Consider the following 57,671-nt stretch of genomic DNA (forward strand, 5'->3'; position numbering starts at 1 on the left):
TCAAACAATTTTTACTGAACACCGCGTATTTTGGGCTGTTTTACTTTTTGGTACAGCACTGGTAGTAACACTAGCACTGTCGCTTTCTCAAGGAGCAGTACCTTTAAATATATCGGAATTTTGGCAAGCCATTCTCCACAAAGGCGATCCGGTTAAACAGACAATTCTCTGGGATTTACGTCTGCCGCGCATTACGGCTGCGATCATTGTTGGCGCAGCTTTGGGAATGTCAGGAGCACTACTGCAAGGAATGTTACGTAATAGTCTTGCCGATCCATTTATTTTGGGCATTTCAGCGGGTGCGGGACTATTTGTAATTCTGATGATTGTCTGCCACATATTCCCGATCGCAATTCCCTTAGCAGCATGGATAGGAGCAATTTTAACTGCCGCCATCGTAATTTTACTGGGTCGTTCGGGACCGGGAATTTCTGTTGAGCGGTTGATTTTAGGCGGAGTGGCGGTGAGTTCTTTATTTGGTGCTGTACAAAGTACATTGCTGCTTTTAGCTGAAGATGGGCAAATTCAAATTGCGCTCAGTTTCCTAATTGGTAGTCTTAATGGACGGGGTTGGCAAGAAATTGCTACGCCTGCACCTTATATCATCGTTGCATTGATCGGGGGATGCTTGCTGGGGCGATCGCTAAACGTACTGGCTTTGGGAGATGATTTAGCTGTGAGTTTAGGGCTTTCATTGACGCGATCGCGCCTGTTAATTGGTGGTGTCGCCACTCTATTAGCCGCAGGTGCAGTCAGTATCAGTGGCTTGGTTGGATTTGTTGGTCTTGTTGTTCCTCACGGTGTCCGCCTGATTGTTGGTACAAATCATCGCTTTGTTTTACCACTTTCCGCCCTTGCAGGTGCATGGTTACTCACTTTTGCGGATTTACTCTCTAGACTAGGAACAATAGAGCTACCAGTAGGTTCCGTCACTGCCTTGCTGGGTTCACCCCTATTTATCTGGTTACTTTATCGTCGTTCTACTGGGTTTAATAAATTTTGAGCTATCAGACCGCTATCCATCCCCCCCCGTATAAACGGATCGGGTTTTCCACAAATTCTGATAAACTGTAGATTAAAGTCTTTTTCAACTATTTTAGCCACAATTCTTTATAGAAAAACACACCTGTATAATCCTACTTTCTTATCCCAATTAAAAAAAAATGCGACAGATGCATACGGACATACCTTTGTTCTGTCTAGCTTTCTTAATTTTGAATTTTGAATTTTGAATTGATCTTATCCCCCCTGCCCCCTTAAGGAGGTTAATTGATGTTATGTGTTGAGGAATTAATCAACTTAGACCCATTTCAACAACTTCCCAAAGAGCGATTGCAGTGGGTTTGCGATCGCACTCAGACAGTTGAACTTTCTGCCGGAGATGTGTTGTCCCATGAGGGAGACCCTATATGTCGCTTATTTATCTTAGTTAAAGGTAAAATCAACATCACCCGCCGCAGTGAAGGAGTTGAAATTCCTATCGGGCAACACGAAGCCCCATCCTATTTTGGTGAAATTCCAATACTCACAGATGAACCTGCACCTGTGACAATGCGGGCATTGACAAATTGCCTCATCTATGAAATGGAGGGAGAAGACTTCCGCAAGCTGTTGCATGAATGTCGTGATTTTGAGCGGATGGTCTTCCGAATTATGCAACGTCGTGTCCGGGGGCTAGAGTCTTTTATTCGTGGGCGGGAAAAGATGGCAGCTTTAGGGACACTTGCCGCCGGTCTAGCTCATGAACTCAATAACCCAGCCGCAGCCCTGGTTCGGACTTTAAAAGAAATGCCAGCCGCCATCCTAGAGTTACAAAGAATGAACTTAGTTTATGGGCAACGCAATGTTGAGGAAGCCCATACTCAACACTGGTTAAAAGTACGCGATCTAGGACATGATGCGATTTTGAATAATCGCCTAGATCCGGTAACACTAAGCGATCGCGAATCTATATTGCTGGAATGGTTAGAAGACTATGGTGTAAACCAAGCCTGGAAATTAGCAGAACCTTTAGCAGAAGGTGGTGTTGAGGTTGAAACCCTGGAACAACTCATGGAACGTTGGCGCAACGACAACACGGAATTGCGAGAAATGGGATTACACTGGTTAGCGCTTTCCTTTGAAGTCATGTCAATGATTAAACATGGTTTGCGAGGATCTGAAAGGATTTCCGAACTTGTGCAAGCGATGAAGTCTTATTCTTACCTCGATCAAGGCACTCAGCAAGAAGTAAATATACATCAAGGCTTAGAAGATACCTTGCGATTGTTTGCTCATAAACTCAAGTACGGTGTGCAAGTGCAACGCAATTACGATCAACATATTCCGAAAATTCTTGCCTATGGTAGTGAACTCAATCAAGTGTGGACGAACTTAATTGACAACGCCATTGATGCAATGGATGGTAAAGGACTGCTGGAAATTACAACACACCATTGCGATCGCTATGCTCATATTGACATTATCGATTCTGGCAGTGGAATTCTACCTGAAATTAAAACCCGCATTTTTGAACCTTTTTTCACCACCAAATCAGTGGGGCATGGTTCAGGACTTGGTTTAGAAACCGTTCGCCGGATTGTAGAAAATCGTCATCACGGTACGCTTTCATTCGAGTCGCAGCCAGGTAAAACTTGTTTCACTATTTGCTTGCCCTTATCGAATCAATGAATCAATAAGCAATGGGATTAGAGATGAAAAAAATGGGAACCAATGGTTCCCAAAATCTAGTAGCAATGTGAATATTTCTGTTAGACTTCTAGTTTCTTATACCCAACATTTTCATGGCTTTGTTGGATTTCACTTTCTTCAACCCAACCTACAAATTTTCTTAACCGAGTAGTATTAGGATTACTCCTAGTCAATTAATATCCAATAATTTTGGTGTTTTGGGCTGTTGTTCGGAGTTAATGAATTCAGTCTTAGGTGGTTTTCCTATTGTCTTAGGAGGTTGTGGTTTATTTGTTTTAGGTTGTGAATTATTATTCTCGCTCATGTTAAATTATCTCCTTAATAGCTTTAATTATTTGGCTGTTTTCAAATTTATTGCTTGGAGTTGATAAAGTAAAAAATTCAGTGAACGCAGCCAGTTTGTGTTCTGATGATTATAACTTCAAGCGATGTCATTGCAATTCCGTAATCCTATTGAAAATTTTGCTCCATTTTACGTTGAATTCTATTGTCAAAGAGGTGGATAGTGGAAAAAACTCCTTACTATCTACCTCTTTAACCTTAGTTTTCTATTTAAACTATTTTTGCAGCCAGACCGATATTGAACCACCTGGACATGGGAAATTTCCCCATCCATCGTTATTGGTGTGAATGATATCGTTTATATTTCTCGTCGCATCGTAAAATTCCTGATTGGGTCGGAACATATTCATCCACTTGTTCCCTGGTGCGCTATTGGTAAGCACTACAGCCATTGCACCCGGATGTTCCGTATTACCCAAGCGCGTCCAACCGATAGTATTGGGATGGTCAAAGTAATCATGCTGGTCGCCAAAACCGTATTCCCTACGTGCCTTCAAGAACTTGTCAATCAAAAAACGGTGAGAGTAAAGGGTATTGTCACGTCCTTTATCTTGATATTGTGCCCCGTAATAATCTGCATAGAAAACGCAAGGATAGCCTTCGCGACGCAGTAAGATTAGTGCATAGGCTAAGGGCTTAAACCAAGGTTCAACAGGCGACTCTAGGGATTGACAAGGTTGGGTATCATGGTTTTCAACAAAGGTAACAGCTAGGGCAGGTTGTTCTTTAACTAGGGTTCTATCAAAAATTGATCGCAGATCGAAACTACTACCCTGGCGACTAGCTTGGTGAAACTTGAAATGTAGAGGCACATCAAATAACGACAAACGCCCATCACTAGAAGCAATATAACTGTGTAAGGTATCGATATCTTGAGACCAGTACTCACCAACGCTAAACAGTTCCCGTCCACCAAAATGAACTCGCAGGTGATTTAACCAATCACGGAAAAAAGTGGAACGGATATGTTTAACAGCGTCAATCCGAAAGCCATCTACACCAGTAGTATCAACAAACCAACGCCCCCAATACATCAACTCACCGCGCACGAGGTCATTACCTGTATCCAGGTCATTCGCCATTAAATAATCGTAGTTGCCATGTTCGTGGCTAACTTCTGTCTCAAAATGTTTATCTTTAAGGCGGTAGAGTTTGTCTGTACTTTTGGTATCGACATTGTATGATAATGAATCAAAGCACCACCAATACCATTTCATACTGGAGTATTTATCTCCACGACCAGAAAAATTGAACTTTGTATAAGCTCCAATTTCGTACCAATCGCTGACTGGACGGTTGCGGTCATTCCAATCCATTTCTTGGGCCCAGATGCGTTCTATTTCATCCCCACCATCTTTGTGGTTAAAAACCACATCGGCATAGATTTGAATACCTGCACGCTGTGCCGTTTTAATCGCACCTAAGTATTGCTCGCGTGTTCCATATTTTGTCCGAACAGTATTTTTTTGGTCGAACTCACCCAAATCAAACAAATCGTAGACTGCGTATCCAACATCCCATGTTCCACCACTGCCTTTATAAGCTGGCGGCAGCCATAAGGCAGTGAAGCCTGCATCAGCTAGCTCATTGGCTGTTTTATCCAGCTTGTCCCATAATGTACCATCATTGGAGATGTACCAATGGTAATACTGCATTATTACGCCGTTGGTCATGCGATCGCCTTTGTTGAATCTTTGATTTTACAGATTTCTGTCAGAAATCTCTGATGCTAGGATATGTTACTTTTGTAACACATCCTAACTTCTCCCGAATTTATTTAGGTTTCAATGACGACTTCACAAAGAGCTATTACGAATTACTGGGACGGGATAATTGCTGATTTGCCTTGACATTGAAATTCGTTTTACGCGCTTGGGTGAAGTGAGAGAAGTAAAATAAATAATCTATTCACCACTGCTAAAATACTAATCAATAATCGAGTTTTCCAATCAAAAAAAACTAAGATTTGCTCTTATCAGCTTCTTTCTGTGCCGCCTCACTGTATTTTTTATAAAGTTGAGTACGAATCTTAGCTTCTTGATAACGGCTGTGGGTTTTTGGTACAGTACTCATTAAATCTGAAGCCCGTTGCCACTTAGCAGCAATCTCTAACCACTGAGTTGAGGTTGTAGCTGTTTTACCAGATGCAGAAGCTTGGTTGGCAATTCGCACAGATATTTGAAATGGATCGTCAGATGGCTCAGAAAAGCTATTGTTAGGAGAGTGAGATGGTGTTTGGGCTTTCCTGTCGTTAGTATTTTCTGTAGTTAAAGATTTGGAAGTTTCTGGTTGTATCAGATTTCTCATATTACCTAGCTGGGCATAAACAACCCAACTAAGCAACAACAGTGAGCATAAACCAGCTGCTGCTAATATCTTTGTTTTAGGTTTATTTTTGGATTTTTCTTTGTTAATGAGTACTAAAGAACGAGAGACTTGAGTTTTAGGATAATTTGGTTTTCCTAATTCAGCTTGAGCTTCTGTGATATCTTTAATTAATTGCTTGACAATATTGGGCTGAATTAGTGTAATTTCCTGTGACCAAAGCAATTGATTCTCGCGATCGCTATCTATTTCTTTTAACCACAGCAATTGTTGTTCTCGAACAATCCGACTGTTGATCTTGACACGGCGAATGTAACGCGGGGCGATAGACTCAAGAATTTGCTGGATTTGTTCTACTAAAGGAGATTGCTCAAGTTGCTCTACTTTAGCTGCCTCGCACAGAATTTGTAAGACACCATCAGAAAAAATGGCTCTAGTTCTGACACAAGAGTGGGCTAGCTTTTCGTTCAATAACTGAATAATCGCCGCAACGCTCCCTTGGTGAGCTTGCCAAGCGATATCGTTTATCCGGTCTACCACCTGAAATTTAGTGATAGCTCTTCCACCCTGACTGATTAACGTATTCATTAATTTAGGGACTCTTTTTTACTGACCTCGATCTTGTCTTCGATTTTACGAGTAAAAAGATGAGTTGCCAAATAATATCATAAATATGGAAATATGAAGCTTCTTTTTTGGTTTGGTAAGGACACTCGCTGATGCTCAGGTAACTTGTTGTACGCTTCCACACCTTGAAAATGCGGAATTCTTGGGCTGAAACTGCACTTTCAAGGTAAGTAGAACGATATGGGAAAACCAAACTATGTTAAGAAAAATAAAATAGACTCAAACCCTCTTCCCTTCTGCCTCCTGCCTCATCCCAACAATAAATATTCACACTGACCTACTTAATGCCCATGCTGACAGACGAGTTAGTTGTTTTGACATAGTACGCAAGCGTGTCTTTTGGCGATCGCCTTTAGTCATAAGATAGGTAAATACACTCTGTTCCTCATGCGAAGTACCGACGATATGCGATCGCTTGCTCTATGGCTAAATAGTATCAGGGTCAACGCCAAGCGATGTCTAACGACAAGCCGCTTCTCTTCGAGACGCTTCTCTTCGAGAGGCTTCGCCAACGCGAACGCGTCTACACAATTGTTCTTTCAACCTTCCACCTGCGACTGTGCTTGTCTTGCTTGCTCTTGAGCTTGTTCCCTCGCCAATCTTTCCTGTTTGAGTGTCTGTGCCAACTCCTCTGGAATCAGCAACTTTTCTCCAGTGTCTTCTCGATAAAAACCAATCAGTTGTCCCTCTATTTGCAAACGCAGCTGCAAAGGTTCACATCGACTATCTGTAATTGGCTCATACACCTCGCCTCGCAGCCGATACCCTTGTAATTGCTCCTTAATCCACTCTCCCTTGAGGTCAAATAACCAGTATTCCAATACCCCTAACTGCTCATACAGCGTCTTTTTGAAACCAGTATCCTGGTTTTTAGTGCCCTCCGAAGTCATTTCAAAGATTACTACAGGCACTTGTCCCTCTTCCCATATTTTGTAATTATCCCGACCTCCAGGAGTGACATTAAAAATCACCATTACATCTGGAGCTACCCGTAACCTCGGAAAACCCTGAGCATAATAGAGAAACTGGTTACTCAAAACCGTTGCTTGCCGACCCAGCAAATATTGCCTCAATACTTCTAAAGTTACCAGTAGAGCATATAAATGAACATAACTTTCTGCCAATGGTTCACCATCTGAGCTTGGATAAAAAACTTCTGTTGATTGAGAACTGGGTAAGAGGCTAGTCATAATTAGCCACCTGGTTGAGAGGATGGGTGCATGATTATGTTATCTTAGAAACTTTCGCTAATATTTCTGGGACTATCGCCTGTCAGCTATCCTTCACAAACCAAACAAAATAGCTGTATCAAAATAATTTTGTAAGTAACTCTCACATTTTTTGCATTTTTGCCAGAATGACAAGACTAAATAGCACAGCGATCGTTACATTAGAAGATATATAAATAAAAATCAACAATGATTTTTTTCCGTTCGCAGTTCACACAAAATCATGAGTGCAAGTACCATTATTTCCGATAATCCCTTACTCCAAGGCACTGGTTTACCTTCCTTTACAGAGATTAAACCAGAACAAGTAGTACCAGCCTTCAATCAGTTGCTAGCAGAACTTGATCAGCAACTTGCCACCTTAGAGGCTAGTGTACAGCCGACTTGGAGTGGTTTAGTAGAACCCTTAGAAAAGCTGACAGAACAGCTTACCTGGAGTTGGGGGACGGTAAATCATTTAATGGGTGTTAAAAATAGCCCGGAACTGCGCGAAGCTCATGAAATCGTCCAGCCACTAGTTGTACAATTTATCAACAAACTCGGTCAAAGCCAACCCATCTACAATGCTTTTAAGGCACTCCGTAGCAGCGATAATTGGGCAAGTTTAGAATTAGCCCAACAACGGATTGTAGAAGCAGCCATTCGAGATGCAGAACTTTCTGGTGTTGGCTTAAAAGGAGAAGCAAGAGAGCGTTTCAACGCCATTCAGATGGAGTTGGCAGAACTTTCTACTCAATTCTCTAACCATGTACTTGATGCCACGAAAGACTTTAGCTTAACCCTGACAACAAAAGCAGAAATTGACGGTTTACCACCAAGTTTGGTGAGTTTAGCCGCCCAAGCTGCACGAGCAGGAGGAGAAGAGAATGCCACACCAGAAAATGGCCCTTGGCGCATTACTTTAGACTTCCCCAGTTACGGCCCTTTCATGCAACACAGCACCCGTCGAGATTTGCGTGAAAAGCTCTACAAAGCTCATATCACTCGCGCTTCTAGCGGCGATTTAGATAATAATCCGTTAATTGTGCGTATTTTGGAGTTACGGCAAGAACTCGCAGAGATACTTGGCTTTAAAAGTTTTGCCGAGTTGAGCCTTGCAAGTAAAATGGCTCCTAATGTTGAAGCAGTCGAAGCATTATTAGAAGAACTACGCCAAGCCAGTTATGATGCTGCTGTCAAAGACTTAAAAGAACTCCAAGCTTTTGCTGCATCTTATGGAGAAGAATATCAAAATTTAAAACATTGGGACATCAGCTTTTGGGCAGAACGCCAACGAGAAGCAAAATTTGCCTTTACCGTTGAAGAATTACGTCCCTATTTTCCCCTTCCCCAAGTGCTAGATGGCTTGTTTGGGCTTGTTAAGCGGCTATTTGGTGTTACAGTAACCCCTGTTGATGGTCAAGCCCCAGTATGGCATGAGGATGTCCGTTATTTCCAAATAGCTGATGAAACTGGTTCTCCCATAGCCTACTTTTACTTAGACCCTTATAGCCGTCCAGCAGAAAAACGCGGTGGTGCTTGGATGGATGTATGCATCAATCGTGCCAAAACTGAAAATGGTGCAACTGCCATCCGGTTGCCTGTGGCTTATTTGATATGTAACCAAACTCCCCCAGTAGATGGCAAGCCGAGTTTGATGACTTTCTATGAAGTGGAGACTTTGTTCCACGAGTTTGGTCATGGATTGCACCACATGCTCACCAAGGTTGACTATGTTGGAGCCGCAGGCATCAATAATGTGGAATGGGATGCAGTGGAACTACCCAGTCAATTTATGGAGAACTGGTGTTATGAGCGACCCACTTTGTTTGGCATGGCTAAACATTACGAAACTGGAGAAGCTCTGCCAGAGCATTATTATCAAAAGCTGCTAGCGGCGCGTAATTATATGAGTGGTACTGGTATGTTACGCCAAATTCACCTTAGCAGTGTTGATTTAGAACTACACTACCGCTATCGTTCCGGTAGCAATGAAACTCCAGCAGATGTGCGTCATCGTATAGCCAAGACTACTACTATTTTACCACCACTTCCAGAAGATTCAATATTATGTTCTTTTGGGCACATTTTTGAGGGTGGTTATGCAGCAGGTTACTACAGTTACAAATGGGCTGAAGTACTGAGTGCTGACGCCTTTGCCGCTTTTGAAGAAGCTGGGCTAGAAAATGAAGAAGCAATAAAAGCTACAGGTATGCGTTATCGGGATACGGTGCTAGCACTCGGTGGTAGCAAGCATCCAATGGAGGTGTTTAAAACTTTCCGGGGTCGCGAACCAAGTACGATCGCTTTGCTCAGGCATAATGGTTTAGTAAGTGCTGCTGCAAACTAAACAACACCGATGTAGAGATGTTGCATTGCAATGTCTCTACTATCAAATATTGGCTTAACTAAATATTATTTTCCTAGTTTAAGGTGTTCCTAGAAGAATGGGTTCTTCGGCAACATCATCCAAGCGGATGCTGCCTAACAAATTTCGCCACTCTGCTTTCAGTGCTGGATCTTGAGGATTTTTTTGACGCAGTTCAGCCAACGTCGTCAGTGCCTCGTACCATATCCCATTTTGGGCATAGATAGCATAGCGCTTTAGAGGTTCTGCCGTTTCTAGTTGTTTGACTGTTGCTTGACTGAGGTTAACTCGTTTTATTACCCCTTCAACAAAAGTTGGGGGAGCATTCTGTTGCTTGTCACAGTTAATGGTGAAAAACCAGCGGTATTGTTGGCCTACTGCTAAACCGGGAGCAGTGCTAGGCAAAGAAACGCGGACGATTCCGGGCTTATCCGGTAGAGCGATCGCTTTTTTGTATACCTTGTTAGCGTCTGGATCTTGCAACACAAATTCAACTATATATGGCGAATCTTTAGTATATGGCACATAGAAAAACCAACTTGGATGTTCTACTGTTGTTTGTCCCCAGACATTAATTACAGAGTTAGCTTCCTGAGTAAAGGGTACTAAAGCAGTCAAGTCAATTTTAGATGTAGGACATGCAGGTTCCCCGCGCTTTGCTCCACCACGAACGCGACCTCCAGGAGGTGAACCAGGTGGAATTGGAGGTTGAGTAAAGGTTGTTTTAGCGTCAGAGCGATTAGGAGTTGGTTTTGCCAGTATTGGAGTCAGGCTAACTAATAAACTTGTACAACTAAAAGCTACTACTAAAAACAGTTTTATCGGTTGTGAATTTAAATTCATAGAAACCTGACCTCATACGATTTTAGGATTTTAGATTGGACATTAGACATTAGTTATTCCGCCTCATCTCCTTTAGTTACCGATTCCCCGCCCGGACTTTTGTTTTTGAATGATTATAAATTGACATCAAACTCGCCATAGCTACAAGCGATAAAGCCGACGGTAAAAAAGGTACCCAAGCACCTGAAATTAACAGACCAAAGCAAACTACATACAAAACGCTAGAAGTAACACCGATTGCTAATGCCAACCAGGGTAACGAAAGCTTGCGCCAAACCAGGACTCCCCCGAGCAAAGACCAGCCCCAAATCCAGGCGACCTCCGCCCACCATGACCAAGCCCGCAGTAACGGTCGTCCATCTTGGACTGCACCAAGGATCTGGCTGACCATGTGAGCTTGTACCAGTACTCCCGGCATTTGCTCGTCTAAAGGAATGCCATAAGGTGTCGGCCAGGTGTCTGGAGAATCCCCCTTTGCAGTCACACCAATCAAAACAATCCGGTTTTTGATGACGTTAGGGTTAACCGGACTAGATAAAAATTCTGTTAGCGTTACCTGTTCGGCTATTTTTTTTGAAGAACGATAGTTGAGTAAGATTTGACCGCCATTAGCATCAATATTTTGATAGCCAGCAGTACGAGACTTCAGATTCGGAAAAATAGTCTTACCCAACTGCAAATTTCCTTCAAGAGTGAACTTTGTTTGAATTCCTGAAGGGCGCAGATAAAGGGATGCTAGTTGTAAACTGAAGGAATATGGAGTAAAACACGATGATGTCGTCTCCTGATTCATGAACAGAAGATGCCGACGAATAACTCCATCGCGATCGTGAATAAAGTCACTGAATCCCAGATTTTCTGGGGGGATTTCTGGTGGCGGCTTAATACCTTTGATATTTCCTGAGCGATCGCTCCCCTTGCATACGCCAACTAAGTTCTGAGTTTGCTGGAGACGAGTAATTAAATCTGGCTCTTTGGCCTTAAAATCACGGTAGATATCTAAGCCGATCGCGCGGGGTTGGTACTGATTCAGTTTTGCTAAGAGTTTATTGAGAGATTTTTCAGAAATAGAAGCTCCAATCAAGGACTCGCCATTTTGTCTTTGAGTAGCCAGATCGTCATCGTCAATTGTAATGATCAACAGTCGAGGATCGAGTCCTTCTGCGGGGCGCGATCGCATCATTAGGTCAAAGGCTTGAATCTCTAGATTTTCCAGCAATCCCACCAATCTCACCCCAAAAACCAAAGCTGTAACTGCCAAGCTGGATAACAAAATTCTTTTAAATCTGCGTCTGTTAGATAAAGGTAAATTTACTTCATCTTCATCTTCAGATTTTGCAGACCTTAATTCATCCCAAGTTGGTGGAATCTGCGCCGGATTTTGGCAAATCACTGGTAGCCAAGTTGCACAAGGAAATCTATCCTCAAGTCCTTGCAAACGTTCCCGCGCTTGGCGTACCGCTTGATACAAAGACTCGCCACCAGCAAAGCCTTGGAGAAAATACTTTAAAAACTCCTTGGCAACCTGGTCTGGGACGGGTTCGCGCATGACGATCATTTGAGGAATTTGCAAATCAGCTAATTCTCGCGCCAATCCCAATCCATCACAAGAGTTGAATATAGCTAATTGCAAACCATTTTCAATAGCTTTCTTAAGAGCGTACTTTAACTCGCCAATGGTAAGACTATCGGTTCTATTCAGGTAAATTCGTCCGCTTTCGCCACTTCCTTGACTGGAACTGTGTCCGGCAAAGAAAAGAATATCCCAGTTTTTTCCCCAGAGATGCTCAGTCAAGTCCTTACGTTCTGGTTCTACCAAAAAGCTCACCTCTGCATTACTACACTGTTGCAGTAAAGCTTGATCGGCTTGGGTGTCAATCCCCTTACTATTGCCCACAATTGCCAAAATATTGACTAATTGATTGAGAGTGCGTGGCTTGTGAATGCGATCGTAAGATGGTGAAGAAAGGGCAATTTCAGCTTTGGGATAGCGTTCTAACAAGTCCCACAGATGCCAGGGTAATAGCTGCAATTGGCTATTTTCTGTTTGCAGAATCACCCGTACTTCGTCGCTCGATGATAATCTTTCTAACCATTTTTCCCTCAAAGGGCGAAACTCTTCTGTTCGCAGCCAGGTATTAAAGCGTGCCCGCAAAATATGAGAAGCGTTTTCGCAGTCTTGAACCATCGATACATTCGTCACCTGCATTTGCTCAGCATGGAGGCGATAACGATTGCCTATCTGCCGATAACTAGACTGCCAATGACTATAATAGAGCGGCATTTCCGGGAATGAAGGTAGCCTCCCAGTGATTTCTGTTGCAGCACGCTCGTGTTCTTCACCAATTTGGAGGGTGACAGCAAACCCCTGCTCAAAACTACCTTCTCCAAATTTGATCGCCACTAATTTACCCATAATCGTCGCTATCTTCCTGTGCAAGATCGTGCCCTGTTCTAATGTCCGATTGCAAGTCCCACATGCGTCTACAGATTTTTTTCAAAATCCCTAAAAGCTGGCTTGGATTTTTAATTTTTAATTTTTAGTTAATGAGTTATCACTTAATAAATTACCGACAAAGAGGGAAGATAGCTACATATTTCAAATTTGGAAATATTCGGTGACACTGGCATTATCCAAGGCTACCCTAACACTAAATTGCTCTGTAGGTTCACCACGAAATTGCAATTGAATGTAGTTGTCTGATTTTCTAGATTGAGCGTCGAGAAATATTGCTCCTGAACTATCTATAACAGTGAGATGAACTCCTGGTGGCAAGTAGATTTGATTTCCAGTGGCGTGCAATTGGAGATGAATACTAGTTTGTCGATCTTTTTCGGGACTGATTTTCACAATCAACATCACAGGTTGGTTGTGGATTTGGATACCTAAATCAATCACTTTTGCCCGTTTAGTAATTGATTCTGGTTGTTTGAGGGCATCTAATTCCAAAGTTTCAACACTGCGAAAGGCATAAGTTGGCCTGAGTTCCGGCACGTTCCACAGCGATTCAATAGTCTCCCAACCAGTCTCAAATATACCAGCAAACCACTGGCTCAAATTCACTAATGAATTAACTGGGGATTGACGCAGTTGCCAGATGTGGTCAATAAACGCTTCCAATGGTTGCAGTTGCGCTAAAAGAACTGTTTCACTTACCACACTAGGGAGAAAACCAAGCAGTCTTGCTTCTTCGAGGGATTCATTAAATTGAACTATTAAATAACCCACCCGTTCTTCCCAAGTTTCTGGAGGAATAGAACATGTCTGCTGATGCAAATGGACAGGACGACACTCCAGACGCCCAATTGAGGGCAGTTCTAAATCAGCGACATCCCCACAAAGGCGCATGATCGGGTTCCAACTGTCACTAGCTTGAAGGTCAGTAGGAATATCCATCATCTGCAAGTAGTCATTCACCACCCATACAGCTAAAGTATTCAGCCGGACTTGCTCTGCTTTTTCAAGATTTGCTTGCTGGTTAGCAAATTGCTGGGCAGTTATGCGAGCTGTTTGGGAAATCGGCAATGTTAAAGCGAAATCATCTAGCTGATAGGTGGAGTCATTCATAAGTCAATTTCTAGGGTTCAATGCTGCTATGTATATATCACCCGCATTCAATAAATTTATGCCACAAAATTGAATACTGGAAAAAGAGAATTGGGGACTGGCGATTAGGTAAAAATATCCCATAAAATTAAGGAATTGTATATTGAGATGATATATGAAATAGAGGTTTTGAGTATTTATATAGCCGTAGTCACGTAGGTTAGGACAGTGTTGAGCGCTCAAAGCCTTGACAAAAGTGGGTTTTTACTCAGCACGGGCTAAACGCCCCGCTGACGCTAACAGCACTTTGCTATACTTTGAGCAAAATCAGCTTCAAGTTGCTAAAAGCGGCTTATCAACTAGCAGATAAATTGCAAAATTTTCAGCGTACAATTTGAGCGATCGATTAGGAAGATCGGCCCCTCAAATCACAACCAATTGCCAATCAATACATAGGCAGACCAAAAGCTTGGCGCTCTATAGTTGGGATGTTTAAATAGTTGTAGCTGGGCCCGGTGGACTGCTTCGGCTTTGGTGGTTTTGCCACTCTTGAGTTCTCGATAGAAGGCACTAACAAACATCGCTGTTGATTCATCATCAATTTGCCACAGGGAAGCTATGGTACTACGTGCCCCAGCTCGGACAGCTGCTCCTGCTAGACCGAGTGCTGCACGGTTGTCTCCTGTTGCTGTCTGGCAAGCACTTAAGACCAATAATTCTACTACGGTTTTACCCTGACTGCGAAAGAGAGTATCAAAATCTTTGACATTGATCTGACCATCGAAATCTAAAATAAAAGTGTCTTCAAGGCGGGAACTAAACTGACCGTGGGTTGCCAAATGCACTATGTTGAATGAAGCAGCACCAATTTCACTTTCCAAATTCTTTTTCTTAAAATCTCTATCCAGTAGGCTGGTTGTCGAAACTCCTGCTTTAGCAATACTGTCAAATTCAGATTTGATCGCCAGCAATGGTGCAAACTTGGGATATCCTGGCGGCGGAATAGTTAATCCTGCGGTTAGTGCTCTCAGCTGCTGTTTTACCAGCGGTTTTGGGTCAAGAAGTTGTAGACCGACACTCAGGGCGATCGCATATTTCTCTACCAAGTATTGTTTACCATCGTAGAGAACTGCCATTGGTAAATTGCGTAATGGCCCATCTAGAACGAACACTAACGTATCGACGCTACTTTTTTGCAGTTGTAACTCAATGGGTTTAAGCAGCCAGCTGTAAACTTCTTGCGATTGGGTTTGGACGATCTTAGTAGCAGTTGGATCGACAAGATTTCTTCGCAGTTCTATTAAGAGTTTCTCTACTTCTTTTTGGGAAATCTTGGTACTGTAGCTTTGCAGAGGTTGTTTAGGAATTTTGACAATTACCTGGAGTTCGTCACTAAGAATTATTGGATAAAGGATGGCAGCCTTGGTATTATCTTTGTCTACTACTTGATCGAGGGCTACTTTCTGACCTTGCAAACAAGCATCCTGAAAGAAGTCGTCTAATTCTGCTAGTTGGAGTGCTTCAATCCGCTGGCGTGCTTTCTCCAATATTTTTTCATTTGGTTTTCCTTTTTGAGATTGCAGCAGTAACTTTACTGACTGGCGGTAGACGGGTTCTACACTGTCGCGGAAGTCAAATTGCACATCCTGGTTGACTACATCTTTATTTACTACTAAATCTCTGCGGAGAGACTCAAGAGTGTCTACAGCAGCATCATAAGCGGCGATCGCACCATTAATATCTTTTTGTGCCCAAAGCAATCTACCTAACTGCCATTTCAAGCTATAGGTAATTTCTGGTGCATTGCTACTCTGTGCCAAAGCTAATCCTTGCCGAGTCAAGTTTTGCGCTTCTGACCACTGTCTGGTTTCTTCGTACAAGCCGCCTAAACTCTTCAGAGCATAAGCCTCTGCCCGCTTGTCCCCTAAACTACGGGATTGCTGGATGGCACTAGCGAGTAATTTTGCTGAGTCTTTTGTACTAAATTTTGAGTAAAAAACATGACTGGATGCTTGTAATACACCACTCTTGACTTTTGCCAAACTTTGTGAAAAGTTAACCTGAGCGTAAATACTCGCACGGCTGAGGGGGAGTTGGTTGAGTTGAGACTCAATCGATGGCAAAAAAGTTTGAACCTTTGCCCATTCTTTATCTTTAATCAGTAGTCCTAGATGATTGAGTTGTGCTTGAACTTTTGTTAGAAGTGAGGGAGATACTGCGACTGTTCGTTGATAATAAGCGATCGCCTGTTCCTTTTGGTTTTGTTTACGGGCATTATTTCCCAAGCTGAACAGACTAGCCGCAATATCAGCCCTTGATTGTAGATTTTGAGCAATTATCAGACTTTCTTCTAATGCTTGGCGTGACTTTTTCAAATCGCCCAATACTAAAAGGGCATCACCGAGCGATCGCAAACTCACTGTTTTTTCTATAGAATCGGGTTGAGATTTTAACGTTTGACTTATTCGATTGAGTGTTTTAATCGCCCGCGGGTAAAATCCTTGGGTGCGCCACGCTTGTGCTTGATTGATTAGCGATCGTACTACGCCACTTTGATTATCTGCTTGTTTGTAAATTTCTTCTGTCCGCTGCCAAGTTGCCAAAGCCGCCTCGGGCCGTCCCATTGCCAATTGCAGACGACCTTGAATATCTAGTGATTGGGCAAATATTTGCAGATTTTGGTTTTTATCTTGTCCTTGGAGTAAATTTAAACTCTCTGTAATTGCCTGCTGCGCCTGACTCCATGCACCGAGTTGCTGATAAGCTAGGGAAAGATTACTCAGTGCCACTGCTAGTGCAAGGTTCTCCCCTTGCTGCTTATATATTTGGACAGCCTGTTGTAACACTTCTACAGCTTTGGCAAAGTTGCCATTACTGTATAAAACTTTGCCCTGCTGTAAAAGCGAGGCGGCATCAGTGGGCACAGCCAGAGATGTTAGATTGTTTATTCGCAGTTGGGATGAAGAATTGATTGAGCTAGGAACTTTTGCTAACACTGGTGAACCGACAATGCATAGCAAAGCGACCAAGAAGTACAAAGGCAAACGTAAAAAGTGAGTTAGGGGGGTGAGCCAGCGCGTCCTTGCCGTTTCCCGACCACTGCTTTTAAATTTTACAGAATTCGTGCCAAAAATCCTAGTTGTTTTAGCCATAAGCAATGACGAGAGGGAGGTGATAACCAGAAACACATAGGATTGACTATAGGCTAACAGGGTAATGTTACCATTCCCATCCCTCACCAATCTTTGAGCTTCCACAATTTTGTTGCGATCACAGTGAAACTCGATTAGCAAACCTTAGTTAAAAGCGATCGCAAACCTTAAACAAAAACCCACTGAAATAGTGCTAAGTAAAAAGTAAAATCAACTAGTACAGCGTGGCGGAAATCAAGCCACCATTTTAAAACTTGCAAAAGCCTTGATATACAAACTTTTGACTTTTGACTTTTGAACGCCAGTTGCTTCTCCCAAGGGGAGACGCTGCGCGAACAAGTCGGCAGAGCCGCCGACAGTCGCCTCAAGTCGGGAAACCCTTTCGGTAATTCCTCCTGGGGGAAACCGCCTCTGAGCGACTGCCTCACCACGGCGCTGTCTCCCCAACGCACTGGGTCCTTTTGACTTCCGCTTTGCGGTACTAGGCTTAGTGGGACTTAGACAAAAAGTAGCCTTAAAAAACCATCAAACCTATATACAGAGTGACTTTGACATCGTTTTACCTGTTTTCTTGATATATCTGGGTTTCAAGCGTTTTTGAGCTTTCGGTGTATTTCCCTTATCCTGTATAGGTTTGAGGCTTGTTTCTGCCTCAAAAATGTTTAAGTCCCGTTAGGCATAAAATTAATTTCGAGGAATGAATACCTCGGCTGAAAGTGAGAAGATTCATTAGTACTACTTCTGACTCAGCACTGGCTCAACCCTAGCTATTCGCTAACAGCACCGATCATAATAATCCCTCCAATTCTGCAAACTTACGCAAACGCGGTAAACATTGGCGTTGATAAAAACTGCTTAATGTCGGAATTGACAACCCAAATTCCTCAGATAAATCTTTCCAGCTAACTTCTGGAGGTAAGCGTTTGAGAATTAACACCTGACAATTCACATCTGGATGCCCTTTAATGTAAGTACCGCGCAGTTCCCCATCCGAATCTGTCTTCGCCCATATCTCCAAGTCTTCCAAAATCGGAGGTGCTTGAGGGCTAGCTGGTAGGTTATCTACAGGATCAATAGTTTCACTTGTTCCACCAGATGTAGACTGACGAATTCTCAGAGGGACTGTTGTGGCTTGTTCTCGGTTCTGGTTAAGGTAGAAGTCTTGTAGTCTCCGTTTTAGGTAAGCATTCAGCCAGGTGATTACACTGCCATAATTAGGATCATAGGTTTGCCCTGTCAAACCTTCACAAACATTGCGACAGAAATACAACCAAGTTTGTTGTAGTGCATCTTGATAGTAGGGAGTAGGTTCCCTCCAGAGTCTACTTGCTGTCAAGCGAATAATTTGCGTGAGCAGCTTCTGACGCTGAGGGCTTCCACGTTGGTGTCTACAGGCTTCTGTAACTAAGCGGCGTAGCTGTTCATCGAATTGAACCATGACAATCTTGGCGAAGAAAGCAAGAATATCTTAGTATTGCGTATAACAACACCCGAAGAATTACCTTTCCTTAAGATACTGGATCTTTTTTAAAAGGAAGTGGGGAACGGGCATAAACTATTGGGAGATTTGAGGTTCTCAAGTGAATAGAACTGAGATTTGACACTTTTTGGTCTTTAGCGACAGAGATTCTAGTGAAATATATGTTTTCTCGTTACAAAACTATGAGCGATCGCAAAAAATATAAAAAAGACCGCATACCGGGTTATCATCCCATCCAAAAGCTCAAGATTATTCTCACAGGTCTTTATGTCGCTGTTCTCTCTGACTTTAGCGTTGCCTACAAACTTGTTTTATCAGTTCCAGTTCTAGGCTTCTCATTTATCTTTCGGCAATGGGTTGATGTCACTCTGATTTTACTAGCAACGGGGATGATGCTGGTTGCCGAATTATTTAACAGTGCGATCGAAATCTTATGCGATTTTGTGGAAGAACGAGAGGATACCCGGATTGGGATGATTAAGGATATTGCAGCCGCCGCAGCTGGCATCAGTATCTTTGTGTGGGCTGTCACACTCATGCTTGAAGCAAGTCACCTCTGGCAATTGCTAAAAATTTGACTATTAATTATTCGAGATAGTGTGAGGAGTATTTTCAATAGGACTTACGCAAAAAACCTCTCTAACTCTTATTCCTCTGTGTTCTCTGTGTCGCGCCAGTTGCTTCAAGTCGGGAAACCCGCCCAACGCACTGGCTTCTCTGTGGTTTGATTTTCCGTTACCTGTGCGTAAGTCCTGTTCAATAATATCCTAAGACTTATTAGCTAATAAAAAATAAGTAAAGGAAATTATCAGATTTGATTTTTTGAATTAATCTTACTCATCACTCCCCACCCTCCTTAATACAATCTCAGCCAGGATAAGAAATTTTCCCACCAAGAATATTGCAGATTACCTACACTCAACTTCATTTTGTTGCGAATATCTTGGATTTTCCAGTTGGTTAGTTTAGCTAGAGTTTGCGCCTCTTGTTCAAAACGTTTGGGTAAAGACTGCTTATATTCTCTACCAGCCTGACATTTGAGATCCCCTTGAAACGGATGTTGCAAAACATAGCGTCCTTGAAAAGATTCACTGTTGGCAGTTTGTTGAAATATCAAGTCTTCAGGGAATTTGTCGCGGGTATAGCGAACATGCAATCGAGAGATGAAGACGTTACTTCTAGGAGAGGGACGACGAAAGCTAGGGGGTACTGGCAGATTACTTGTAGAATTATCATCTAGCCAAAATACACCTGCTTGCTTGAGTTCTTCTGGAGTCAGGGGTTCGGCAGAACAAGGATCGCAACTACCCATATCCCAAGCGTATTCTAAAAAACCAACTTTCCTGTCTTCTTTGGTGTAGATAGTTTGAAACATAGATTTGTAAAATTCACCAAATTCATCTTTGACAAATAAGGGAATGTTCGCGTCGGAGGGAATTTTTACCGTCCGATAGTTGGTGATTTCTGCTTGTCCTTGGGGCGAGAGGATGTAAATAATTAAATCCTGCTCTGTCGTAGCATTGATCATGCCTAAACGAATTGGCAGCATAAATTTAGGCGATTGGTAAGAAATTTGTAGCGGACGGAGGAACTGATAGCCAGATTGCTCGAATTTATCCAAGTTGACTTTAGCAACAAAGAATTTCATCGAGGAGCGAATATAAGGCTGAAGTAACTGTTTCGCACCTCTGGGGATTTTGTAGCCATTGCGTTTAAGCCAAGTTTCCAATCCACCAGATTCTTTCGCACTGAGGATCACAATATCGTATTCGCCAACGTTAAAACGTGCTTCAACCGTCACACCCAAGCTAGCATCGCCCCTTGCACTCCCCGCCTCACTTCTCGCCGCTGCTGGTGCTGGTGCTGCTGATAACTCTCTATCGTCAACTGGGGTACAAGGATCTGGGTCGAAATATTCTACCAATCGCGGCGCACTAAAAGCATCTAGGCGCTCGATAATTTTCGGTTCAGTGACGCGAACTTGTTCTTTTTGCAGTACCATTGGCACTGGTACTACCATTGCAAAATCTTTGACTTCGCCTTGAAAGTCGTTTGCCATTGTTAGGATAGTGCGATCGCCATCCCGCGCGATCGCTACCTGAGAAGCTTTGTTATACAGTTTTGTATCAGCTTTGGCTACATAAAATCCACAAAATGCCCAAGCTGTTGGTGCAAAGCACAAAACAGCGGCAATTGCCAACAGTAATGGTGTTAAAAGTCGAAAAATCTTCATTTTTTAGATCTTTATATTAAGTGCTGATTTAGGAGTAGGAGTAGAGAGGCGATTAATCGCGTCTGTACAACAGTTGGGAGTAGAGACGCAATTAATCGCGTCTGTACAGGAGTTAGGAGTGCTGAGTAAAAAGTTCTCCCGCTACTCCCCAATCCCCTCAATTTAATCCAAAGTTAGACAAGAAATTTTCCCACAAGGAATATGTGAGATTTCCGACACTCAGCTTCATTTTGTTGCGAATATCTTGGATATTGCCATTAGTTAACCTAGCTAGAGTCTGCGCCTCTTGTTCAAAACGCTTGGGCAAAGACCGTTTGTATTCTCTACCTGCCTCACACTTAACTTCCCCTTCAAATGGATACTGCAAAATATAACGTCCTTGGAATAATTCACGGTTGGCAGTTTGTAGGAAAGTCAAGTCTTCAGGGAATGTGTTGCGGGTGTAGCGGACATGCAGACGGGAGATGAAGACGTTAGTGTTAAAAGAGGGAAGAATAAGCTTGCGGAATGGTGGCACATTAGTTGGAGAATTATCATTTAGCCAAAATACGCCTGCTTCCTTGAGTTCCTCTGGAGTCAAGGGATCGGCAGAACAAGGATCGCAACTACCCATATCCCAAGCGTATTCCAAAAAACCGACTCTCTTGCCTTCTTTGGTGTAAGCGGTTTGGAACAGAGATTTGTAGAATTCACCAAATTCATTTTTGATAAATACCGGAATATTGACGTTGGAGGGGATTTTCACCGTCCGATAGTTAGCGATTTCTGCCTCTCCTTGAGGTGAGAGGATATAGACAATTAAATCCTGCTCTGTGGTGGCATTGATCATGCCTAAACGAATTGGCAGGATGAACTTGGGTGATTGATAGGAAATTTGTAGCGGACGCAGGAACTGGTAGCCAGATTCCTCGAATTTATCCAAGTTGACTTTGGCAACAAAGAATTTCATTGAGGAGCGGATATAGGGCTGAAGTAACTGTTTGGCCCCTTGAGGGATTTTGTAGCCATTGTTTGTCAGCCAAGTTTCCAGTCCCCCAGATTCTTTCGCACTGAGGATGACGATGTCGTATTCGCCGACGTTGAAACGCGCTTCCACCGTTACACCCAAACTGCGATCCCTTCTCTGAACTTCCGCACTATCATTTACTGCTGCTGTTGCGACAGATAGTTTATTAAAAAATCGTGGTAGTGGGGCACAAGGATCTGGGTCAAAATATTCCACCAATCGCGGCGCACTAAAAGCATCTAGGCGCTCGATAATCTTGGGTTCAGTTACACGAACTTGCTCTTTTTGCAGCACCGTTGGCACTGGTACTACGATCGCAAAATCTTTGACTTCGCCTTGGTAGTCATTTGCCATTGTTAGGACAGTGCGATCGCCATTCCGTGCGATCACCACTTGAGAAGCTTTGTTGTACAGCTTCGTATCAGCTTTGGATACATAAAATCCACAAAATGCCCAAGCTGCGGGTGCAAAGCAAAACACAGCTACAATGGTCAACAGTAATGGTGTTAAAAGTCGAAAAATCTTCATTTTTTAGACCTCTATATTAAGTGCTGATTTCGTGAGTTGGAAGTTAGGAGCAAAGCCAAAGACGTTTCTGTTGCTCCGGTTAAGAGTTAGGAGTGCTGAGTAAAAAATTCTCCCTCTGCTCCCTGATCTCCCTCATCTTTCTCATCTCCCTTTTGCCAAGAAAATCGTGGGGCTAACCAGAGAACATCTAGTAGAATGCTCAACGGGGCAAGGATGAACAGTGCCCAGAAGACTGCGGTGGAAATAAAGAAATAATTCCGCAGGATAAAAGTTAATCCAGCGATGCAAAATGCCCAAACTACCCGCCCAATTCGGGAATTGGGAATTGATCGCGGATCTGTAATCATAAATAGGGCGAACAACAATAATGAGCCGCTCATCAAGCGATGCCAGTAAACATCCCAAGTCCAACCCAGCCAGAGATTGCGAATTGCTTCTAGTAAGGAATATGCAGCCAAAAAAGCAGCTGTGGTGTCCCAGCGACCAATGCGCTGCAAAGTCATGCCGCCAGTTCCGACGAATAAGAGCGCATACCACCACTCTTCACCCCATTGTCCCGGAGAAACCCAGGCATCGGAGGTCAGAACCAAGGCGGAAATGATACCAAAATTACCAGGGTTGAAGAAATGCTTATCACCAAATTTAAAGAGAAATTTACTAGCGATCGCAGTTGCTGCCGCTAAAACCATTGTCGTCCAGTGATCAGCCCGCAACAGTAAGCTCAGTCCCAGTGAGGTAATTAAAGCACTGCGAAGATTGGGGATTTGTTCTTTGCCTGTTACCCATGACAATATCCATTGGGTTACTAGACAAGTGGCGATTAATACCCCAATCAACTCTGGTCGCAACGTCCAGTCTCGGGTACCGATTCCCACGACTAGGAACAAGCCCAAAAATGAAATTTGATAATCTCGGATATCTTTGAACAAAATTAACATTTTATCCAGTGTTTATTCGTAGATTTATCATCAATTTAGACGAGCGCTAGGTCAAATAGTATTGCTCTTACAGATTTTTTACACAATAGAGCATTGACCTACTCCAGCCGACCTTTCCCACCTGATATTGGGGTGGTGATTGACATACCAAAGCGATCGCTTTGATGTTTGAATCTAAAAGGAGCCCTTGTATCTAGAACTCTCTATTTGTATAGTGCGTAAGTTCCAGATATAAGCGAGTTAAGCTCTGGTTCCCACGCTTAACAGTTTTATATTAAGTAATCAGTGTAGTTATGCAAGATTACGGAAAAAAGAAAAAACTTTATGCAGCTAGCTCCCCTCTTCCCAATTTTCTACCGTATTCTCCAGCCGAGTTTTCCCAACTGCCTTTGGAGTGGAAATCCCCATACTAAAACGATCGCACTCACATTTGATGATGGGCCCCATCCTCAATACACGTCCGAAGTCTTGGCAGTGTTAGATCGTTACAAGATTACAGCGAGTTTTTTTTGGTTGGGTGTTTGCGTCAACCGTTCGCCAGGTATTGCTAAAACCGTTAGCGATCGCGGACACTGGATCGGATTGCATGGCTACGATCATCGCTCTTTTCCCATGCTTTCCCCAAATGACTTGAAGGATAGTTTAGAAAAAACCCAAACAGCCATTTACAATGCCTGCAATCTGCAACCTAAACAAGTGCGAGATGTCCGCCCTCCCAATGGTTTATTTATACCTGCGACTTTAAAATTGTTCTTTCAGTGGAATTACCGCCCAGTTATGTGGAGCGTTGTACCAGAAGACTGGGTGCGCCCAGGTGTCACCATCGTGGTACAGCGAATTATGCAGCAGGTGAAAAATGGGTCAATAATTGTTTTGCATGATGGTGCTTGCGGTGGACAAGATGTTGCTGCCACAATTCAAATTCTCATTCCGCAATTGCTACAACAAGGTTATGAGTTTGTAACTGTTGATACTCTGTGGCAGCAAGCTAAGACAAACCATTGATTGTTACACATTTTTAAAATAAGTGAAGTTAATAATTTGGTTTAAATCAGGCTTTCCTATAAATTATGCCAGAGCAGTTTTTGATCGTTGACGTTCCTCTAGATGCCCCAGAGGCTGATGAAGATTTGGGAACCAAAGAAAAGTTCTGGTTTCGCCATCAGTATTTAGGTCGTTGTCTATTCAAGAAAGCTAGACCAAACACAGGAGAAGATTGGGCAGAAAAGATAGCAGCCGAGTTGTGCGAGTTATTAGGTTTACCCCATGCTGATTATGAACTAGCAATATTCAATGGGGAAAACGGTATTGTTTCACCCTCATTTTTGCCGCCTGAAGAAGGTGCAATTCTCACCCTTGGTAATGAAATTCTGGCTCGGATAGTATCTAATTATCCAGAAGATTCTAAAGACCTATCTCAACACACAATACATAATGTATTCAATGCTATCGGAGATACTTCGCTAAATTTGCCCATTAACTGGACAGCACCAGGGTAAATTAGTCAAGCGATAGAAGCTTTTGTTGGGTATTTACTCTTGGATGCTTGGATTGGGAATAGCGATCAACACCATGAAAATTGGGCATTCATCAGTTTACAAGAAAAGATTTATCTAGCACCAACTTATGACCACGCCTCTTGTCTCGGTAGGAACGAGTCTGATTCTAGAAGGAAAAGCAGGCTAATCACAAAAGATGCTGGCTTTTCTGTGCAAGCATATGTGGAAAAATGCAATTCTGCGTTGTATGCTAAAGTTGGCGATCAAAAAACTCTTAAGACTTTTAATGCATTTTGTGAAGCGCAAAAACGGTATCCAGATGCAGCGAGGGTATGGTTGAATAATTTAGCAAGGGTGTCAAGCAATGATACGTTAAAGCTTTTTGAGCGTATTCCATCTAATCGCATATCGCAAACAGCAATTGAATTTGCACAGAAGATATTGGAATTAAATCAAAGTAAGCTGCTGGACACCCTATGAAAACACTTTTTTTAGCTTGGCAAGATCCTAAAAGTCGTGTTTGGCTTCCTATTGGTCGCTTAACATTTGACGGTAAAAAATATCAATTTGTATATACGCAAGGTGCTGTAAAAGCTCAAACTGAACAGAATTTTCAACTATTGTATTCCTTCCCAGACTTAAACAAAGAATATACATCAGTTGAACTATTCCCCTTGTTTTCTAATCGATTAATGCGACGCTCTCGCCCTGATTACAAAAATTATATTGAATCGCTAAATATTCCCGAAGGTGAAGACGATCCAGTTAGCATTCTTTCTCGGAGTGGTGGACGCAAGGTAACAGATTATTTTGAAGTTTTCCCATGCCCAGAACCAGATGAAAATGGTTTATACCACATCCATTTTTTTGCACATGGACTGCGACACCTTCCTGCTTGTGCAACTGAACGGATTAATCAATTACAAACGGGTGAACTGTTATATTTAGCTAACGAATTTCAAAATCCCTATGACCTACGTGCATTGCTTTTATGCACTGAGGATCATTACATCGTAGGTTATTGCCCTCGGTATATTGTGGATGATGTTTTTAAACTCAAGAACAAAAATTCAGAACTGCTAAGAGTAAAAGTTGAGCGCGTTAACCCAGTACCAACACCTCTTCAACTGCGTTTATTGTGCAATATGACCGCAGAATGGCATGAAGATTTTCGTCCATTTTCTAGTCAGGAATATCAGCCTTTAGTGGCTGATATCCCAGTGACTTATGCTAGTTCCTAGAGTTGATTTGCGGCTAGAAAAGCTTCGACTTCAGCAGCAGTAGGTTGAGAAGCGATCGCACCTGGTTTAATAGTAGTCAGTGCCCCAACAGCACTGGCATAAGTGACAATGCGTTTTGCGGTTTGTGCATCTCGCAAGCTATGGATACCATACTGACTCAGTTGGTGGATGAAACCTGCCGAAAAGCTATCTCCTGCACCAGTTGTATCAACTACAGGGACAGAAAATGAGGATAATTTGCCTTCATTCTCACCTAGACAATAAGTGCAGCCATTTTCCCCATCTGTCACCAGTACTCCCTCAATTGAAGCTAGACGGTAAGTAATGGCTCCGGGATCTGCGGTTTCAAATAGCCATTCAGCCTCTTCTTTGGAGAGTTTGAGGAAATCAACTCGCTTAAATAATTCTGGAATTTTTTGATGGGCGATGTTTGGCTCTTTCCAAAATACAGGACGCCAGTTGACATCTAGCACAATCTTTAAGTCGTAATGTTCTGCTAACTCTAAAGCGCGGTGAATTGCCTCTTCAGTTTCAGGATAGGCTAATTCTAAAGTACCCAAAACCAGAAAATCTGCCTGTTGAAACAGCGAATTTGGCAATTGTTTAGCTTGCAGGCGAGTATCAGCAAATTCGGCGGTATCGTACTGACCAAATCCGGCAAAGGTGCGATCGCCAGCCAGATCCCGTGTAACATAAACTTGCCGTGTTGGTGCTGTGGGATGGCGTTGTACTCCCGTCGTATCTACACCTACATCTTGTAATAGCTTGACCAGTGTATTCCCTGGCTCATCTTCGCCAACAGCTCCGATAAATCCCGCTGACATTCCCAGCTTGACTAAAGCACAGGCTACATTAGCTGGTGCCCCTCCTGGATAAGGAGTCCAAGATTTCACTTCTTCCAACTTTAGCCCTAATTGATCGGCTAAACAATCAAACAAAATTTCACCAAGGCACAAAACACGGGGATTGCTCATCTCATTTTCAATTTTAGATTTCGATTTTGGATTAAAAATTTACAGTATAAAATCTACAATAATTTTTGCTAATCTGTCGCCAGTCCTTCATAGAATTCAATAGCAATTTTTACTACTTCTATAGCCTGTATATGCTTCTAATTCTCGCTTATTTTGGATAAGTGCGTAGAGGACATATTTATCAAAATGAGCTATATTTATTACTTAAAATGTAGCGTAGTTTATATTTTTGCCAACTTGAAATACAAAGAAAATATTGACAATCATATTACTGCTAACACTTGAAACCCCTACTAAGAAAAGAATCTTCTAGAATTAGAAAGAGCGATTAAGTACATATACCAAGGGAGGATAGAAATAGTCATGGCTGGTGGCAAGTCTGAGACCCCCGTTAGTCTGTCAGACAGAGAACTGCAAATTATCGACTTAGTAGCCGCTGGCTTAACTAACCAAGAGATTGCAGTCAAACTGGAGATTAGCAAGCGTACAGTAGATAACCATATCAGTAACATTCTTACCAAGACCGAGACAGAAAATCGAGTAGCCCTTGTCCGCTGGGCTTTGCAGTGGGGCAAAGTCTGCTTGAATGATGTCAATTGTTGTACTCTACCTGACCAGATTGAATAAACAATTTACTAGTAGAAGCGTAATTGTTTTGGTCTAGTAAATTACAAGCCAGTTTTGAGTTTTACTGATTGTTCCCCTCTTTACGCCTTTGTGTCAGTGTGAACACTCTACCAAAAGTTCCGAGTCCTTCACTCAGCCGGAGTTTATGTTAGTGGAGCCAGCTGACCGGACTCGGAAACTATAAAGATCAGAATTCCTTTGCAAATTAATTGGGGAGCAGGGGAGCAGGGGAGAAATCAATTCAAAATTCAAAATGACGCTCGCGGACTCGCTAACGCTGCGCTAACAAAATTCAAAATTAAAGAACTTCTGCCTCCTGCCTCCTCTTTCCCAATGCCCAATGCCCCATGCCCCAACAAAACAATCATCTACAAAAATTAGCAACAATTCAGTGGTGCAAGCGTTACATTTGAAAGGAATCTATCTTGCCCCATCGGCTTTGGGAGTAGTGTTCCAATGAATACTTCCGCTTCTTTTCAGGGTAGCTTGTCTCCCTTTGAATTTTTTAACTTTGATTTTACGATACCTTTATCTGAGAAGGTTCCGAGTCTGGAAGAGCAATCTTCAGACTTTTGGCAACCCACACAAGATGCAGACTTACTCAGACAGCTATCGTTTATTCCAGGGTTGAAAGAAATTTTGATGCTGCGGCAGGTTCACGCTTTAGAACATGCTACTGTTTGGGTTCTTGGCGAATCAAAAAGCGCCTATTCTGCTTCAACAGAATCCACTAATGTTCAACTAGATAATGAATTATTAGGCGGTTTATCTACTGAGCAGGGATTCTACCTCTATGGTGAGGTAAATATTAGTGATTTGCGGCGTGCAGTCACACTTGCTCGACATCGTATTACCAGTGGAGAATGGGATTTGGCTGTACATCCCCGTTGTGGCACAAATTTATCAGTAGCAATGCTCTTAACGGCTGGACTAGCTGTTGGTGTGCATCTATTGCTACCATTTCGACCAATCGAGCAACTTATAGGTTTGGGGTTAGCGGCAACGACAGCCGCAGAACTCGCACCTGATTTAGGTTCTGTGGCACAGCGTTACCTAACAACTGCCATTCCTTTTAACCTAGCAATTGAAAATATTACCCGTACACGCGACGTTTGGGGGCGTGAGGCACATTTTGTTAAAGTAGGCTGGCAAGAATGAAGAGAGCAAGAGGGGGAAACAATTCAAAATTCAAAATGACGCTCGCGGACTCGCTAACGCTGCGCTAACAAAATTCAAAATTCAAAATTACTCCCCCAATGCCCTAATAAAATTATGAGAAAACTTTATTTCTTACTTCCCGGTACAGATAGCAAATTTGCCTGTGGTGGTCTTTGGGCTGAGTTAAAAGCGCTTAATCTAGCTCAGAATTTCTGTAGTGCTGATGTTGTAACTTACCGTCAACGGGAAAAAGGTAAGCTTTATATTGATGATTTGCTAAAAGAGAAAAATTTAAATGATGTAATTTTTGTGATCAGTTGGGGATTTGATATAGCTGAACTTGTGGCTAAACTTAAACAATACAATGTCGTTTACCATGCACATAGTGCAGGTTATCCATTTAGACTACCTGCAAGTATTCCAATCATGACTGTTAGCCGCTATACAATGGGGTATTGGGGAGAAAAATCACCTAATTCTCTGATTTATTATTTGCCTAATCAAATTTCTGATGAGTTTCAAAATTTAGGTTTGGAACGGGATATTGATGTTTTAGTTCAAGCTCGGAAGTCTTCTGAGTATTTAATTAAAGAATTGATTCCAGCGTTGCAAAAACGTTGTAAAGTATTGGTTGTTGATTCATATATAGAGGATTTATCTAGACTATTCAACCGAGCTAAGGTTTACCTCTATGATTCGGCTGAGTACTGGGCACAACAGCGTGTTAGTGAAGGATTTGGTTTACAACCAATGGAAGCTCTTGCCTGTGGTTGTCAAGTATTTTCTAGTGTCAATGGTGGACTAGCAGATTACTTAGACCCGGGATTTAATTGCTATAAAATTGCTGGATATTCTCAAGAATATGATGTCCAACGGATTTTGAAAGTGATTGAATCTTCAGTAAACTTTAGCTTATCTGAAGAATTTTTGGTTGAGCATCGGACTGAAAATATTATTAAGCGTTTCCAAGTTATTTTTGATGAGTTAAATGAGTTTTTTGACCACAAAATTCATCAGCCATCTAATATTAAGGATTTGACGAAAATACGGATGGCAAAATTACTCGTTCAAAAGATATACGGAAAGCTGAGGAAGAAATATTTTAAGTAATAGAAACGTAGACGTGTAGAGGCTTGCCACAGGTTACCGCAGAGGCGCTGAGAACACAGAGAGAAGAGAGGAAATTGAATGAGTCGGCGGTTATTAGTTACTGGTGGTGCGGGGTTTATTGGGGCGAATTTTGTCCATTATTGGTGTCAGGTTTATCCAGACGATCGCGTGGTGGTGTTAGATGCTCTTACCTATGCGGGGAATCGTCTGAATTTGGCGCCCTTTGAAGGTGGAGATAATTTTCGGTTTGTCCAGGGGGATATTTGCGATCGCACCATCATAGACAATCTATTATCAACGGAAAATATTGATACTATTGCCCATTTTGCCGCTGAATCTCATGTTGATCGTTCGATTCTTGGGCCAGCTGCTTTTGTACAAACTAATGTAGTGGGAACTTTCACTCTCCTAGAAGCTTTTCGGCAACATTGGCAGGCAAAAGCACAGCCATCTGATTATCGTTTTCTACACGTTTCTACTGATGAAGTCTACGGTAGTTTGGGCCCAGATGACGCAGCTTTTTGTGAAACGACACCCTACGCTCCCAATAGTCCCTATTCAGCTTCAAAAGCTGGTAGCGATCATTTAGTTCGTGCTTATTATCATACTTATCAACTTCCAACCATTATCACAAATTGCTCTAATAATTACGGCCCTTATCAGTTTCCCGAAAAACTAATTCCCCTGATGTGTATCAACACTTTGATAGGGAAACCATTACCTGTTTATGGTGATGGTAAAAATGTACGAGATTGGCTTTATGTGGGAGATCATTGCCGTGCTTTAGATGTGGTAATCAATCATGGTCAACCAGGAGAAACATACAATATTGGTGGCAAGAATGAGGTAGAAAATATTAATCTCGTCCAACTTTTGTGTGAAATGATGGATGAATTAGCACCTGATTTACCTATACATCCAGCAAAGCAGTTGATTACTTTTGTCAAAGATAGACAAGGACACGATCAAAGATATGCAATTAATGCGAACAAAATTAAAACTCACCTTGGTTGGACGCCTTCAGTAACAATTGCTGAGGGTTTACGTTTAACTGTTGAATGGTATCTCAATCGTCGTGATTGGTGGGAACCTCTGCTGTCTGCGGAATATCAAGCTTACTATCGCAAAAATTATCTGTAAAATAATGACCTAAAATTGGACTAACTCCGTTAGTGACAAGTTAAAAACAAGTGCTGACATAAGTAATTTCTGTAAATTTATGAAAATCTCCACGCCACTTGCGGGATAGAGTTTCCCGCCGCTTTCAATGAATAAAGACTTATCTAATGCTACGTCTGCTAATTACTTTGTCTTTTTAACTCTTATATCAACAATTGGTAGCGTTTACTAGCTTCTTTAGCTTGTCTGATCAAGAATTATTTCTAATTAACTGCAATAATATTGACTCAAGACTTTGCAATGCAGCGTTTGTGGTGCGCTGATGTTCTTCAAAATTACGCTGGTGTTGTTCAAAATTATGCTGATGTTCTTCAAAATTACGTTGGTGTTGCTCATGACTATCACGTAACTCTAGAAGTACATCATCTAAAATTGCGCTACGAGCTAAAACACGGTCAACATTAGTGGTTAGCTCTCTCATTTCCTGCCTTAGTTCATCCAATTCTACTTGAGCATTAGCTTGTCTTTCAGCCAATCCTAAAATTATTTGTTCAGCGCGATCTAGCCTATTAGGAAAGTATTCAGGTGTGCCAGTCATTTTCTTGACGTTCAACTCCTACAATTTTACGTCTTCTATTAATGGTATGGTGCGGGTTGCTAGTTTGCCTTTGGTATTGGCTTTGCGGATGATTAGTTGCGATCGCACTTTGTCTGTCGTTCTCAACAATTATGCAAAAAAGTATCAAAATATCAGTTTTTTAGACAGCAATCAGATTTACAGGTAAGTAATCGGACAGAAATATTTACATATTAGGTTTTAGGCTACATAAGGGTTTCAGGTCGAAATTTGTGTAATTAATTTTGTCTTACTACTTATCGATTTGCGCTCAATACCTTCTCTGCGAGACGCTACGCGTAGCTTGCTTCTCCGTGGAGTACGGTGAGCTTCTCTACGAGACGCTTCGCGGTAAGCAAGGCTATGCCGTAGGCTTTACGCTAACGCCAAAGTTTTCGGTCTGAACAATAATTCGCACTAACTCTTTAGAGAACCTCAAAGTTAGAATCTTCAACTGCTTTCAATAAATTTATCTGGCTCCCCCAGTTTTTGTAGATAATGACTATCCTTGAATATAAGGAATCAGATCAACGTAAATTGCCAGCAGGTGTAAGATGCTGCAACCAGAACAAATATTACAAGATCGTTATCAAATCCAGCGCCAACTCGGCGACAATGGAATTCGCCAAACTTGGCTAGCAAAAGATTTACAAGCCTCTAATGGCGAAAATTCTATCGTTGTGGTCAAACTTTTGGCCTTTGGCGGTACTGTACAGTGGGATGACCTGAAACTTTTTGAGAGGGAAGCACAAATCCTTAAACAGCTAAATCATCCCCGCATCCCTAGATATATAGATTATTTTTGTATCGACGATCGCACACTCTGGTTTGGCTTAATACAAGAATATATTCCTGGTGAGTCGCTTAAGGAAAAACTTGCTGTTGGCAAAAGGTTTAGTGAAAAGCGAGCGAGAAAAATTGCTGTTGAGGTTTTAAATATCCTCACCTATCTACATGAATTGAATCCAGGAGTGTTGCATAGAGATATTAAACCGAGTAATTTAATCTGGGGCGAAGATAATCGGGTTTATTTAGTTGATTTTGGCGCAGTTCAAGATAAAGCAGCAAGAGAAGGCGTTACTTTCACCGTTGTCGGTACTTATGGTTATGCCCCAATGGAACAATTTGGTGGTAGAGCAGTTGCGGCTTCAGACTTATATGCACTGGGAGCGACTTTGATTCATTTGCTCACTAGAACTTTCCCCTCTGATTTACCCCAGCAGGATTTGCGACTACAATTTATAGACCGAGTTAACCTCAGTCCCAGTTTTGTCAGTTGGCTACAAAAGTTGATAGAACCTGCTCCCGAACAAAGATTTACTAGTGCTAGCCAAGCACTGAATGCTCTCAAATCGGGACTGGCTGTCAAATCTGTAAACAAGAATCAGCTTTTGCCGCTAAAAGAAATCATCAATAATTCTGGATGCGGGATCAATAATCAGAATGAAACAGTCCCAGAGGAAATTCTTGGTTGGAATTGGGGCGCTTTTCTGATGCCTTGGTTGTGGATGTGGCCGAATCAAGTGTGGTATGGTTTATTCTGTTTTGTACCTAATGCTTGGTGGATAATGGCGATCGCACTTGGTGCAAAAGGCAATGAATGGGCTTGGAAAAGTAGACATTGGCGCAGTATTGAACAATTCAAAGCCCATCAGAGAGGCTGGGCGATCGCTGGTATTCTACTTGGAGCGCCTATTAGTATTATGCTGTGGGTTAGAGCGATCGCTTTGCTCAAATCGGTATTTTAAGTAGGGGCATTGGGCATTGGGAAAAAGGAGGCAGGAGGCAGAAGTTCTTTAATTTTGAATTTTGTTAGCGCAGCGTTAGCGAGTCCGCGAGCGTCATTTTGAATTTTGAATTGATTTCTCCCCTGCTCCCTGCTTTCTTTTAACTACTAACTTGCGATTCAACTACACCCACCGGACAAGATACATTTGTCCCTCCTAAACCACAATACCCGTTAGGATTTTTAGCAAGGTATTGCTGATGGTAAGCTTCGGCGTAGTAGAATTCCGGCGCATCCAAGATTTCTGTGGTAATTTTGCCATAACCTGCATCGTTGAGGGCTTGTTGATAAGCTTCCCGCGATGCTTCTGCTAGCTGCTTTTGATTTTCGGAATATACATAAATTCCCGAACGGTATTGAGTGCCCGTATCATTACCTTGACGCATCCCTTGGGTGGGATTGTGGCTTTCCCAAAAGACTTTGAGCAGTTCGCCATAACTAATCACTTTGGGATCAAATACAACCAACACTACCTCATTGTGTCCGGTTCGCCCACTACATACCTCTTCGTATGTAGGATTGGGTGTGAACCCAGCAGCGTAACCGACTGCAGTGGTGTAAACTCCTTTAAGTTGCCAGAATTTGCGTTCTGCACCCCAAAAACAGCCCAAGCCAAAAATTGCCTTCTCTAATCCATCAGGAAAAGGAGGTTTTAAGGGATTCTTGTTGACATAATGAGTAGCGGGTACTGACATAGATTGTGCCCTTCCTGACAAAGCTTCTTCAGGTGTGGGCATAACTGCTTTTTTGCCAAATCCGAATAGTGCCATTGATTTTGATGATATATATCTTTACCTTATTTACTATTGTAAAGATTCTCGCCATTTGTTGGGCTGTAAGTATTAATACCTTTTGCTCTTGAAGTTGCGCTTTCGCCACACCGAGGGCGATTGTGCCAGTTGCGTAAGTCCTGTGTGGTGTTAGTCCATGCTATTCATCGATTTTATGAATACTTTTTAAGGCAAATTTAGCCTCAGAAGATATTCTAGCTAATCCTCTAATGTTCAAATTTTCAAAAATAATTAAGTCATGGCAATTAACCAACCAATGAGCGACTTGATAATGAAACTCTTTCCTTTGTCTTGCTACGTGCAAATGAAGTCTAGCCACCGAGTTCGCCTGCTTTTGATAGTTCTTAGACCCTTTAATTTTACGAGCAAGTTGCTGTTGCTGACGGGCTAATGTAGATTGTGCCTTACGGTAATACTGTGGAACTTCAATACTTTGTCCATCAGCAGTAGTTAAAAACTTTTCTAGCCCAACGTCTATACCTGTAGCAGACTTAATTTTATCAAGAGGTAAAGAATCGGGTACGGTTTTATCTTCTAAAGAAAAACTGACATACCAACCATCCGCTTTACACAATATCGTTGCTTGCTTAGTTTCAAACCCATCAGGGATTGAACGGTGTAAGATGACCTCAATTTCACCAATCTTGGATAACTTGAGAATATTGCCTGTCAGGTGCGCGCCAGCTTTTGGTGAGTTAACACGCGGAAAAGTAAATGAACTTATGTCACCACGCTTTTTAAATCGTGGTCTACCTCCTTTCTTGCCAAACTTATCAGGTGTTAGCCATCGCTTCCATGCCTTGTCCAACCTGATCAGGTTTTGTTGTTGGCAGTCGGCGTAGATGTTCTTGTAGCCAAGAAATAGCTCTTTAGTTCGCTTGAGGTTTGATGCCTGTGTATAGTAATCTGCTTTATCTGGTATCTCGCCAATTGGCTCAGAAACCAAGCTACATCGGTCAATCTGTGACCTTGTACGTCTTAGCCAGTCCAATCTCTCCCCAAGCACGTAATTCCAGTGACGACGCAGCAATTCTCCCCAAGTCTCAAGAATGACAACTTGTTCGGGAGTAGGATTGAGTTTGAACTGGTAAGTAAATAACATATAGTCATAATACCATTTGGTGGCATGACTTACAACATAGGACACAGAGCAGTTTACAGCTTAAACATTCATTTAGTGCTTGTGACTAAATACCGGAGAAAGGTTATCAATCAAGCAATGCTCAAACGACTGCAAGAAATATTTGAGAATACCTGTGCTAAGTGGAGAAGCAAAGTTACAGAGTACAACGCAGAATCAGACCATGTTCACTTGGTTATTAGCTATCCGCCGGATGTTGAAGTAAGCAAGTTGGTCAATAACCTCAAAACTGTATCTAGTCGTCTTATTCGCAAAGAGTTCGCTGAACATATTAACCAGTTCTACAAAAAACCAGTATTTTGGACAGGTGCATATTTTGTCGCTTCGTGCGGAGGCGTTACCCTTGAGCAACTTAAATCTTATGTTGAGAAACAGAGCAGTCCTGACAATTGAAGGGGTATCGAACCCCTCCAATTGTCGAGCCAGTTGCGTGGGCGGGTTTCCCGACTTGAGCAAACTGGCGTCCGCAATTCCCCTCACCGCCAACCTACGGTGTGGCGGGAGTACCCTTGTGGAGGTCTAGATGGATAAAATACCGAAAATTGACCGTCAAAGAGAGCATCAAGCGAATGAACGTACATTTTTGGCTTGGTTACGCACTTCTATTGCATTGATTGGCTTTGGTTTTGCGATCGCGCGATTTGGTATATTTCTGCGCCAGTTGAATATTGCAATTATTCAACAAGAACCTCCGGTAAGTCCATTATCTAATTCGGAAAATTTGGGTATTGCTTTGGTAATTTTTGGAATTTCGACTATTGCCTTAGCGGCGTGGCGATACAACCAAGTTTTCTGGCAAATTGAACGAGGCGACTATAGACCAAATAGGTTAATGGTTTGGATAATGACTGGAGTAGTAATTATTTTAGGATTTTTCAGTATTCCTTTACTCTTAAGGCGCGATAAAGTACCTTCTCGTTCTCCAGTTCCCATGCAACCACAGTCTCGAAATTTGCATTAAATACACTTTTTAGACAATCGCATTTTTTGTAACTTCTTTACCAATTCTCAATCAATCTGAGCGTAGGCAAGCAAAAATCGCAGGCATCGCTCTATGTCTGCTCAATAATTTATCGTACTTCAAATCTAGCAAGCTTTTAAGCTTTTTGTAATCATCGCTTTCAGCTTGGGCTGAATCGTCATACACTGATTTTGAACTAATGAAAGTGGTTGCCCTCAAAGAAGCGATGAGTGAAAGTAGAATATCAAAGATATTAGAAACCTTCGAGGCAGACTTGCTGTCGGAGTGGACTCAGGAACTAGCCATTGTCAATATTCGCAGAGGCTTGATTAAAGAAACCCAGCTCAAGGAGGAGTGCCGGGAATTCCTAAGTTTGTTTCGGATTGCCATTGGGCGGGGCAACTTTACTAATATTCAGGCAGCAGAGTGGCAGGAAATGCGGGAAATGCTCACCAGCATTTCTCGATCGCGATCGCTAAATGGCTTCACACCCTCAGAAACAGCTACATTCGTCTTTTCGTTCAAGCAACCCCTCTTCACACGAATGCGTCAGCAATTGCAAGACACTATTGAGTTGGGTGACAATATCTGGCTAGCCACAAACTTACTGGATCGGCTAGGATTGCTGACAATTGAAGTGTATCAAAAGACGCGGGAAGAGGTGATTTTGCGACAGCAGGAAGAATTAATGGAGCTGTCTACCCCAGTGGTTAAACTTTGGGAGGGAATTTTGGCATTGCCGATTATCGGCACCCTGGATAGTGCCCGTACTCAAATAATGATGGAGTCGTTATTGCAAAAAATTGTTGAAACCGGTTCCGAAGTTGCCATCATTGACATTACTGGCGTTCCCACTGTTGATACCCTAACTGCTCAACATCTGCTTAAGACCGTTACCGCCGCCCGTCTTATGGGAGCCGATTGTATAATCAGTGGCATTCGTCCTCAAATTGCCCAAACCATAGTTTATCTCGGCATTGATTTAGCTAATGTCACAACAAAGGCAACGTTAGCCGATGCCTTTCTCATAGCGCTAAAACGGTTAGGAGTGACCATTATCCGCCCTGAATCCAAATGAGGTGGACAGGAAATGGAACGCATTCCTATACTCAAAATGGGCAATTTCCTACTTGTGACGATCCAGGTAGATATGCACGATCGCCTGGCCATGACGCTACAGGATGACTTGACCAGCTGCATCACTGAAACTCAGGCTCACGGTGTACTGATTGATATTTCTGCATTAGAGATTGTTGATTCCTTCATTGGTAGGATTTTAGGTAATATCGCCAGAATGTCACGGGTGCTAGATGCTGAGACGGTTGTCGTCGGGATGCAGCCTGCTGTGGCAATCACCTTAGTAGAATTGGGGCTGTCGCTGACGGGCATTCGCACTGCCCTAAATGTTGAAAAGGGTATGGCACTGTTGCGCTCGTCACTCAATCAAACCAGAAATCAAATCACTGCCACAAAACGGCGTGCAGATGAAGATGCAGAAGACTGAAACGATTAACATTCAATCTTCTGTAGATGTAGTTTTAGTTCGGCAGTCCGTGCGCCAGCTTGCCGTAGAGATTGGCTTTAGCTTAGTAGACCAAACTAAAATTGTGACTGCCGCTAGTGAGTTAGCTCGCAATACCCTAGACTATGGTGGAGGCGGCACAGTAAAACTAGAAACTCTTGAGCAAGGGAGACGACGAGGACTCAGGCTGACCTTTGAAGATCAAGGGCCGGGAATTCCCGATATTGAGTTGGCGCTGAAGGATGGGTTCACGACCGGGGGCGGGTTGGGTATGGGGTTGAGTGGTGCCAAACGACTTGCCAACGAGTTTGAAATTCAGTCTGCGGTGGGAGAAGGGACACAAGTAACAATTGTACGATGGAAATAAAATGAAAGAATCTGTTGCCATCACAATTATTGAATCCAGCCAGACCGGAGAAGCTCGTCGAGCAGCGATCGCTTTGGCAACTCAGCTCGGCTTTCAAGAAACTGAACGGAGCAAGGTTGGTATTGTGGTGACAGAGGTTGCTAACAATTTGGTACAGCACGCTCGCGGCGGAGTAATGCTGCTGCGAGCGCTCAAGCAACATTCCAGAATTGGCATTGAAATCTTATCGCTAGATAAAGGACAGGGAATGGTGGATGTGGATAAGTGTTTGCAAGATGGCTTTTCCACAGCCGGAACTTTAGGTAATGGAATGGGTGCAATTCGTCGCCTTTCTGGTTTATTTGAAATTTACTCCATTCCCAACCAAGGAACAGCGCTGCTGGCTCACCTCTGGCTAGACCCAGCACCTCATCTGCCTGAGAAGATTTTAGAAATTGGAGCGATCTGTTTGCCCAAACGAGGAGAAGAAATTTCGGGAGATGCCTGGGCTTGTGAAGTCGATGATTGTCGCAGTCTGTTGCTAGTAGCCGATGGCTTAGGGCATGGGCCTGTGGCTGCCAGTGCTGCTGAAGCCGCCGTGAAAATTTTTCAAGAACATTATCAGCGTTCTCCTAGTGCGATCGTCGAAGCTGCCCACGCTGCCTTGCGAAGTACGCGCGGAGCGGCACTCGCCATTGCCGAAATCGACTTTGAACAACAGTCTCTCCGCTTTGCTGGAATTGGCAATATTGCTGCCAGTATTTTTTCCTTTACTAAGCACTACAATCTCCTGTCTCACAATGGCACGGTCGGACATGAAATCTTCAAAATTCAAGAGTTTAGCTATTCTTGGTATGCCAACGGACTTTTAATTATGCATTCTGACGGATTAGGTGCTAAGTGGCAGATTGATCGCTATCCAGGCTTGAGTCAAAAACATCCCAGCCTGATTGCAGGTGTGCTATACCGAGACTTTAACCGAGAGCGGGACGATGTGACGGTGTTAGTGGCTAAAGGAATCGGCAGATGACAATCGTTTTCACGATCACCATCCAGTATGAAGAAGATGTTGTGCAAGCTCGGCAACGAACTCGCGAGATCGCCGAGCAGTTGGGCTTTGATGCTCAAGATCAAGCACGATTGGCAACGGCAGTTTCCGAAATTGCTCGCAACGCGTTTCAATATGCCAATGGCAGAACAGTTGAATTTTCTGTGGCAGGAGAGCCTCAAGCGTTTCTGGTTCGGATTCAGGATCGCGGTGGGGGCATTCCTCATCTGGCAGACGTTTTGGCAGGACGCTACACCTCTGACACAAAAATGGGGCTAGGCATCGTGGGCACGCGCAGGTTGATGGATTTTTTTGAGATTGAATCGCTGCCAGGACAGGGAACAACGGTGGTGATGGGCAAAAGGTTGTCGAAGCGCACACCTACTTTCACCGATTCGCAATTGCAGCAGATTCGAGAAACCGTGATTGGGCGATCGCCCGAAAATCCCTATGAAGAAATCCAGCAGCAAAACCAGGAATTACTCCAAGCAATGGCAGAGCTACGAAAGCGCGAGGAAGAACTCAGCCAACTCAATCAGGAACTGGAAGATACCAATCGTGGTGTGGTTGCCCTCTATGCAGAACTGGATGAGAAGGCAAGCTCCCTGCAACAGGTAAACGAGCTAAAAACCCGCTTTCTCTCGAACATGAGCCATGAATTTCGCACGCCGCTCAACTCGATTCTGTCCCTCTCTCGGATGCTACTGGCAGGGATAGATGGCGATTTAACTGTCGAACAAGAAAAGCAAGTGACATTCATCCAAAAGGCGGCGAGCGGATTATCAGAACTGGTTAACGACTTGCTGGATTTGGCAAAGGTGGAAGCTGGAAAAATTGAGGTGCATCCCAGTTCCTTTGAAGTTAGTGACTTGTTTGCGACGCTGCGGGGGATGCTGCGCCCATTATTAGTTCAAGGCTCCTCTGTAGCACTGATTGTTGAGGAACCTGAAGGCATTCCGCCGCTTTACAGCGATGAGGGCAAAGTCGCTCAAATTCTGAGAAACTTTGTCTCGAATGCGCTCAAATTTACCGAGCAGGGAGAGGTGCGCGTCACCGCTGTGCAAACTGGTTATACCGTGACCTTCTCTGTATCTGATACAGGCATCGGCATTGCTTCAGCCGATCAAGAGCGGATTTTTGAGGATTTTATGCAAATTGAGTCCCCTCTGCAAAAGCAGGTGAAGGGAACCGGGTTAGGATTGCCGTTATCGCGCAAGCTAGCAGAGCTAATCGGCGGCAGCATTTCAGTAAGAAGTCAGCTGGGTGAAGGCTCCACCTTTACAGCATTGATTCCGATCGTCTACCCACATGCCACCGAATTGACCACCGTAATGCAACCGATTGTATCAGTTGAGCCAACTCGCCTGCCCATTCTGGTGGTTGAAGATCATCCTGAAACCCTATTTATTTACGAAAAGCACTTTCAGGAATCAATCTATCAATTGATTGCTACCCGCACCTTAGCTCAAGCCAGGCTTGCCTTACAACAACTTCGACCGGCAGTGATTATGCTAGATATTCTGCTGGAGGGGCAAAACGGCTGGACGTTCTTGCGAGAAATCAAAGGGGATGAAACAACTCGCACTATTCCTGTACTCGTGATTACCATCATTGATAACGAGAAGCAAGCACTGGCGCTAGGAGCAGACGGTTTTCTAATTAAGCCAGTAGACAGATTGCCGTTGTTGAACAAACTTAATACGCTAATTACTGAGAACAAGCCTCAAAAAATCTTGTTAATTGACGATGACCCCGCTTATCGGTATCTTGTAAAACAATTATGGCACTTGTTTTCGCCGGGCGAAAGAAACTCACCAACGGCAAATTCTCGAATTTCAGTCGAAAGGACAGTGGTTTGCCAAAACCATCGACCCGGTACTTGATGAGCATGGGACTCTCACAGGTGCGGTTTTCATCCTGTCTGATATCACCGAACGTAAACAAGCAGAAGCCTTGCTGCAAGATCAAAATGATCGCCTCAATCAATTGATGATTTCTTTGCAGCAACAAACTGAACAAGCGCAGCAAGCCAACCGCATCAAAGATGAGTTTCTAGCAGTGCTATCTCATGAATTGCGATCGCCCCTGAATCCAATTCTCGGTTGGGCAAGAATTCTGCAAAAGAATCACCAGGACGCAGCTAAAACTCAGTACGCCCTGGAAACCATCGAGCGCAACGCGAAACTGCAAGCACAACTAATCGAAGATTTGCTCGATGTGTCGCGTATTCTCCAAGGTAAGTTGAGTTTAAACACAGTTCCAGTTGGTCTAACTTTTGCCATCAAAGCTGCCCTTGAAACCGTGCGGCTTGCTGCTGAAGCTAAATCTATTCAGATTAAAACAATATTTGAACCGAACGTTGGACAAGTGTTGGGTGATTCTGGTCGCTTGCAACAAGTTATTTGGAATCTACTTTCTAACGCGATTAAATTTACCTCACAGGGTGGTCGAGTAGAGGTACGGTTAGAAACTATAAATGATCAAGTAGATACTCATCCGACGAAATACACTCAAATCACTATCAGCGACACTGGTAGGGGTATCTCTAGTGACTTTCTGCCCTACGTCTTTGACTACTTTCGCCAAGCCGATGGGACAACGACGCGAAAATTTGGTGGGTTAGGGTTAGGGTTAGCGATCGTGCGTCATTTGGTTGAATTGCACGGCGGAACTGTTCAAGCAGCCAGTCCTGGAGAAGGACAAGGAGCAGTGTTTACAGTCAAACTTCCACTGATCGCTGCTTCAAAATTGAATCAAGATAATACTGCCGATGGCGATCGCTCAGATTTCAATCTCAATGGATTACAAGCGCTGCTTGTAGACGATGACAAAGATTCGCGGGAGTTCATTGCCTTTGTGCTAGAACAGTACGGGGTACAAGTGACTGAAGCGGACTCAGCACATGATGCTCTGAGCAGTTTGGGGCAAGCAAAATTTGATTTGTTAATTAGTGATATTGGTATGCCTGATATGGATGGCTACACACTAATTCGTCAAATTAGAAAACAGTCACCCGATCGGGGCGGAGAAATTCCAGCGATCGCCGTGACTGCTTATGCGGGAGAAATCGATCGACAACAAGCACTAGCCGCCGGATTTCAACAGCATATTTCTAAACCAATTGAGCAAGAATTATTAATACAGGCTATTTTGACTATAGTAACGGTCTAGCAACCTGAATTTTAAAGTTTTTGGCGCTAACTGAAACTGTATTGATTTATAAATATCCTCCAATCAGACTGTATAACAATCCAAATAGTACAATCAAAGTCACAATAATATAAGTAAAATCTCGTTGTCGTACATAAGCTAATAGTGAACAGGCTACTCTCACAACTGGAGTTGCAATCAATATCAGCAGACCAAGTTGAATAATGCCACGACGACGACCAGATTCAACAGATGTCACTACCCCGGATGGATTACGAAACTCTGGTAGTTCTCCGCGAAAAATTTGATAATTGGGAGCCTCATTTCCGTGGCGAATTAAATACAAAACTCCTCCTGTTAAAACTAAAGCGGTGGCAAGAATGACTCCAATTCTTAATAGATTGCCGAGAAATTGTTCAAAGCGCTGTTCAGATTTATTACGCCTGCTTTTTGCCATTCTAAAGCCTCCCCATTAGACCTTTGTAAATCATTTCCACCGCTAGCACCAAAATCACAACACTGAAAATATTTCGCAAAACCTCTACTTTAGCTCTGACTAATACCCACGCTCCTAATAAAGCACCAAATACTACTCCTAACATCACAGGCATTGCTAATCCAGGATCAATGTAACCCCGATTCAGATATATGCCAGCGCTAGCTGCGGCTGTCACCCCAATCATAAAATTGCTGGTGGTGGTTGACACTTTAAAGGGAATATGCATAATTTGATCCATTGCCAGCACCTTAAGCGCTCCCGAACCAATACCAAGCAATCCTGAAAGTATGCCAGCAACAAACATCAATCCAAATCCGAAGGGCACACCGCGCACGTTATAAGACTGTTCTCCTGTAGGACTTGGATAAGTACCGTTCAGCTGAAGACGGATTGCTAGAGAGTTTGGCGACAAATTGTTGAGGTGTTCGGGTGGACTTTGACGGGATAAGTAGGCCGAATAAAGTAAAACGATTCCAAAGACAACAGCAAGCAATTCCGTAGAAATTTTTGCTGCCACAATTGCCCCGACTATTGCGCCAAAGGTTGTTGCTACTTCTAGGAACATCCCTAGCCGCACATTTGTATAGCCTTCTTTAACGTAAGCAGATGCGGCTCCACTAGATGTAGCAATTACAGATACTAATGAAGCACCGATCGCATAACGAATATCAACCCCAAATACCAATGTTAAAAAGGGAACAATTACTACTCCACCACCTAACCCAGTTAGTGCCCCCAAAAATCCGGCAACAAATGAGCCGAACCATACCAATAGAGAAAATTCTAGGATGTTCAAATTGCTTCCCCCGCCACAAACTTTTTTGCTTGAGACTAGAAAGCGAAACTCAACCTAGTTGCTGTTTGGTTGATTTCACCCCCAAATAATTCTAGGAAGTTTCGTTAATAGAAACAAATATTTTCGTTTGTTAAATTGATAATTAAAAGTGATTCACAAGCTGTAGGGGCAATACCCTGCGGGAAGCTGCTTTGCATATACATGAATTGCCTCTACGTGAAAACTTTACTTAACATTAGTCTCAGAAATAACCGTCACACAGGCATTTACTAAGGGTAACAGCGGCCCTAATTGCTCTTGTCCATTCACTGCTAAATCGCTGTGACACAAATAAACTCTCTCGGATACACGAGAGAGTAAATCTGTCAAAATCCTTTGCAGTCGTTGTTCTTCTGCCAATTTTTCATCTTCTGCTGTCCAAGGTTCGCCTAATCTGTCTCGGAGAAAAAACGGCGCACCAAACAAAGTCGCCGCGCCACCTTTCGCCCATAGGGGAGAACCAGCATCCAGCCAAAAATGCCACTGGTGCGATCGCCTACTAGATCGATATTGAAATATAGTTGCTAAGGTGACAGCCTTTCTCGCTCCACCAATCGGACGCACAGGGTAAGCATTAGCAGTAATCGTACCACGTCGCAGTAGTTGAATGAATTCAATAATAGTTGTCTGAGGTGTTGTCTCAACTGGGGTAATTTGTTGTAATCTGGTGTCAATTTCCCAGTAATGTTGGGCGGTTTCTAATAATTCCCGCAATGCTGCTAGTTGTTCGTAGGGAAGATTACTCCCATTCCACAAAAAACGTTGAATAGCTCTGTCCAAAAGAGAAATGGGACTGGGAATTAACCGCAATTCTTGTTGCGATCGCTGCTGTTCTAACCACTGTAATATCTCACTATAGGCTGTAGTCGCTGCATAGCCGATTCGATCCCAACGCTCAAAGGCTGACACTGGTAGCAAGTTGGGGCGATCGGGATGGGGTACGAAGCAGTAATCTGCAATCAAACCAGCACGTACTGGGTCAATATCAGTAGAGACGCGATTCATCGTGTCTGTAGAGTTTTCAGGTGGTTGTTTCTTACTCAACACAACCAGCATTTCGGCGACAGCATCCCGATCTACAAGTCGGCCCAAACCAGGATAAACTAGTGCCAGCATGGTGAGTAAGGCGCGAATCACGGGCGAACTAATTAGGGGACGTTGGTCATTTAGTGATTCTACTAGGATATTTTGCTTGACGAGGATTTCTACTAGAGTATAACGAGCGATCGCATCTAAACCTGGTGCAATAATCGCCACTTCTTCTGGTTGTACTTGCTGTGATTGAATGGTGTTAGCAATTACCTCTGCTGTCTGGCGCAATAATTGAGCGCGGGAGGTGGTTTGAATTGAATGCACTGTTTTTGGTAAACTCAATACTACCATCGGGGAAGTGACTAATTCCACCATCTGTTTAGTTAGTTGTTCGCTCAAAGACTCTGGAGGCAGCCCATTCAAGATTTCTACTCGACAACGCTCTGCTAACCCTTCTAGGTAGTTGGGATCTGCTCCCAATCCCAATCGCACCGCACCGTCAGGATTGTAGCTAAACGCGCCAACTGCACCGCGATCTAATAGCAACTCAAACAAAAGACGCGCTACGCTTGGATAGTCATCGACATCATCCGCCAGTATTGCCTGATAGCGTTTAGTTAGGTGCTGCTGGTAATTGCGATCGCTTAACAAATGCTGACTATAAAGTTCGGTAATAATCCCATAAGTCAGGAACCCCCTATCTAAACACCAATTACGCCAATCTAGTAGCAAAGATGCCAAAAACTCCGGCTCTAAAGTTGTGGTATTTTCCCCAAAACCCTTGGCCAAAATCTGGGCAATATCTTCGCAAGGTATACCACTGTAAGCTGCTAATTGTAATAAGTCCAAGATGCGACGCACCAAGCGAGATTCATTCACTCCCGCAATACGTAAAATTTCTTCGTCTAATTGGGGACGCCAAAGTTTGGTTGCTAACTCTTGCTCTGTTTCTGGTCGCAATCTTACCGGAAACTGTGCTTTCAGGTTCAACGAGTTAATCAGCAACGGCCAAAATAAAACAACTTCATCTTGAAAAAAACCTAGTGGCGTCTTGGCACGAACCGGATATTTACCCAAAGTAGATGTAACAATTATATCTCCTAATTCGCGACGATTATCATCATTGGCAGCTAAAAGTAAAACTCCCAGCTCTGTTTGTTTAAGATATAAAAATTCAGGTACATGACCAGTTTTTTTACGTCCTGATTTTTTCGTATAAAATGATTCAGTATATTGTTTTTCTGATTTTACCCAATTACAAAATTGCTCTACCAAGCGAGCCGTCTTACCACTACGGCTACTGCCAACAATCCAAACCGAATGAGAAACCACAAACTTTCTCCTTGTAGATTTGTTAGTATACCTCGTGCGTTAACTTAAGGTTAATAGTCACCAAATAATGCTGAATGATTGTCTGCAATGAAAAACTCTGTTTTTAGTCAAAAAATCTATTCTTTCTTACTTGCTGCTTATCGATGGTATTTACAGACTCCTGAACGTTCTTTAAATCAAGCTTACGATGCAGCATTAAAGGTTAAGGAAATAGAAGATAAGCATTTCAATGGTAACAAAATAGACATTGACTCAGCCATGTACAGTAACAGCGTGATGGATTATTTTGAGTCAGACCTCAACAAGCTATTAAAAATTGCCAGAATGCGGCTGACGGAGTTTAAAGCAAGCCGTTGGTTTCTAAATGAAGAGAATCAAAAAGCTGCTCAAAAAGCAGGTATAGAGTATCTGAGTCCTTCTTTAGTTTTGGAAAAGCTAAACTATATCGACCAAGTTCTATCTAAATACACAACAAATTCCGAGCGAGTAACTTCTAACGCTTTAGTAGTCAAACCTCCAAGTCTACCAGTTAACCCTGTGATATCTGACGACAAATCGCCGCTCGTCAATACTCCAACATTACCATCCAAAATATCAAATCAAGACTTTTATAATAAACCAAAAGCCAAGAGTAAAACCGATACAACGGGTGTTTTACCTCGCTCTATTTTAAGTACTATCAGTCGTCTACAAGTTGAATTAGACCCTAATTCGGAACAAGAAGTAATTCAGAGTTTTCGTCAAACTCAAAAAAGAACAATAATATCTCTCAGGTTTCTTTTACTATTAATTATTGTACCACTTTTAACCCATCAGATAGCAAAAGCTTTTGTAGTCGGCCCAATTATTGAGAGATTTAGAAGCTCTCAGGAAATGGAGATATTTATTAATTCCGAAATGGAAGAAGAAGCCCTTCTAGAATTACAAAGATTTGAAGAAAAGCTCAAGTTTGAAAATCTCATTATCAAAGCCCCTCCACTGTTACCTGAGCAGATGGAGACTGAAATGAAAAAGAAGGCGAAAGAGCTGGCTGAAGAATTTCGTCACGAAAGCTCTGGTGCGATCAAAAATGTTTTTGCAGATATATTTTCGGTAGTTGCTTTGATCTGGCTTTTGCTAGTCAGCAAGTCTTCTATTGCTGTGCTCAAAGATTTCTTTGATAATATTGTTTATGGACTTAGTGATAGTGCCAAGGCATTTATCATTATTTTGTTTACTGATATCTTTGTAGGATTTCACTCTCCTCATGGCTGGGAAGTACTTCTAGAAGGAGTATCACGTCATTGGGGATTACCGGCAAATAGAGATTCTATCTTTTTATTTATCGCAACATTTCCGGTGATTTTGGATACCATATTTAAGTATTGGATTTTCCGATATTTGAACCGGATATCGCCATCTGCTGTTGCGACTTACCGTAATATGAATGAATAGGGAATAGGGCATTGGGCATTGGGTAAAATTTTTGGTTTTTGATTTTAGAATTTGAGCGAGGGGGAGAATCTTAAAAATTTTGAATTTTAATGAAAAAGACACTTCCTGGGTTAGGAAAGTTTAACAAAATTATCGCCATCAGTTTACCTGTGATTTTGTCAATTTTCCTGGTGCAGATGCAATCTTTGACGCATCAGGAACTCATTTCGTCAGAATGTCAGGTGAAAAAGTGGGAGCTACCATTGTCCTTAACTGCTGAAAATCAAGATGTATTTTTGCAAAAACAAAAATTACCATTAATCCAAAGACTACCAATTACTTGTTGTCAAAGTGATACCTCTTGTTTGGATGAAGTAATTTATGGAAAAATACCAGACAAAAAGGCTCTGATAAGTGCGATCGCTCGCAGTCTCCAATATCTGCAAACAGCTAATGCTGCGGCTGCTTATCAAAACTATCCGGTGGCTGGGATTACGCGCGATCGCGTCATCAAAAGCTTGAAAAGATTCCGCGAACTCCTATTAAAAACTAATTCTGCAACAGAATTACACCAAGCCATAGAGCGAGAATTTGTTCTTTACCAGTCAGTCGGTAAAGATAAGAAAGGTTCCGTTTTATTCACCGCCTATTATGAGCCACTTTACGCAGCTAGTCGCGTCCCCACAACAGAATATCGCTATCCTGTTTATCGCTTACCTCCTGATTTCAACTCCTGGACTAAGCCTCATCCGACACGCCAAGAGTTAGAAGGAGCAGATGGTTTACAAAGTGCAAAAGGGAAATTGCGAGGATTAGAGTTGTTTTGGTTTCGCGATCGCCTCGAACCATATCTAGCTCAAATTGAAGGTTCGGCGAGACTTCAACTTCCCGATGGAACTCAGACAGCAATTGGCTATGCAGGTAATACCGCTTACAATTACAAAAGTATTGGGCGAGAATTAGTGAATGATGGCAAATTACCGCTAGAAGGTATAACCATGCCAATTATTCTCGATTATTTCCAAAAGCATCCCCAAGAATTAAATATTTATATTCCGCGCGATCGCAGCTTTGTTTTTTTTCAAGAAAATCACGGTGAGCCAGCGCAAGGTTCTATCAACGTACCATTAACAGCAGAGCGTTCTATTGCTACAGATAAATCTCTCATGCCTCCTGGTGCTTTAGCGTTGATTCGCGCTTCCATTCCCTTTGTTAATCCTACTGGAAAAATGGAGGAGCACATCGTTAGTCGCTATGTTCTTGACCAAGATACCGGAGGTGCAATTAAAGGTGCAGGTAGAGTAGATTATTTTTTAGGTACTGGGAAAATAGCAGGCGATCGCGCTGGTGTTACAGTCAGTAATGGACAATTATTTTATCTCTTACTCAAGTCCAAGAATTAAACACACTCGCATTTTAATACTAAAATTCCCGACTTTTTAGATAAATCAGGAATTTTAGCCTTTCGGGGTAAATAAATTACACATTTCAAAAAATGAAACGCTTAGGGTAATTACGAATTACGAATTACCCTACTAGTACAGCGTGGTAAAAATGAAGATACCATTCTCAATCGTTCAAAGCCCTAAAATATAGGATTTTTGACTTTTGACTTTTGACTTTTGACTTCCGCGTAGCGGTACTAGGCTTCTAAATCCATGTCAGCATCATCATCGTCATGATCGTAAGGGATATCGTCAAGGTCTATCATTTCGGAAATTTCTTCTACTTCAGTTAGATACTCAGATTCTTGATGTTCGCGCTCGATTAAACGACCAGTAGACTTCAGCCATTCCAAGAGAATAAACTCATTACTTGTACGAATTACAGGCGCTCGCTGGTTACGAGGTTCTTCACGCAAAGGACTTATAGGCATAAAAAAAACTCACTTTGAATTATAGGTTGGCGTACAAAAACATCAAAATTGTAGATTAAGGTTAAAAGTCTTGTATGACAAGCTTTTTATCAACAGACGAAATATGACCCATTGAGGTTTTCGTCTCAAGTCTGTTAAGTGTATCAGCACCACGCGAGGTATTACAATACATTTCGGCTAACTAAAATTTCAATTTTTGGAATACTTATGACATCAAACACCCTCAGAATCAAAGGGTGTAGAGATTTAGATTCAAAGAGGCGTCCATATAGTCAGTCACATGACCGAAAATATTTCTCAACAGATAAAATTATAACATAGTTGACGCAAGATCCTGCGATCGCTTCACCTGACGGCATCGGTGGATGCCTAAAAGCGATCGCGATCGCAAACTAATGTTGTATATGAACAAGAATCGCTATGAATGAAACCCCAGGATTGTAATATAATCCTGAGGCAGGATTTTTATATCCTTGCGAGTCAACATCTTTGTAGAAAATTGTAAAATAGGGCGTTGCTGATTAAGAGGATGAATTTTGTTTCGCCCACAACAGCAAAAACAAAGGTTCCAAGCGTTTAACTTTGAAATTTCATACTTGAATTCAGCAACGCCCTTCGTAGCTGTTAAAGTCTCTCAACAGAATTAACAGCTATTCTCTGGTAGTTTGCTAGGTTAATTTATAAACCTATGGAAGAGAACCATATCCGAGAGATGCAGCTAAAGCATTTGCAGCTTTAATGAAGTCTTGAAATCCGGTTTCATTTGAGTAATACAACAAATAAGTTGCTCCGGAAATGGGATAAGAACTTGCACTGCTAGGATTGGTCAATTTATCAATTCTAGTCAGATTTTTATTAGTACCATATTTTACAACAGTTCCATCTTTAATAGCCGCTGTAATTGCAGCTGGTGAGGGAGCAATGTAATTACCTGCTTTGTTACGTAAGAGTGCGGCAGGTAGACTTTTACTTACACGGGTAGCATTATCCACATAACCAAATCCACCTTTAATGCTTGCGACCGTATCGGCTAGCTTTCCGCCACCAGTAGCGCTAAGAAAAGTGCTTGGCCAATTAACAGTTGTACCCACTCCTCTATTCCAAGTCTTACATACAGTATTGAGATGACTGCTTAAAATGAAAGTGCTACCACTTGAGTCAGCACGACGCACAACTTTGATGGGTACATTGAGTGCTATTAGTTTGCCACCGTTATCTGTACTAATGCTCTTATCGCTCCAATTTGTGATGCTACCGTTCAAAATACCACAGTAACTAGCTGATGAAAGCTTAATTCCACCTGCTGGTATAGTAAGACCAGTAGCGTTATAAGCTAATGTGATTCCGACACCTACCACAGGCACTTGAACGTAACCACTACCGTCAGTAACTGTTTCTGTTCCTGCTACGGGATCGTCACTATCTGCAAAATTGATTGGGCTAGGAGCACCTGGTGATGGTTTTTTAGCAAAAAAAGCTTTTAATCCTGCGCCACTACCAACTGGAGAATATGTGAATGTGAAGCCTTTAATAGCAGTAAATAAAGCAGTTACAGTACTTGCACCTTCACCATTACCTAGATTTTTAGAGGTCTGAGCTAGAGATTTATGAGTAGCAGATTGACTTACTACTAAACCAATTGTGATGGCAAATAGAGAAATTGAACTTGCAAACTGGGTCAATTGACGATCGCGATAGAAAACCATGTCAATCTCCTTCAAGTTAATTTTCGGGTTAAACACACTAACAAATCCAAGTCCAGTGTCAAACTGGCAATTATAAATAACCTTCTTTAAGCAAAAAAAATTGGCATTTACAAGGTTATTTATAAATAAAAAGCTTGCACAAACAATTAAAATATGTAAAACAATTAAAAAGCAAATAATTAAATATATATAGAGCACATTTAGCTATTGGTACTCGACTCTATTACATATTGGTTGCTAGTCAAAAGCTCTACATTATTAAAGCAAGTTTGTATAAATAAACATTCACTTGCTTTCGTATTAAGGGAGTGATTACTAGGTGCTATGAATAATGCTTAAATTCATGTGCTCAGTCTCTTATTCCCTGTTAAAAAGCCATGTTTAATTTTACACACTTACTTAATTTGGAATGGCAATTTTATTTAAATTGTGGAAATTACTTTCTTTCATGTAAATATTCAGCAGTTTATTACAAACTACCGCTAAATGCGAACTAAAGAAATTTAGAATTCCACAATTTTTTGATAACTGCTATATGTAATAGCTGTTAAATTTTGCCAACGAAATCAACAATAGAATGTGAAGGTAAACTTTAAGTCATGATTACATTATGAAATGATTAAGAAACTTAAATATATTTTGGGAATTTAAAGGTGTTTTAAAAGTAGTTTTTATAACATTTTATTCTTTATCTAGATAAAATAAAATCTTTCATTTAAGTACGTAGTTTTTCTTATTAAGATTTTTTAGAGGTTTTAATCAGTATTTAATTGAGTTTACAGTTACTTGACAAAAAGCACACCATCTGGGCTATTTGAACTCCAGACTTTGTGACTATATTCTGCCAAAATCGTGGATTTTTCCCTGTTTTTTGTGTTTTTCACGACATCAAAAAAATAAATAATGGTTTATGCTACCAAACGAAATCATTAATCGTGCCATTCACGTTATTGACTCAGTGCTAGTACGGTTTTTGTGATGTAGGTAAAACAGGTTTTCTGAGTCCTTTTCAAATAGGGCTATACCAACATTTAAGGCATTTTATTACTCATGCCTAAACTTAAAAATTATACCAGTTTTAGATAAAACTGCGCTCAATACGTAGATTGAGACGTAGCAATATCTTGTAGATGACGGAGTAAAACCCAACATATACAAGATATTGGGATCTTGGGTTTTCTCTTTCAAACGCCACTTGCTTCTCCCTTTGGGTAAAAGGGAGAGGCTAGGCGTAGCTTTTAAATGCAGAAAAGCTGGAAAACCCTTCTACAGACGTGGCTTCCTAATCTACATTTGTAGCGATCATTTTTCAAATTGGTATTTAGTCATGAGTACCAGCTATCACAAAATCCGTTAGAACTAGCTACAATTCCGTCTCCACTAACTTTTTTTGAGGTATTCAAATGAACAAGATTAATCTGTACAAACAACGCCAGAGTAAAAATAAGGTATTGATTTTTACTTCTTTAACTGTTTTGGCTTCTTCATTAGTACTACCCTTTCAACAAGCCTTTGCTGCAACATTGACTACTGTTGTAAGTTTCAATGGCACCAACGGAGCTACACCAAGAGCTGGTGTATTTAAGGGTAACGGTACTGATGGCAATCTTTATGGAACTACTTCTGCTGGTGGCACTTCTGGCAAAGGAACTGCATTCAAGTTAACTCCTACTGCTTTCAATACTCTGACCACACTGATAAATTTCACCGGAACCTCTGGAATCAATAAAGGGACTAATCCAGTTGCTAGATTATTTCAAGCAGCCGATGGCAGTTTATATGGGGCAACCTTTACAGGTGGTACAAGTGACCTCGGCAGTGTGTTTAAGTTGGCGAAAACAGCTTTTACAACCCTGACAACTCTTGCAAATTTCACAGGCACTAATGGGGCTAACCCAGCAGGTCGACTGATTACAGGTACTGATGGCAATTTGTGGGGGACAAGCTCTACAGGTGGGGCCAATAATAAAGGAACTATATTCAAGGTTTCGCCCACCACCGGGGCACTCACCACCATCAGAAGCTTCAGCGGTACTGATGGAGCAACTCCATTAGCAAGATTGCAACTGGCTACCGATGGAAACTACTACGGCAGTACTTCTGGCGGTGGAGCAAGTGCTAAAGGAGTTGTCTACAAGTTAACTCCCGCAGGAATACTGACTTCATATAGCTTTAGTGGCGCCAATGGAGCAAATCCACAGTCTGGATTAATTGAATCCAGCGGATTCCTTTACGGCACCGCTAAACTGGGTGGAGCCAGCAATAAAGGAGCTATATTCAAGGTTCCAATCGGTGGCGGTACACCCGTTTTAGTTGCCAGTTTTAATGGCACCAATGGAGCCAACCCAACGGCTGCACTCATAAAAGCAAGCAATGGTAACTTTTATGGCACAGCATCTGCTGGTGGGGCAAATAACAAAGGAGTTATTTATCAGCTGACTGGGGCTACCATCACCGGCTTAATTAGTTTTAATGGTACTAATGGAGCAACGCCAGAGTCCACACTAATTCAGCTCTCTGATGGTGCCTTGTATGGTACTGCCTCTTTTGGCGGTACTTCTAATCTAGGAACTGTGTTTAAGTTTGTAATCTAGTTCCAAATCTAATCGGCGTGTAGAAAATGGTAAAACGTACATTTGAACGTTTACCATTTTTCTATAATCGATCTAAACTTTTCAAAGACAAGTATTTAAATTTCGGTGACTCAATACTGTTTCATCTCGTATTCACTCCGAAGAACCCTAAAGAGCCAAAATACCTTTGATCTGCACTCAGAGCAAGTCTACGGTGTACATACAAGTCTAAAATATTTATAGCCGTTTGCTCAGATACCTATGAAGTAGGGAAAGTCAAGGCTTTGAAGTTGCTTTATCGAGGCTATCTGTATGAGAAGATTGAGTAAATTCTCAAAGTCGAGAGGAATCTACCAGTTCAATCTCGATATTTGCAATCCAGCTTTTCAAATCAGAGAAATTTATTTTTATCAGAGAAATTTATTTTTAGATAAATCTTAATATCATGTTAACTTAGCTTTAGAATACTGATGTAGAATATATAACTTTACTACAGGTTTATAATTTGATCAATAATGAATGATGTTAAAAGCACGTTGAAATGTAATATTTGTAAAAATCAATACATGTAATAATTATAGTACACCATAGGAAAATTAGCAAATGTTTAGACAAAGTTCTCACGAGAGAAACTTTTTCAAAGCTTTAACTGGTAGTGCGGCGAAAGAATCTCACAAGTTAAGACGGGCATTTAAATCCTGTCTGAGTATCCTGCTTGAATCTGTACCTTTTTTGATTGCTTGTGCTGTATTTGTTAGCGTTATCAGCCTCAAAAGTCCTATCCTGCTGTTTTGTTTACTTGCTGGTAGTTTAATTGCAGTCATCATCCAGCAAATTGGGCAGCAAGTGAATTTACCAAGGCGAACGCTAATATTATTACAAATCTTAGCAGCAGCGATCATTCTGAGTTTATATTGGTTAGACTGGTTTGCAGCCCCTGTACAAGCTCAATTTTTTGGGAAAGCTGAAGACTTTTTCAAAAACAGCTTCCGTGGTTCAGCAACCAACGGTGGTGATAGCAACACAGCAATAAGTTTGATATTTAATGTGTTGCGAGCAATTTACTTACTCTATATTGCAATTTCCTTAGTTGGTGTGATTAACGCAGTGCGTAAAGATGAAGATTGGCAAAGCATCGCTAGAACTCCCCTATTAGTGGTTGTTGCTGTTACCGTTGCTGATATACTTACAGGCTTTGTAATTGGCCCTAGCCCTAATAAATAATTCAGATATTTCAAATGTCTCAAGAGCGGGAACAAGATTTTCGTCCAGTCAATCAGGTTCTAGGAAGCCAACCTTCACTAGGACCAATCCCTGCCGATCAAATTCTTCCTTGGACGGTAATAGCCTTAGCCTCCTATTTTATTATCAATGGAATTTTTGGGGGTCTTTTCCAAGAAGAATTTCAAAAATGGTTGTGGACAGTACTAATGACTGGTTGGGGAATCGGAACTTGGTGGATCTTAACTGGTGGTAGGAGTTGGAGTTTTTTAAGTAAATTTATCGGCGTTCCCACTTGGACAAGAGGCTTTGCTCGTTATCAAAGCTTATTGGAAGTTAACCATGAAGCAAAAAATCGGAAAACAAAGCGTCGGCATCGCCGGAAATGAAAGTAGATTAACGCCATTTGAAGATGCCTTGCACTTGGCGACAATGCTGCGTGTTGCAATGAATGGACGTGATATTGGCGCTTACCTGTTGACAAAAGGTACTCAAAAAGATCGATTCTGCTTTGTTTTTGGTTTTGACTGTAAGGGAATTCATACCACCTTAAGACCTGAACAAATTGATACACTTTTTAATAATATTGAAGCTGGATTAAAAGACATTCCTAGCGGTGAAAGGATGACACTACACTTGGGTTCTTTTAGTTCAGATAAAGAGCGCCAAAAAGAGTTAGCATCACTAATAAGGAATGCATCATCGCGAGACATTAAATATTTGTTGATGGCGGAGAGAGCCAGAATTAAAGAACTGACTATTTCTGGGATTCGTAAACCGAAATTTTTGCGGATTTATGTAACTTACACCATTGAATCTAATTCGCAACACGCAGATGATTGGATAGAAAAGCTTTTAGTCAAAGCTGAATCATGGTGGTTGAAATTTAAAGGTGATCTTTTAGAAGTAGAAAATCAACGCATTGAAACCCTGATTACAAACGCTTACAACCAAGGTTTTCTCCGCTGGGAACAAATCTTATCTAACAAAATGGGATTGGATGTCAAACCTTTGACTGCTAATGAACTCTGGGGAGAAATCTGGAAAAGGTTTAATGATACGCAGCCAATAGATATTCCCCAGTTAATGACTTTAGATGAACAAGGACTGCACGAACAAGTTAATTCTGATTTAGCTAGTACTAAATTGCTTATAGACAATATTCACGGCACAACTTTGTTGATGGAATCTAGTGTACCTTGTGCCGATCGCCGCTGGGTTAATGTTAATAATCGTTACATTGGCACACTATCATTTCTGGAAAAACCTGGCGGTTGGACTAATAAATCGGCTCAACTGCGCTATTTATGGGAATTGTTGGCCAGAGAAACAGTAGTAGATACAGAAATATTTTGTGAGTTGACTGCTGCAAATCCAGCATTGGTAAAAACTACTCTGCAACGAGTGTTAAAGCAGTCAAACATGACAACGATTCTGGCTCAAGAGAAAAGTAAAACTATTGATGTCAACGCTCAATTAAAGTTGAAGAAGTCGGTAGCAGCACAAGAACAGTTATTTGAAGGTGCAGTCCCGATTTATACGAGTATTGCTATTTTAGTACATCGTCCAACTTTAGAAAAATTAGATGAAGCGACAAGATATATTGAAAACTGTTTCCAACGTCCAGCCAGAGTAGTTAGGGAAATTGAATATGCCTGGAAAATTTGGCTGCAAACTCTACCGATAGTTTGGGAAGGTTTATTAGCAACACCTTTCAACCGTCGCCAGCTATATTTAACAAGTGAAGTTCCGGGATTAATGCCGCTAGTTTTAAGTAAAAAAGGTGATAGACAAGGTTTTGAGTTGATTGCTGAAGAAGGCGGAACACCCATACATTTAGATTTATTTAATCAACACAAAAATTTAGCTTTATTTGCGACAACTCGTGCTGGTAAATCAGTGTTAGTATCAGGAATTTTAACTCAGGCTTTGGCGCATGGGATTCCGGTTGTGGCGTTAGATTTCCCCAAACCTGATGGGACATCTACTTTCACTGACTACACAGAGTTTATGGAGGGGAATGGAGCCTATTTTGATATTTCCAAACAATCGAATAACTTATTTGAGCAGCCAGACTTACGATCGCTAGAAGCAGAACAACAGCGCGATCGCTTTAACGATTATACTGCCTTCCTGGAATCAGCGTTAATGACAATGGTTTTGGGATCGTCCACTGAAAGTCAAATTTTATCGCAAACCGTGCGATCACTGCTCAACCTCGCTTTAGAAGCTTTCTTTAGAGATGAAGGCATCCAAGAGCGATATCGCCAGGCGATGGCGGGGGGATTTGGCACTCTTGCTTGGCAGAAAACCCCCACTTTAAAAGATTTTCTCTTTTTCTGCTCACCAGAACACTTGCAGCTAAGTTCTTTAACTGGCAGAGTAGAAGACGCTCTCAGTCAAATTCAGTTGCGCTTACGCTTTTGGCTTTCTAGCCGCGTGGGACAAGCCATTTCTTCACCATCCAGCTTTCCTACCGATGCACAACTTTTAGTTTTTGCTCTCAGAAACCTATCAGATAGTGAAGATGCAGCCGTACTATCCTTGAGTGCTTATTCAGCTGCACTCCGACGCGCATTAAGTAGTCCAGCTTCCATATTCTTTATCGACGAAGCACCAATTCTATTTGAGTTTGAGCAAATTTCCGACTTAGTTGGTAGAATTTGTGCTAACGGCGCTAAAGCCGGGATCAGAGTCATCTTATCAGGACAAGATCCTGACACCATTGCTAAATCTAAAGCTGCATCGAAAATATTGCAAAACTTAACAACACGGTTGATTGGACGCATTCAGCCAGTTGCAGTGGA

General features: G+C 42.1%; 47 protein-coding genes and 1 pseudogene (2 of these 48 cut by a window edge). 27 read left to right on the forward strand and 21 right to left on the reverse strand.

The window, feature by feature from the left end:
- A protein-coding gene (locus tag V7K56_RS26820) for a FecCD family ABC transporter permease (protein WP_334915331.1) crosses the window boundary here: on the forward strand, nt 1-1,003 show its 3' portion. The gene continues 14 nt to the left of window position 1, outside the view; only the last 1,003 of its 1,017 coding nucleotides appear in the window; its start codon lies off the left edge, out of view; its stop codon occupies nt 1,001-1,003.
- 269 nt (nt 1,004-1,272) lie between these two features.
- Complete coding sequence (locus V7K56_RS26825) at nt 1,273-2,670, forward strand: ATP-binding protein (RefSeq protein ID WP_334915333.1); 1,398 nt, start codon at nt 1,273-1,275, stop codon at nt 2,668-2,670.
- A 578-nt stretch (nt 2,671-3,248) separates the two neighbouring features.
- On the opposite strand, the gene V7K56_RS26830 is transcribed toward V7K56_RS26825, so the two are convergent.
- The 3 genes from V7K56_RS26830 to V7K56_RS26840 all read right to left on the reverse strand — a co-directional run bounded on the left by V7K56_RS26830 (nt 3,249) and on the right by V7K56_RS26840 (nt 7,175).
- A complete protein-coding gene (locus V7K56_RS26830; protein WP_334915335.1) occupies nt 3,249-4,706 on the reverse strand; it encodes an alpha-amylase in 1,458 nt (485 codons plus the stop codon).
- A 286-nt stretch (nt 4,707-4,992) separates the two neighbouring features.
- Complete coding sequence (locus V7K56_RS26835; protein ID WP_334915338.1) at nt 4,993-5,946, reverse strand: hypothetical protein; 954 nt, start codon at nt 5,944-5,946, stop codon at nt 4,993-4,995.
- 578 nt (nt 5,947-6,524) lie between these two features.
- Nucleotides 6,525-7,175: a Uma2 family endonuclease gene (locus V7K56_RS26840; RefSeq protein ID WP_334915340.1), complete on the reverse strand. Its 651-nt coding sequence runs from the start codon at nt 7,173-7,175 to the stop codon at nt 6,525-6,527.
- Between the two features lie 262 nt (nt 7,176-7,437).
- On the opposite strand from V7K56_RS26840, the gene V7K56_RS26845 reads away from it, so the two are divergent.
- Nucleotides 7,438-9,543, forward strand: a complete 2,106-nt coding sequence (locus V7K56_RS26845) for a M3 family metallopeptidase (protein WP_334915342.1) — start codon at nt 7,438-7,440, stop codon at nt 9,541-9,543.
- Nucleotides 9,544-9,621: 78 nt separating this feature from the next.
- Here the strand turns inward: V7K56_RS26845 and V7K56_RS26850 are convergent, their stop codons facing one another.
- The 6 genes from V7K56_RS26850 to V7K56_RS26875 form a co-directional block, all read right to left on the reverse strand.
- Nucleotides 9,622-10,404, reverse strand: a complete 783-nt coding sequence (locus tag V7K56_RS26850) for a DUF928 domain-containing protein (RefSeq protein ID WP_334915344.1) — start codon at nt 10,402-10,404, stop codon at nt 9,622-9,624.
- A 76-nt stretch (nt 10,405-10,480) separates the two neighbouring features.
- Nucleotides 10,481-12,820 (reverse strand): CHASE2 domain-containing protein, encoded by a 2,340-nt coding sequence (locus V7K56_RS26855; protein WP_334915346.1) that lies wholly within the window; start codon nt 12,818-12,820, stop codon nt 10,481-10,483.
- Between the two features lie 183 nt (nt 12,821-13,003).
- On the reverse strand, nt 13,004-13,972 hold the full coding sequence (locus V7K56_RS26860) for a DUF1822 family protein (protein ID WP_334915348.1): 969 nt from the start codon (nt 13,970-13,972) through the stop codon (nt 13,004-13,006).
- Between the two features lie 407 nt (nt 13,973-14,379).
- Complete coding sequence (locus V7K56_RS26865; RefSeq protein WP_334915518.1) at nt 14,380-17,103, reverse strand: CHAT domain-containing protein; 2,724 nt, start codon at nt 17,101-17,103, stop codon at nt 14,380-14,382.
- A gap of 234 nt (nt 17,104-17,337) precedes the next feature.
- Nucleotides 17,338-17,550: a hypothetical protein gene (locus V7K56_RS26870; RefSeq protein ID WP_334915350.1), complete on the reverse strand. Its 213-nt coding sequence runs from the start codon at nt 17,548-17,550 to the stop codon at nt 17,338-17,340.
- 340 nt (nt 17,551-17,890) lie between these two features.
- Nucleotides 17,891-18,541: a sigma-70 family RNA polymerase sigma factor gene (locus V7K56_RS26875; RefSeq protein WP_334915352.1), complete on the reverse strand. Its 651-nt coding sequence runs from the start codon at nt 18,539-18,541 to the stop codon at nt 17,891-17,893.
- A 203-nt stretch (nt 18,542-18,744) separates the two neighbouring features.
- Here V7K56_RS26875 and V7K56_RS26880 point away from each other — a divergent pair, with 203 nt between their 5' ends.
- Nucleotides 18,745-19,161 carry a diacylglycerol kinase gene (locus tag V7K56_RS26880; RefSeq protein WP_334915353.1) on the forward strand — a complete coding sequence of 139 codons (417 nt, stop codon included), beginning with the start codon at nt 18,745-18,747 and terminating at the stop codon, nt 19,159-19,161.
- 278 nt (nt 19,162-19,439) lie between these two features.
- On the opposite strand, the gene V7K56_RS26885 is transcribed toward V7K56_RS26880, so the two are convergent.
- From V7K56_RS26885 to V7K56_RS26895, 3 genes are all read right to left on the reverse strand, one after another.
- Nucleotides 19,440-20,816: a DUF2330 domain-containing protein gene (locus tag V7K56_RS26885; RefSeq protein ID WP_334915355.1), complete on the reverse strand. Its 1,377-nt coding sequence runs from the start codon at nt 20,814-20,816 to the stop codon at nt 19,440-19,442.
- Between the two features lie 157 nt (nt 20,817-20,973).
- Nucleotides 20,974-22,350 carry a DUF2330 domain-containing protein gene (locus V7K56_RS26890; protein WP_334915357.1) on the reverse strand — a complete coding sequence of 459 codons (1,377 nt, stop codon included), beginning with the start codon at nt 22,348-22,350 and terminating at the stop codon, nt 20,974-20,976.
- Between the two features lie 86 nt (nt 22,351-22,436).
- Entirely contained in the window at nt 22,437-23,282 is an 846-nt protein-coding gene (locus tag V7K56_RS26895) for an RnfABCDGE type electron transport complex subunit D (RefSeq protein WP_334915520.1), read from the reverse strand.
- Nucleotides 23,283-23,612: 330 nt separating this feature from the next.
- Between V7K56_RS26895 and V7K56_RS26900 the strand changes: the two genes are divergently transcribed.
- The 4 genes from V7K56_RS26900 (at nt 23,613) to V7K56_RS26915 (ending at nt 26,028) form a co-directional block, all read left to right on the forward strand.
- Nucleotides 23,613-24,293 (forward strand): polysaccharide deacetylase family protein, encoded by a 681-nt coding sequence (locus V7K56_RS26900; RefSeq protein ID WP_334915360.1) that lies wholly within the window; start codon nt 23,613-23,615, stop codon nt 24,291-24,293.
- A 65-nt stretch (nt 24,294-24,358) separates the two neighbouring features.
- Nucleotides 24,359-24,787 (forward strand): hypothetical protein, encoded by a 429-nt coding sequence (locus tag V7K56_RS26905; protein ID WP_334915362.1) that lies wholly within the window; start codon nt 24,359-24,361, stop codon nt 24,785-24,787.
- A 39-nt stretch (nt 24,788-24,826) separates the two neighbouring features.
- The gene (locus V7K56_RS26910) at nt 24,827-25,267 is read left to right on the forward strand and encodes a hypothetical protein (protein WP_334915364.1); all 441 of its coding nucleotides are present in this window, start codon (nt 24,827-24,829) and stop codon (nt 25,265-25,267) included.
- Nucleotides 25,264-26,028 carry an HIRAN domain-containing protein gene (locus tag V7K56_RS26915; protein ID WP_334915366.1) on the forward strand — a complete coding sequence of 255 codons (765 nt, stop codon included), beginning with the start codon at nt 25,264-25,266 and terminating at the stop codon, nt 26,026-26,028. The genes V7K56_RS26910 and V7K56_RS26915 overlap by 4 nt, the downstream gene beginning before the upstream one ends.
- Here V7K56_RS26915 and V7K56_RS26920 read toward each other — a convergent pair.
- The gene (locus V7K56_RS26920; protein WP_334915368.1) at nt 26,025-27,002 is read right to left on the reverse strand and encodes a carbohydrate kinase family protein; all 978 of its coding nucleotides are present in this window, start codon (nt 27,000-27,002) and stop codon (nt 26,025-26,027) included. The genes V7K56_RS26915 and V7K56_RS26920 overlap by 4 nt on opposite strands.
- Before the next feature lie 363 nt (nt 27,003-27,365).
- Here V7K56_RS26920 and V7K56_RS26925 point away from each other — a divergent pair, with 363 nt between their 5' ends.
- The 4 genes from V7K56_RS26925 to rfbB all read left to right on the forward strand — a co-directional run bounded on the left by V7K56_RS26925 (nt 27,366) and on the right by rfbB (nt 31,037).
- Nucleotides 27,366-27,629, forward strand: a complete 264-nt coding sequence (locus V7K56_RS26925; RefSeq protein ID WP_334915370.1) for a helix-turn-helix domain-containing protein — start codon at nt 27,366-27,368, stop codon at nt 27,627-27,629.
- 456 nt (nt 27,630-28,085) lie between these two features.
- Nucleotides 28,086-28,787, forward strand: coding sequence for a DUF6391 domain-containing protein (locus tag V7K56_RS26930; protein ID WP_334915373.1), 702 nt, complete (start codon nt 28,086-28,088; stop codon nt 28,785-28,787).
- A gap of 114 nt (nt 28,788-28,901) precedes the next feature.
- Nucleotides 28,902-29,897: a glycosyltransferase gene (locus tag V7K56_RS26935; protein WP_334915375.1), complete on the forward strand. Its 996-nt coding sequence runs from the start codon at nt 28,902-28,904 to the stop codon at nt 29,895-29,897.
- Nucleotides 29,898-29,975: 78 nt separating this feature from the next.
- Nucleotides 29,976-31,037: a dTDP-glucose 4,6-dehydratase gene (rfbB, locus tag V7K56_RS26940; RefSeq protein WP_334915377.1), complete on the forward strand. Its 1,062-nt coding sequence runs from the start codon at nt 29,976-29,978 to the stop codon at nt 31,035-31,037.
- A 229-nt stretch (nt 31,038-31,266) separates the two neighbouring features.
- Here the strand turns inward: rfbB and V7K56_RS26945 are convergent, their stop codons facing one another.
- Entirely contained in the window at nt 31,267-31,614 is a 348-nt protein-coding gene (locus tag V7K56_RS26945; RefSeq protein ID WP_334915379.1) for a hypothetical protein, read from the reverse strand.
- 572 nt (nt 31,615-32,186) lie between these two features.
- On the opposite strand from V7K56_RS26945, the gene V7K56_RS26950 reads away from it, so the two are divergent.
- Nucleotides 32,187-33,380 (forward strand): serine/threonine protein kinase, encoded by a 1,194-nt coding sequence (locus V7K56_RS26950; RefSeq protein ID WP_334915381.1) that lies wholly within the window; start codon nt 32,187-32,189, stop codon nt 33,378-33,380.
- 139 nt (nt 33,381-33,519) lie between these two features.
- Here V7K56_RS26950 and msrA read toward each other — a convergent pair whose 3' ends face one another.
- Both msrA and V7K56_RS26960 read right to left on the reverse strand, forming a co-directional pair.
- Nucleotides 33,520-34,188 carry a peptide-methionine (S)-S-oxide reductase MsrA gene (gene msrA / locus V7K56_RS26955; RefSeq protein ID WP_334915383.1) on the reverse strand — a complete coding sequence of 223 codons (669 nt, stop codon included), beginning with the start codon at nt 34,186-34,188 and terminating at the stop codon, nt 33,520-33,522.
- 160 nt (nt 34,189-34,348) lie between these two features.
- Nucleotides 34,349-35,356 carry an RNA-guided endonuclease InsQ/TnpB family protein gene (locus V7K56_RS26960; RefSeq protein WP_334915385.1) on the reverse strand — a complete coding sequence of 336 codons (1,008 nt, stop codon included), beginning with the start codon at nt 35,354-35,356 and terminating at the stop codon, nt 34,349-34,351.
- On the opposite strand from V7K56_RS26960, the gene tnpA reads away from it, so the two are divergent.
- The 8 genes and pseudogenes from tnpA to V7K56_RS27000 all read left to right on the forward strand — a co-directional run.
- Complete coding sequence (gene tnpA / locus V7K56_RS26965; protein WP_334915387.1) at nt 35,336-35,743, forward strand: IS200/IS605 family transposase; 408 nt, start codon at nt 35,336-35,338, stop codon at nt 35,741-35,743. The genes V7K56_RS26960 and tnpA overlap by 21 nt on opposite strands.
- A 130-nt stretch (nt 35,744-35,873) precedes the next feature.
- On the forward strand, nt 35,874-36,311 hold the full coding sequence (locus V7K56_RS26970; RefSeq protein WP_334915389.1) for a YidH family protein: 438 nt from the start codon (nt 35,874-35,876) through the stop codon (nt 36,309-36,311).
- Between the two features lie 199 nt (nt 36,312-36,510).
- Nucleotides 36,511-37,389: an STAS domain-containing protein gene (locus tag V7K56_RS26975; RefSeq protein WP_334915391.1), complete on the forward strand. Its 879-nt coding sequence runs from the start codon at nt 36,511-36,513 to the stop codon at nt 37,387-37,389.
- Between the two features lie 12 nt (nt 37,390-37,401).
- Nucleotides 37,402-37,815: an STAS domain-containing protein gene (locus V7K56_RS26980; protein WP_334915393.1), complete on the forward strand. Its 414-nt coding sequence runs from the start codon at nt 37,402-37,404 to the stop codon at nt 37,813-37,815.
- Nucleotides 37,802-38,200: an anti-sigma regulatory factor gene (locus V7K56_RS26985; protein ID WP_334915395.1), complete on the forward strand. Its 399-nt coding sequence runs from the start codon at nt 37,802-37,804 to the stop codon at nt 38,198-38,200. The genes V7K56_RS26980 and V7K56_RS26985 overlap by 14 nt, the downstream gene beginning before the upstream one ends.
- Before the next feature lies 1 nt (nt 38,201).
- Nucleotides 38,202-39,209, forward strand: coding sequence for an ATP-binding SpoIIE family protein phosphatase (locus tag V7K56_RS26990; RefSeq protein ID WP_334915397.1), 1,008 nt, complete (start codon nt 38,202-38,204; stop codon nt 39,207-39,209).
- Entirely contained in the window at nt 39,206-41,110 is a 1,905-nt protein-coding gene (locus tag V7K56_RS26995) for an ATP-binding protein (RefSeq protein ID WP_334915399.1), read from the forward strand. The genes V7K56_RS26990 and V7K56_RS26995 overlap by 4 nt, the downstream gene beginning before the upstream one ends.
- 19 nt (nt 41,111-41,129) lie before the next feature.
- Nucleotides 41,130-42,398 (forward strand): annotated as a pseudogene (locus V7K56_RS27000) (ATP-binding protein); the annotation flags it as partial.
- 46 nt (nt 42,399-42,444) lie between these two features.
- Here the strand turns inward: V7K56_RS27000 and V7K56_RS27005 are convergent.
- The 3 genes from V7K56_RS27005 to V7K56_RS27015 all read right to left on the reverse strand — a co-directional run bounded on the left by V7K56_RS27005 (nt 42,445) and on the right by V7K56_RS27015 (nt 46,075).
- Entirely contained in the window at nt 42,445-42,834 is a 390-nt protein-coding gene (locus V7K56_RS27005) for a DUF1634 domain-containing protein (protein WP_334915401.1), read from the reverse strand.
- A 1-nt stretch (nt 42,835) separates the two neighbouring features.
- A complete protein-coding gene (locus V7K56_RS27010) occupies nt 42,836-43,672 on the reverse strand; it encodes a sulfite exporter TauE/SafE family protein (RefSeq protein ID WP_334915403.1) in 837 nt (278 codons plus the stop codon).
- Between the two features lie 225 nt (nt 43,673-43,897).
- Nucleotides 43,898-46,075, reverse strand: a complete 2,178-nt coding sequence (locus V7K56_RS27015; RefSeq protein ID WP_334915405.1) for a recombinase family protein — start codon at nt 46,073-46,075, stop codon at nt 43,898-43,900.
- A 78-nt stretch (nt 46,076-46,153) separates the two neighbouring features.
- On the opposite strand from V7K56_RS27015, the gene V7K56_RS27020 reads away from it, so the two are divergent.
- Nucleotides 46,154-47,509: a proton extrusion protein PcxA gene (locus tag V7K56_RS27020; RefSeq protein WP_334915407.1), complete on the forward strand. Its 1,356-nt coding sequence runs from the start codon at nt 46,154-46,156 to the stop codon at nt 47,507-47,509.
- An 89-nt stretch (nt 47,510-47,598) separates the two neighbouring features.
- Nucleotides 47,599-48,891, forward strand: coding sequence for a murein transglycosylase A (gene mltA / locus V7K56_RS27025; protein ID WP_334915409.1), 1,293 nt, complete (start codon nt 47,599-47,601; stop codon nt 48,889-48,891).
- A 239-nt stretch (nt 48,892-49,130) separates the two neighbouring features.
- Here mltA and V7K56_RS27030 read toward each other — a convergent pair whose 3' ends face one another.
- On the reverse strand, nt 49,131-49,364 hold the full coding sequence (locus V7K56_RS27030; protein ID WP_292870186.1) for a DUF3134 domain-containing protein: 234 nt from the start codon (nt 49,362-49,364) through the stop codon (nt 49,131-49,133).
- A 686-nt stretch (nt 49,365-50,050) separates the two neighbouring features.
- On the reverse strand, nt 50,051-51,070 hold the full coding sequence (locus tag V7K56_RS27035) for a substrate-binding domain-containing protein (protein ID WP_334915412.1): 1,020 nt from the start codon (nt 51,068-51,070) through the stop codon (nt 50,051-50,053).
- 1,403 nt (nt 51,071-52,473) lie between these two features.
- On the opposite strand from V7K56_RS27035, the gene V7K56_RS27040 reads away from it, so the two are divergent.
- The 4 genes from V7K56_RS27040 to V7K56_RS27055 form a co-directional block, all read left to right on the forward strand.
- A complete protein-coding gene (locus V7K56_RS27040) occupies nt 52,474-53,664 on the forward strand; it encodes a choice-of-anchor tandem repeat GloVer-containing protein (protein ID WP_334915414.1) in 1,191 nt (396 codons plus the stop codon).
- A 582-nt stretch (nt 53,665-54,246) separates the two neighbouring features.
- Entirely contained in the window at nt 54,247-54,867 is a 621-nt protein-coding gene (locus V7K56_RS27045) for a hypothetical protein (RefSeq protein WP_334915416.1), read from the forward strand.
- A 14-nt stretch (nt 54,868-54,881) separates the two neighbouring features.
- The gene (locus tag V7K56_RS27050) at nt 54,882-55,253 is read left to right on the forward strand and encodes a hypothetical protein (protein WP_334915418.1); all 372 of its coding nucleotides are present in this window, start codon (nt 54,882-54,884) and stop codon (nt 55,251-55,253) included.
- Nucleotides 55,207-57,671: the 5' portion of a hypothetical protein gene (locus V7K56_RS27055; RefSeq protein ID WP_334915421.1), read on the forward strand. It continues 283 nt past the right edge of the window; the window shows 2,465 of its 2,748 coding nt (coding positions 1-2,465); it begins with the start codon at nt 55,207-55,209; its stop codon lies beyond the right edge, outside the window. Before V7K56_RS27050 ends, V7K56_RS27055 begins: the two co-directional genes overlap by 47 nt.

This window comes from Nostoc sp., from assembly GCF_036917535.1.
GTDB lineage: Bacteria > Cyanobacteriota > Cyanobacteriia > Cyanobacteriales > Nostocaceae > Nostoc.

Bases quoted from the DNA above. Each gene is read 5' to 3' on its own strand.
- V7K56_RS26825 (WP_334915333.1), top strand. From the start codon at position 1,273: ATGTTATGTGTTGAGGAATTAATCAACTTAGACCCATTTCAACAACTT.
- V7K56_RS26830 (WP_334915335.1), bottom strand. From the start codon at position 4,706: ATGACCAACGGCGTAATAATGCAGTATTACCATTGGTACATCTCCAAT.
- V7K56_RS26835 (WP_334915338.1), bottom strand. From the start codon at position 5,946: ATGAATACGTTAATCAGTCAGGGTGGAAGAGCTATCACTAAATTTCAG.
- V7K56_RS26840 (WP_334915340.1), bottom strand. From the start codon at position 7,175: ATGACTAGCCTCTTACCCAGTTCTCAATCAACAGAAGTTTTTTATCCA.
- V7K56_RS26845 (WP_334915342.1), top strand. From the start codon at position 7,438: ATGAGTGCAAGTACCATTATTTCCGATAATCCCTTACTCCAAGGCACT.
- V7K56_RS26850 (WP_334915344.1), bottom strand. From the start codon at position 10,404: ATGAATTTAAATTCACAACCGATAAAACTGTTTTTAGTAGTAGCTTTT.
- V7K56_RS26855 (WP_334915346.1), bottom strand. From the start codon at position 12,820: ATGGGTAAATTAGTGGCGATCAAATTTGGAGAAGGTAGTTTTGAGCAG.
- V7K56_RS26860 (WP_334915348.1), bottom strand. From the start codon at position 13,972: ATGAATGACTCCACCTATCAGCTAGATGATTTCGCTTTAACATTGCCG.
- V7K56_RS26865 (WP_334915518.1), bottom strand. From the start codon at position 17,103: ATGGCTAAAACAACTAGGATTTTTGGCACGAATTCTGTAAAATTTAAA.
- V7K56_RS26875 (WP_334915352.1), bottom strand. From the start codon at position 18,541: ATGGTTCAATTCGATGAACAGCTACGCCGCTTAGTTACAGAAGCCTGT.
- V7K56_RS26880 (WP_334915353.1), top strand. From the start codon at position 18,745: ATGTTTTCTCGTTACAAAACTATGAGCGATCGCAAAAAATATAAAAAA.
- V7K56_RS26885 (WP_334915355.1), bottom strand. From the start codon at position 20,816: ATGAAGATTTTTCGACTTTTAACACCATTACTGTTGGCAATTGCCGCT.
- V7K56_RS26890 (WP_334915357.1), bottom strand. From the start codon at position 22,350: ATGAAGATTTTTCGACTTTTAACACCATTACTGTTGACCATTGTAGCT.
- V7K56_RS26900 (WP_334915360.1), top strand. From the start codon at position 23,613: ATGCAGCTAGCTCCCCTCTTCCCAATTTTCTACCGTATTCTCCAGCCG.
- V7K56_RS26905 (WP_334915362.1), top strand. From the start codon at position 24,359: ATGCCAGAGCAGTTTTTGATCGTTGACGTTCCTCTAGATGCCCCAGAG.
- V7K56_RS26915 (WP_334915366.1), top strand. From the start codon at position 25,264: ATGAAAACACTTTTTTTAGCTTGGCAAGATCCTAAAAGTCGTGTTTGG.
- V7K56_RS26920 (WP_334915368.1), bottom strand. From the start codon at position 27,002: ATGAGCAATCCCCGTGTTTTGTGCCTTGGTGAAATTTTGTTTGATTGT.
- V7K56_RS26925 (WP_334915370.1), top strand. From the start codon at position 27,366: ATGGCTGGTGGCAAGTCTGAGACCCCCGTTAGTCTGTCAGACAGAGAA.
- V7K56_RS26930 (WP_334915373.1), top strand. From the start codon at position 28,086: ATGAATACTTCCGCTTCTTTTCAGGGTAGCTTGTCTCCCTTTGAATTT.
- V7K56_RS26935 (WP_334915375.1), top strand. From the start codon at position 28,902: ATGAGAAAACTTTATTTCTTACTTCCCGGTACAGATAGCAAATTTGCC.
- rfbB (WP_334915377.1), top strand. From the start codon at position 29,976: ATGAGTCGGCGGTTATTAGTTACTGGTGGTGCGGGGTTTATTGGGGCG.
- V7K56_RS26945 (WP_334915379.1), bottom strand. From the start codon at position 31,614: ATGACTGGCACACCTGAATACTTTCCTAATAGGCTAGATCGCGCTGAA.
- V7K56_RS26950 (WP_334915381.1), top strand. From the start codon at position 32,187: ATGCTGCAACCAGAACAAATATTACAAGATCGTTATCAAATCCAGCGC.
- msrA (WP_334915383.1), bottom strand. From the start codon at position 34,188: ATGGCACTATTCGGATTTGGCAAAAAAGCAGTTATGCCCACACCTGAA.
- tnpA (WP_334915387.1), top strand. From the start codon at position 35,336: ATGACTTACAACATAGGACACAGAGCAGTTTACAGCTTAAACATTCAT.
- V7K56_RS26970 (WP_334915389.1), top strand. From the start codon at position 35,874: ATGGATAAAATACCGAAAATTGACCGTCAAAGAGAGCATCAAGCGAAT.
- V7K56_RS26975 (WP_334915391.1), top strand. From the start codon at position 36,511: ATGAAAGTGGTTGCCCTCAAAGAAGCGATGAGTGAAAGTAGAATATCA.
- V7K56_RS26980 (WP_334915393.1), top strand. From the start codon at position 37,402: ATGGAACGCATTCCTATACTCAAAATGGGCAATTTCCTACTTGTGACG.
- V7K56_RS26985 (WP_334915395.1), top strand. From the start codon at position 37,802: ATGCAGAAGACTGAAACGATTAACATTCAATCTTCTGTAGATGTAGTT.
- V7K56_RS26990 (WP_334915397.1), top strand. From the start codon at position 38,202: ATGAAAGAATCTGTTGCCATCACAATTATTGAATCCAGCCAGACCGGA.
- V7K56_RS26995 (WP_334915399.1), top strand. From the start codon at position 39,206: ATGACAATCGTTTTCACGATCACCATCCAGTATGAAGAAGATGTTGTG.
- V7K56_RS27005 (WP_334915401.1), bottom strand. From the start codon at position 42,834: ATGGCAAAAAGCAGGCGTAATAAATCTGAACAGCGCTTTGAACAATTT.
- mltA (WP_334915409.1), top strand. From the start codon at position 47,599: ATGAAAAAGACACTTCCTGGGTTAGGAAAGTTTAACAAAATTATCGCC.
- V7K56_RS27030 (WP_292870186.1), bottom strand. From the start codon at position 49,364: ATGCCTATAAGTCCTTTGCGTGAAGAACCTCGTAACCAGCGAGCGCCT.
- V7K56_RS27035 (WP_334915412.1), bottom strand. From the start codon at position 51,070: ATGGTTTTCTATCGCGATCGTCAATTGACCCAGTTTGCAAGTTCAATT.
- V7K56_RS27040 (WP_334915414.1), top strand. From the start codon at position 52,474: ATGAACAAGATTAATCTGTACAAACAACGCCAGAGTAAAAATAAGGTA.
- V7K56_RS27045 (WP_334915416.1), top strand. From the start codon at position 54,247: ATGTTTAGACAAAGTTCTCACGAGAGAAACTTTTTCAAAGCTTTAACT.
- V7K56_RS27050 (WP_334915418.1), top strand. From the start codon at position 54,882: ATGTCTCAAGAGCGGGAACAAGATTTTCGTCCAGTCAATCAGGTTCTA.